This window comes from Spongiactinospora rosea (assembly GCF_003315795.1).
Classification (GTDB): Bacteria; Actinomycetota; Actinomycetes; order Streptosporangiales; family Streptosporangiaceae; genus Spongiactinospora; species Spongiactinospora rosea.
Map to the genome: position 1 here is coordinate 286,180 of NZ_QMEY01000003.1, position 56,215 is coordinate 342,394.

Below are 56,215 nucleotides of genomic sequence, written 5' to 3' on the forward strand. Positions count from 1 at the left end.
CGCAGGCCGAGCCGGGACAGCCGCCGGTTGGCGGCGATCTCGGCGAGCAGCGCGGGATCGGACGCCTGCACGATGCAGGTGACGCTGGTCACGGTCACCTCGCCGTGCCGCCGCGCCACGTCGTGGACCAGGTAGCTGAGCGGCTGCGGGACGGTGCCCACGGCCGCGAGCTCGTCGAGCAGGCCGTCCGGGGTGTCGCCCGCGTCGAGCGCCCTGCGCACGCTCTGCGGGGAGAAGCGCCAGACCGAGGCCGCCGCCGCGCCGCGCGACTCCCGGTCGGCGGCGCGGTCGAGCAGCGCGGCCAGCTCCGCCGACGGCGGGCCGGTGACCACCGCGGTGAGGTCGGCCCCGAACAGCGCGCTGCGGCGTACGCCCGCCAGGGCCCGGGTGGAGCACTCGACCAGCGCCGGATCGTGCTCCACGGCCGGAGCGTGGTCGTCGTGCTCGGCCCCGGCCACGCGGTCCAGCGCGGCGAGCGCCCGGCCGAGGTCGGTGAGCGCGTCGTGGGCGATCAGGCCGAGCAGCCTGGCCTCGTCCAGCACGGCGGGGGTGATCTCGGCAAGCAGCGCGGGGTCGAGGGTGGGGGCGTGCCAGCCCACATGGCGTACCAGGCCCGCGCGGTCGGCGTGCGCGGTGGCGTCGGGCAGCCCGGCGAGCACGCCGAGCACCGAGCGGCGGATACGGGCGATCACCGGCCCGGCCGGGTCGTCGCCGAGCACCGTCGCGTACTTGCCGTTGACCTTGCGAAGTGAGGAGCGCTCCATCCGCCACCAGGCGCTCAGCAGCGCGCGCAGCCGGGTCGCGCCGTCGTCCAGCCGCCAGTGGTCGAAGCGCTCGGTGGGCACCAGCCCGCCGGCCGCCTCGTCCCAGGCCAGCAGCCTGGCCACGGCGCAGATCTCCAGCAGCAGCCGGGTCTCGTCCTCGTCGCAGGAGGTCTCCTTGGCGACCCTGCGCACCTCGCGCACGCCCACCCCGCCGCTCTTGAGCAGCGGCAGCGGGGTCTTGGCGGTGTTGTCCAGCAGCGCCGCGCAGCGCTCGACCACGTGCGGGGCCGCCAGCGCCATCAGGTGATCGACCTCCTCGGGATCGACCGGCAGGGTGGCGAGGTCGGGCGGCGCGGCGGTCAGCGGCGGGTGCCAGCCGGGCCCGCGCACGGCCAGCGCGACCTCGCGCGACATCTCCGCGACGTTCCAGCTCGACCGGAACAGCAGGCCGTGGTCGGCCGCCCACTTCTCCGCCGAACCCGGCACGACGAACAGCCCGCCGTCCACCTCGCGCGCCGGGCCCTCCCAGGCGAACTCCTCGGCCAGTTTGCGCGCGCCCTGCGGCGCCTCGGCCAGCAGCGCCGCCACCTGCGCGGGGTCGGAGAGGATCTCGGTCACCCGCAGCGCGGCCCGCCGCTTGGGGCCGTGGGCGGGCACGCCGAGGTTCTTCGCCAGGGCGCGCAGGGCGTCCGCGCTGATCGTCCAGGAGTTGAGGTAGTGGGCCAGCGGCTCGCCGAGGCCGCACGGCGCGGGCCACCAGCGGGCCAGCGCGGGGGCCAGGCGTACCCGGCCCTCGTCGTCGGGCCAGGCCAGGGCGTGGTCGTACAGGCGCTCCAGCCAGGGGCGCACGTCGTCCTCGGGTACGTCGAGCAGCCCGGCCAGGCGCGCCGCCGTGGGAGCGCCGCCGGCCACCAGGCACGCCTGGGCGATCTCCAGGCACGGCAGCGGCAGGCCGCGGACCGCCTCAGCGGTCGCGATGCCGTTGGCCAGCCGCTCCGCCAGGGTGTCCAGGCGGCGCGGCCAGGGGGCGGCGATGGCGTCGGGCCGGTTGGCAAGGACGCGGGCGAGCCTGTCTTCGTCGAGGGTCTTCAGCCAGCCGAGCAGGTGATCGTCCATCTCTCAGCTCTCTTTGGGGGTCGCGCGCGGGACTTACCGAGGGCCGTAGGCAACCACGGTAATGCAGATCAGATGCCTGACGGGGGAGAGCGGCCCACAATGGAACGCGTTGTGTGGGCCGCGTGGCATCGACGCCCGCTCAGCGCGGCGAGATGAGCGCGCCCGGCGACCGGCCGCCGCCGTGTCGCCCGCTGGCACCTATCCGCCGAGGACGGCCCAGACGATCTTTCCGTACGGCGGCAGCGGCGACCAGCCCCACCGCGCGCTCAGCGACTCCACGATGTGCAGGCCGAGCCCGCCGGGCTCCAGCGGCCCGGGGTGGCGCAGCACGGGGCCGTTGGCCTCGGGGTCGGAGATGGCGCAGGTGACCATGGCGCCCCGGCGGACCAGCGACAGGCGGATCTCCTGCGCACGCCGGGAGTACTCGCCCGGCGCCAGCCGGAGGCCGTGCCGCAGGGCGTTGGTGGCCAGCTCCGAGACGATGAGCGCGGTGGTCTCGCACAGCTCGGGCAGGCCCCAGCCGGTGAGAGTGCCCGTGGCGAAGCTGCGGGAGCAGTGCACGGAGACCGCGCTGGGCGGCAGAACGAACGTGGCGCTGGCCGTCGCCGCCGGCGAGGGGCCGGTCACCAGGTCTCGCGCGGCATCGGGCCACCAGCCTGCGGGCGGCCACCAGCCTGGCGCGGTCGCGTGACCGGGCGCGCGCACAACTCCGGTATAGCCGGTATGAGCGGACTGCACAGGATCATGATGATGCAAACTAGCGTGCATGTGCAAGAGCGGATGCACGTGCATCCGGGACATGCAACCGCTACCGTTACCCCTGAACCAGTACTTCTAAAGCAAAGGAGGAACTTGATCGCGGGCAGATCCAACGGCCCGTAAAAGTGACACACTGTGAATGAGTAAAACGACCTAGGAGCAGCACGTGTCGATGGATCCGCCGGGAACCGGTTCCACTGTTCGTCGCATCATGCTCGGCGCGAGCCTGCGCCGGCTGCGCGAGAGCAGAGGGCTCACCCGTGAGGCGGCCGGATTTCACATCCGGGCCTCGGAATCCAAGATCAGCCGCATGGAACTCGGCCGGGTCGGATTCAAGACGCGTGACGTAGAAGACCTGCTCACGTTGTACGGCGTGCTCGACGACGCCGAGCGGCGGAGCCTGCTGGAGATGGTCCGCGAGGCCAACACGCCAGGCTGGTGGCACAAGTACGGTGACGTGCTGCCCGGCTGGTTCAACACCTACGTCGGGCTGGAGGAGGCGGCGAGCGTCATACGCACCTACGAGGTGCAGTTCGTTCCCGGCCTGCTGCAGACGATGTCGTACGCGCGAACCGTGGTCCAACTGGGCTATCCCGACGATTCGGCACAGGACATCGAGCGACGTGTGCATCTGCGCATGCAGCGGCAAGAACGCTTCACCACGACGGACGGACCCCGGTTGTGGGCCGTCATCGACGAAGCGGCGCTGAAGCGGCCCATCGGCGGGCCCGCGATCATGCGCGAGCAGCTCCATCACCTGCTGGAGGTCGCCACCCTGCCCAACATCACCATCCAGGTGATGCCGTTCAGGTTCGGCATGCACGCCGCTGAGGGTGGCGCGTTCAGCATTCTGCGGTTTCCCGAGTCCGATCTTTCGGACGTCGTTTACGTCGAGCAGCTCTGGGGTGCCCTCTACCTGGACAAACGTGAGGACGTTGACCCGTACCTCACCGCCATGGAGCAGTTGTGCGTGGAAAGCACCACTCCTGGGGGCACTGCCGAGATCCTCGGCGAACTTCTCAGAGAGATATAGATGAACCACACCTACAACGGCATGCCCGCACATGACCTGATCGACGTGAGCTGGCGCAAGTCGCGGTGGAGCAACTCCACCGGCAACTGCGTCGAGCTGGCCAAGCTTCCCGACGGAAGCGTCGCGGTCCGCAACTCCAGGTTCCCGCAGGGCCCCGCGCTGATCTACACGCGCGAGGAGATGCGGGCGCTGGTCCTGGGGGTCAAGGACGGCGAGTTCGACAGCCTTCTCGTGTAACGCCGTTTCTCATATCCGGCGCACCGGCCGATGAGGATCGGCGCGCGGGATGCGTTACGGGGTGGTCTTGCCCGGCGGGCGGACACCGGCTCACCACTGGTGCCGGCGCGACCGGGAACAGGGGCATGCTCGGCCGGATGACCGTGCGTCCGATGACGGACGCCCGGTGGACGGCGCGTGCGGCCATCCGCGTCACCGGAGGTGGGGACACCGCGAACTACGCCCGCCACCGGCCGTGGAGACGGCCGTCCGGGCGCGGTATCCCGCCATGCGCGGCGGCCGGATGAGCGCTGCCCGGCGCACACCTGGTGGCGTCGGCGCGTGGTCGCCATGCCGCGCGCCCGCGAAGACCCTCCCGTGCGGATATCTCGGGTGCCGTTGCCCACGCGGCGCCCTCCTTCCACACGACCGCCAGACGAGGTTAGACGCGCGAGTTCCACTGGAGGATTACCGGCTTTTCATGTTCGTGGCCAAGTTCGCTGTAGGTGCCGGTGTCGAGCTTGAACAACCGCCCGTCCTCGGGCGGCAGGCCGAGCCACCGGGCCGCCAGCACCCGCAGTACGTGGCCGTGCGCGACCACGGCCACCGCGCCCTCCGCCGCGCGGGCGCGGGCGATCACCTTGTCGGCGCGCTCGCCCACCTGGGCGGCGGTCTCGCCGGGGTGGTCGGCGTCGCCGGGGATCACGCCGTCCCGCCACAGGTACCAGCCGGGGCGTGAGCTTCGGATCTGCGGCGTCGTGATGCCCTCGTAGCCCCCGTAGTCCCACTCCCACAGGCCGGGCTCCACCTCATATCCGGTGAGGCCGGCCAGCTCCGCGGTCGATCGGGCCCGCTGGGCCGGGCTGACCAGGACGGCTCCGAACGCGCGCCCCGCGACCAGCGGCGCGAGCGCCCGCGCCTGCCCCTGGCCCCTGGCGGTGAGCGGCACGTCGGTACGCCCGGTGTGGCGGCCGTCCCGCGACCACTCCGTCTCCCCATGTCGTAGCAGCAGCATCTCGTTCATGGTCCTTCCATCTTCTCCCGCGACGCGGTGAGGTCCGCGGCCGGGGAACCCGACGGCGCCCCATAGGCTCATCGGAGCCGTCAAAGGAGGAAACAGAATGGATCCGGTGCCCGTGGGGCTGGTGGGGGCGGGGCCGTGGGCCGCGCGGATGCACGCGCCGGTGCTCGCGGCGGGGCCGCACACCAGGCTGGCGGGCGTGTGGGCGCGGCGTCCCGAGGCCGCCGCGGAGCTCGGCGCGCCCGTCTTCACCCGGCTTGAGGACCTGTTCGAGGTGTGCGAGGCGGTGGCGTTCGCGGTGCCGCCCGCCGTACAGGCCGAGCTGGCGGTGCGGGCGGCCCGCGCGGGCAAGGCCCTGCTGCTGGAAAAGCCGCTCGCCGCCGACCTCGATGGCGCCGAACGGGTCGCCGCGGCGGTGGCCGAGGCCGGTGTGCCCTCCCAGATGGTCTTCTCCTGGCGCTACGCGAAGGGCGTGCGGGAGTTCCTGGCCGAGGCCCGCGCGTGCGAGCCGTTCGGGGCCCAGGCCCGGTACGTCTCCGGCTCGCTGCGCCCGGAGTCGCCGTTCGCCACCCCCTGGCGGCTGGCCCGTGGCGCGGTGCTCGACATCGGCCCGCACATGATCGACCTGGTGGACGCGGCCCTCGGCCGCGTGGTGGACGTCCGCGCCCGCGGCAGCGTCCTCGGCTGGGCCGGGCTGCTGCTCGAACACGAGGGCGGCGCGCTCAGCGAGGTCTCACTGTGCATGAGCGCCCCCGGCGAGCGCGACGCGGCCGTCACCGTGTACGGCGAGCGGGGCCGCGCCCACGTCGATCACACCGCGCTCGGCGACGACGTCGTGTTCCCCGCCATGGCCGCCGAGTTCGCCGCGACGGTCAGAAGCGGCGCCCCGCACCCCCTCGACGCCGCCCGCGGCCTGCACGTGCAGCGGCTGATCGCCGCCGCTGAGGCGCAGTTCACCGCCTGAGCGCGACGGCCGTGAGCAACAGCCCCGCCACGTACACCGCTACCGCGAACGCCCACGACACCGGGTCATCGGCGGCCCGCAACGGCACCAGCCACCACGGCCGGAAGTCACGCGGGTGCCCGCCGGCCGCGTACAGCATGACCATGAACGCGACCAGCGGCGTGCTCAGCGCCGCCATGTGACCGAGCACCCGCCCGATCACCAGTGCCGCGCCGCTGAGAAACAGGAACGTCCTTCCGGCCTGGAGCAGCCACTCCTGCCCCAGGCCCGACACCGCCCCCGCTGCGAGGCAGCCCGCCGCCGCCACGGACAGCGCGGCGGCCCAGCCCGTGCTCCACAGGCTCAGCGGCCGGGGTGGGGCCGCCTCCAGGTCCCGATGCTCGGACCGGGTGACCAGGACGACGGCGGCGGCCAGGACGATCGGAACGGCGAAGGTCAGCGGGACGAACACGTCCCGCGCGGCCAGTGGCGGCCTTATCCATAGGGCCACCCGGCCCCACAGCGGGCAGGTGAGGAGCAGCCCGGCCATGATGGCGCCGGCCGTCGCCGCGTTGCGGGCCCGTCCGCACAGCAGCGCGCCGCGGGCGGGGGAGGTCATCGGGTCACCGGGTCGCCGGCCAGCCGGGCAGCGGGGCCTTCGGGGCCGCGCGGTCACAGGAGCCGAGTGAGTCGATGGCCGCCTCCAGCCAGCGGTCTTGGGCGGCGGTGTCCAGTCGCATGAACCTCTCGATGTCGCGGTCCAGGCTCCGCCACCCGGTGCCGCCGGGCAACCCGGCCCGCAGCGCGAGGATCGAGTGGATGTAGAACGTGATCGGGGCGGCGTCCGCCGAATCCGGGTAGAGCCGGTCACCGCAGGGGAGCCGGTCGCCCTCGCGGGACACCACCGTGTCCAGGATCGACCGCGTCAGGCCGGGCACGGTGGGCCTGGCATCGCCGATATGGATGGACGTACCGGGACCCGCGCCGGCCAGGCCGAACTGGGACAGCCGGGCGGGGAAGCCCTCCAGCGTGCCCGCGCCCTGCCGGGCCCTGACGTAGGCCGAGGTCACCAACGGTCGCAGGTACTCATCGCTCGGCCACAGGCACACCGTGCCGCCCTGCCCGGCGGGCGCGCAGGCGGCGGCGGGCGGCGTGCGCTTGATCGGGATGGGGCCGGAATAGGTGACCAGGAACACCGCGGACGCCACGGCGGCGGCGACCACCAGGCCGCGCAGCAACACCCCGCCCCAGTGCTGGGTGCCGTCCAGTGACAGCACGACGATCAGCGACAGGCCGCCGAGCAGCAGCCAGCACACGATGCCCACCGCCAGGTCGCCGGGCAGGGAGCCGATCGGGTCCCAGCGTTCGCCGAACACGGGGTAGAGCAGCCCGGTCCGGCTGCGTCCGTCGTAGGAGACCATGGCCCCGCCGAAGTACAGGACCGCGCCGAGGACGACGGGGACGAGTTTGCGCGGCCACAGCGAACCCACCGCGATCCCGATCGACGCGCCGAAGACGAGGAAGGCGGCATTGAGCGCGAGGAGGTCCCAGGGCGGCTCCCCGGCGGGGTTCACCTGGGCGGTCTGCCAGAAGGCCAGGGCGGTCATGGCCGCGTACCCGGGCAGCGCCCACAGGCACACCGTCGCCAGCAGCGACAGCAGGCGGGCCGACCGGCCCCGCGCCGCGGCGTCCTCCAGCACGGCTTGTCCGGTGCGTCGTGCGTCACCGGCCAGCCATGCCGCGATGACCGCCGTCAGCGGGCACAGCACGGCGCCCGCGGCGGAGTTCAGGGCGAGGCCGGTGTTGATCCACCGGCCCAGCCAGTTCTGCTGGTGCTGGAACGCCAGCCATACCGACGCCGCCCACAGCAACGGGATGCCCGCCAGGGCAGGGCTGCGCCGCGCGCGGATCCACATGATCCGCAGGCTGGTCAGGGCTCTCACCGCTCGTCCAGGGGCATCATTGAGCGGTCCGCTTTGGACATCAGCGCCAGATACGCTCTTTCGACGTCGGAGGTGGTGACGCCGCCGGGCTCGCCCGCCAGGGCGACCAGTTCCGGCACCTCCCCGGTGAAGATCACCCGTCCGTCCTTCAGTACGACGGCGCGCGCCGCCAGCGCGGCGACGTCTTCCACCAGGTGCGTGCTGACCAGCACCGTCATGGTGTCCGGCAGTGCCTTGATCACCTGCCGCAGCCGGACGCGCTGCTCAGGGTCCAATCCGTTGGCGGGCTCGTCGAGCAGGATCAGATCCGGCTCGTGCACGATGGCCTGGGCGATGCCGACCCGGCGCAGCATGCCACCGGACAACTCACGCAGCCGCCGCGCGCCCGTTCCCGCGAGATCCACGAGTTCGAGCACTTCGTGAATTCGGGCCCGTAGGTCGGGTCGCCGATATTTCCGCAGCCAGGCGGCGTATTCAAGGGTCTCCGCCACGGTGAAACGCGGATGGAAGGTGAAATTCTGCGGAAGCAGCCCGATCCGGCGTCGCAGCCGGGCCGTCTTCCGCGCCGCCTGCCACGACAGCAGCCGTGGCGTCGCGGTCATCCGGAATCCATGGACGACGACCTCGCCGTCCTGGATCGGATATGCCGTCGAAAGGAGGTTCAGCAATGTGGATTTGCCCGCGCCGTTCGGCCCTAATAACGCGGTTACCCCGCGCGGCACGGTGACACTGATGCCGTTCAGCGCCACCGTGCGGCCGTAGCGGTGGGAGAGTTCAGAGATCTGCACCGCGTCCATGTGTTTCAGTGTTCGGATTTTCCGTTCGCCTATCGCCTATCAGTATGCGTCAGCATACGAGTAGGTCGTCGAATCCTCATCCCCGTCCAGTGGATACGCGGTGAGGTCGGTGTAATACTGCCGGTTGATGCTGGTGGCGCCGCCGCTACCGCACTGCTTACCGTTGGGGCCCTGGTAGGTGGCCCCCGTGATGAAGGCGTCGGGCCAGTTGTCCCGGCCCTCGTATAAGGACGCGGCGGCCGCCGAGTCGGGATTGGTCGCCCCGACCATGTTGCCGCATTGGCGGGCACGGCCCGTTGATGGGCCGTAGAAGTAGCTCCCTTCCTGTGACCCCCAGCCGGAGATGGTGACCCGGCTGCGGGATATTTCGCTCGCGATCGCCGGGGTTACGGAAGCCGTGACGGCCGCCACCATGATGGAGACGGCGGCAGCGTAGCGGATGCTGGTCCATTTTGTGCCGGGTGTTCGGTGTGTCATTTCGTATCCCCTTTGCTCATATATCGAGGACACTGGCATAAGCGTGATCGTTTCGGCAATGATCCCATCGATGTGATCTTCATCACAGTGAATTAGACCCTGATCAGCGGTATCAGTGGGCCCGGAAAGGCTTCTTTTGGCTGGCCGCGAAGGCGTGGCTCAGTGCTTGATCGCTGGGGTTTCCGCGGTTTTCCAGGCGTGCTGGAGGAGGTCGGCGAAGAGCTCGGGGGGCTGGGCTCCGGCGATGACGTGGGTGTGTTGGAAGACGAAGGACGGGGCGCCGGTGATGCCGAGGGTGTGGGCCTGGGCCGTGTCGGCGCGTACGGCGTCGGCGTATTCGTCGCCCGCGAGCACTGCATGGACCCTGCTGGGGGGCAGGCCGGTGGAGAGGGCCAGGGCGGTCAGGGTGTCGTGGTCCGAGAGCAGGGCGCCCTCGGTGGCGAAGGCGCGCATCAGGCGGTCCCACAGCGCGTCCGCGCGGTCGTGGGCGGCGGCGAGGTGGATGAGGCGGTGGGCGTCGAAGCTGTTGACCGGGCGGGCCTCGGCCATGTTCAGGCGCAGCCCGGATTCGGCGGCGAGGTCGTCCAGTCTGGCGATCGCCTCGTCGGCCTGCGCGGGGGACAGGCCGAGATCGCGCTGGATGCGGTGGGGGACGCGCAGTGGCGGGCGCGCGGGGTCGTCGTGGCGGGGGCCGGTGGGGTCGAGTTCCAGGCTGCGGATCCGGACGTCCACGCGGTCGCGGTGGCCGAAGCCGGCGAGCGCGGCCTGGAAGCGGTGCCTGCCCAGGTAGCACCAGGGGCAGACGACATCGGTCCATATCTCGACGCTGATCCTCTTGCTGTCCATACCGGCTCACGCTAGGAGATGAGCTTTCTCATCGTAAGTACGTACTTCTGAGTAAGCTCCTGACATGTCCGATGCCCCAGACGCCCCCGTGACCCTCAACGACGTCTTCCAGCGCGACTGCCCCGGCCGGGTCGTGATCGACCACATCGCCGGCCGCTGGGGGATGCTCATCCTGGTGGCGCTCTGCGAGCGGCCCATGCGCTTCTTCATGCTGCGCGACCGGATCGGCGGGATCAGCGAGAAGATGCTGTCCCAGACCCTCAAGACGCTGGTCCGCGACGGGCTGGTGGCGCGCGAGGTCGAGCCGTCCACGCCGCCCAAGGTCACCTACCGGCTCACCCCGCTCGGCGGCGAGCTGGCGGGCGCGGTGCGCACGCTGGTCGGCTTCATCGGCGAACGGGTCCCCGCCATCATGGCCGCGCAGCGGCGCTACGACCGCGGGGACGGCCCTCCTGAGGGGGATTGATACCGTTTGCCGGACGCGCTGCGCACAGCGAAGTCCGGTGAGAGACCGGCGCTGTCCCGCAACTGTGACGGCCCCCGCGCGGGCCGAAGCCAGGTCGCCTGTGCGCCGCGCCGACGTCACAGCCCTCGCGGAAAAGGGTGATCCGTCGTTTCACGGGTCTCTCGGTTCCAGCGACTCTGGAAAGGATTCCTTGTGAGGCCCTTGAGATCGGCCTTCGCGGGTGTCTTGCTCGGGGTGCTGGCGCTGGCCGGATGCGGTCAGACAGGCACGACGGGCGGGCAGACCGCCGCCTCGGCGACGCCCGCCGCCTCCCCCGGCGCCGGATTCCCGGTCACCGTACAGGCCGGCAACGGCACGGTCACCATCGCCGAGCGCCCGCGCCGCATCGTCTCACTCAACCCCACCGCCACTGAGAACCTGTTCGCGATCGGCGCCGGGCCGCAGGTCATCGCCGTCGATGACCTGTCCAACCACCCGAAGGAGGCGCCGAAGACCGCGCTCTCCGGGTTCAAGCCCAACGCCGAGGCGATCATCGCGCAGAAGCCCGACCTGGTGGTGCTCAGCAATGACCTCGGCGGCGTGGTCGCCGCCCTGCAGAAGGTCAAGGTGCCGGTGCTGCTCGAACCGGCCGCCACCAAGCTGGCCGAGAGCTACGACCAGATCACCGACCTCGGCGCGGCCACCGGCAACGCGTCCGGCGCGGCCAAGGTCGTGGCGGGCATGAAGGAGAAGATCGAGGGCCTGGCCGCCGCCGCGCCCAAGGACCACAAGCTCACGTACTACCACGAGCTGGACGTCACCCCGTACTCCGCGACCTCCGGCACCTTCATCGGCGAGATCTACGGCCTCTTCGGGCTGCGCAACATCGCCGACGAGGCCCCCGACGCGGCGGGCGGCTACCCCAAGCTGTCGGCCGAGTTCGTCGCCAAGGCCGACCCCGACCTGATCTTCCTGGCCGACGTCAAGTGCTGCGGCCAGTCCAAGAAGACGCTGGCCGAGCGGCCGGGCTGGAGCGGCCTTTCGGCGATCAAGAACGACCGGGTGGTGCAGCTCGACGATGACATCGTCTCCCGCTGGGGGCCGCGCGCGGCCGAGTTCGCCCAGGTCGTCGCCGACGCCGTAGCGAAGGCCGCGGCCGGCGGGTGACGCACTCCCCGTCCGCCCCTCCGGGCCGACCGCCGCGCGCGTCCGCCCCGGACGGGCAGGCGCGGGCGTCCGCGCGGCTGCGGCCCTGGTGGGTCGCCGCCGCGCTGCTGTTCCTGGCGGGCAGCCTGCTGGCCGGGCTGCTCACCGGGGCCGCGGAGATCCCGGTGCGGGGGGTCGTGCTCCAGGCGATGGACTGGCTGCCGTTCGTCTCGGCCGACCACGGCCTCACCCCCGTCGAGCAGGGCGTGCTGGTGGAGCTGCGGCTGCCCCGGGTCCTGATCGCCGCCGTGGTGGGCGGCCTGCTCGCCATCGCGGGAGCCGGATACCAGGGCGTGTTCCGCAACCCGCTGGCCGATCCCTACCTGCTCGGGGCCGCCGCGGGCGCGGGGCTCGCGGTGACGCTGGCGATCGTGCTGATCGGCGGGGACGCCGGGGCCGCGCTGGTCCCGCCGATGGCGTTCGGCGGCGCGGTCGGCGGGGTCTTCCTGGCGTACGCGCTCGGCCACACCGCCCGCCGCGGCGGCACCGCGACGCTGGTCCTGGCCGGGGTAGCGGTCACCTCCTTCCTCACCTCGATCCAGACCTTCGTCCAGCAGCTCAAGGTCGAAGAGCTCCAGCGCATCTACGCCTGGATCCTCGGCGACGTCGGCGGCGGCTGGGAGGACCTGCGGCTGGTCGCCCCCTACGCCGCGTTCGCGGCGGTGGTGATGCTGCTGCACGGCCGCATGCTGGACGTGCTGTCGGTCGGCGACGACGAGGCGGTCAGCCTGGGCGTGCGCGCCACCCGGGTACGCCTGGCCGTGCTGCTGGCCGCGTCCCTGGCCACGGCGGCGGCGGTCGCGGTGAGCGGGCTGATCGCGTTCGTCGGCATCGTGGTCCCGCACCTGGTGCGCCGCCTGGCGGGCGGGTCCTACCGGGTGGTGCTGCCGCTCTCGCTGGTCGGCGGGGCGGCGTTCCTGGTGCTCGCCGACCTGGTGGCGCGGACCATGCTGGCCCCCGCGGAGCTGCCCATCGGCGTCGTCACGGCGTTCGTCGGCGCGCCGTTCTTCGTCTTCGTGCTCCGGCTCACCCGCAGGGTGGACACATGAGCATGATCTCCGTCAGCGGGCTGACCGTCACCCTGGGCGGCCGCGACGTGCTCCGCGGCGTCGATCTCGACGTGCGGCGCGGCGGCTGGCTGGCGGTGATCGGCCCCAACGGGGCCGGGAAGTCCACACTGCTGCGGGCCCTCGCCGGGGTCCTGGACGGCCAGGGGGAGATCCTGATCGACGGGACGCCCGCGGCCGGGCTGTCGCCGCGGCGGCGGGCGCGGCTGGTCGCCTTCGCCCCGCAGACCCCCGCGCTGCCCCCCGACATGACCGTCTACGACTACGCGCTGCTCGGCCGCACCCCCTACATCCGCTATCTGGGGCGGGAGAGCAGGGCCGACCGCGAGGTCACCGCCGGGGTGCTCGACCGCCTGGACCTGGGCGGGTTCGCCGCGCGGCGGCTGGGCCACCTGTCCGGCGGCGAGCGGCAGCGCGTGGTGATCGCCCGCGCCCTCGTCCAGCAGGCTCCGGTACTGCTGCTCGACGAGCCGACGACCGCGCTCGACCTCGGGCACCAGCAGCAGGTGCTCGAACTGGTGGACCGGCTGCGGCTGGCCGACCGGCTCACCGTGCTGTCCTCGCTGCACGACCTGAGCCTGGCCGGGCAGTACGCCGACACCATGACGCTGATCGCGGGCGGCGCGGCCGTGGCCTCCGGGCCCCCGGCGGCGGTGCTGACCGAGGAGTTGATCGCCGACCACTTCGGGGCCACCGTGAAGGTGGCGGCGGGGCCGGACGGAAGGCCCCACGTCCACCTGATGAGAGGGGATCGATGAACCACGGCCCGGTGCTCGATTGGCGGACCGAGGACGGCGAACGGCTCGGGGCGCTGTTGTGGGAGTTCGGGCCGGGGTGGCGGATGATCTCCTCGGCGGTGCTCGGCGGCGGCATCGGGCCGCGCGAGTGGGTGCTGAACGCGCAGGTCGTCGCCGGATACTCGCGGATGGACCCGGCCGAGCACCTGGCCGGGCTGGGCCCGGCGGCGGGCGCGGGCGTGGGGATGATGACCGCCGCGAAGGTGGAACGGTACACCCTGGCCGCCGACGGCGGCGTCCGCGCGCTGGCCACGGTCGGGCTGCGGGTGCCGACCTGGGCCGCCGCGCCCGAGGGCGCGAAGGACCCGGAGCTCGCGCCGATCCGGAGCGACGGCGCGATCGTGCCGGGGACGATCAACATCGTCGTGGCCGTGCCCGTGCCGATGACCGACGCGGCGCTGGTCAACGCGGTGATGACGGTGACCGAGGCCAAGACCCAGGCGCTGGCCGAGGTGGGGTTCCCCGGCACCGGCACCGCCTCGGACGCGGTGTGCGTCGCGGTGCCGATCGGCTCGGACGCGGGCGAGCCGGGCGAGCCCTTCGGCGGGCCGCGCTCGACCTGGGGGGCGCGCGTCGCGCGGGCCGTGCACGCGGCGGTACGCCGGGGCGCGGAGGAGTGGACCGGTGGGCGCTGAAAGGGGTTCCGCGGCCTGGCGGCGGGGCCGGACACATATGTGACCCGATTTGATAACGCCTTTTGGCGATATTTGGCTTACTGCCGGTCCTTGTATTGACTTATCCGGGCCGGTTGGGAACCTTGTCGTATCCCGTCGACTGCTCCTGTGGGGGAGGCGTGATGCGGCGCCCTGGTCCGCTGATCCGGCTCGCGCTCGGCGCGTTCGCCGGTGTGGCCGGTGTGACGTCCGTGGCCGTGCCCGCGCTCGCGCACGAGCACCCGAGCGGCATCACCGACCTCGTCACCCCCGCCGTGGTACGCGTCGAGGCGGTCGCGCACGTGGAGGTCACCCTGCTCGATCACGTGGGCGAGCTGCAGCACGTGGAGCGGTCCTACGAGGTGCCGATCGGCAGCGGGACCGGCGTGGTGGTCAACCCCGAGGGCGCGGTCGTGACGCTGACCAGGGTGGTCAAGTCCGAGGACGACGCCGCGGTTTATGCGGCGAACAAGGTCTTCGCTGATCACCACAAAGTGGACATCAAGCAAGATTTTCAGCGGCATCGGCTGGACGATTCGATCTTGAATCGGCACCTTCAGCAGTGCTACCCGCCGAAGACGGAGTCCGCGACCTGCCTCACCAAGGTAACCCCGCAAATCAAGATATTTCCGAACATTGCGCCCGCCGACAAGGAAGGGATCAACGCCGAGATCGGGCACACCGGTGACGATCCCGACAGCCCCGCCGTGCTCCTCCCCGTGGGCCGCGCCGACGGCGGCGCCGGACTCCCGACCGCCCCGCTCGCCGCCCGCGTGCCGGACAAGCCCGGCTCGCCGGTCTCGCTGGCCGGGTTCACCGGCAGGCCCGCCGCCGACCGCCCGCACCTGATCGACATCGCGCACCTCGACGCCGGTGGCGCGGGGAAGGGCGGCAGGCCGTTCAAGGATCCGGAGGGCAAGGTCGACGAACCGCGCAAGATCGGCGAACTCGCCGGTAAGGGACTGGCCGGGGCGCCGGTGATCGGCGACAAGGACGGGGCCGTCGTGGGGCTGCTCGCGGGCGGCGCCGGGGACGGCCGGATGATCGGCGTCAGGGAGGTCACCAAGGCGCTGGCCGAGGCCAAGGTCGAACCCAGGCGCGGGCCGCTGGACGCGGCCTTCGAGGTGGCGCTGACCCGGTTCCACACCAAGTACTTCGGTGACGCCGTACCGGCCCTGCGCCGCGTCCTCGACCTGTACCCGGGGCACGTGGTGGCCGCCAAGCACCTGAAGACCGCGCAGGACAAGCGCGGCGGGCCCGACGACGCCGGAGCCCTCGCCGCGCCCGCGCAGGCCGGTGGCGACGTCCCGCTGTGGCCGTTCATCGCCGGGGCGGGCGTGCTGGTGGCCGCCGTCATCGGCGGCACGCTGCTGATCCTGCGCAGGCGGGCGCGGCGCGACACCGCCGCCACGGCACCGATGACACCGAACGACCGGCGGGTCGCCCCCGCCGTACCGTCCGCGCCGCCGTCCCCATCACCGTCCTCATCACTGGCCCCGCCACCGGCCCCATCGCCCGCGGGGGAGCAGGACCCCGCGCGGGGCGAGCCGTCGCCGGCCGACGTGACGCGCATCGTCACGCGCTCGCCCATGCCGCCCGGCCTGCCCGCCGCGCCGGAGGGCGCGCAGGGACCGCCGCTGCTCACCGCCCGGCAGCCCGCCACCGCGCCTGCCGGGGTGCCCGCCGGCGTGCCGGGCAGAGCGGGGCAGCGGTTCTGCACCGCCTGCGGGATGGGCCTCGGGCCCGCCCACCGATTCTGTGGCTACTGCGGCCACCCGGCCGAGACGTGATGCCGGTGAACGAGCGCTCACTGATCGGCCAGGAGGTGGCCGGCTACCAGGTGGAGGAGATCGTCGGCCGGGGCGGCATGGCCGTGGTCTACCTCGCCATCGACACCCGGCTCGACCGCCGGGTGGCGCTGAAGATCCTGCATCCGGCGCTCAGCGCCGACGACCGCTTCCGCCAGCGCTTCGTGCTGGAGTCGCGCATGGTCGCCGGGATCGACCACCCCAACATCATCCCGATCTACGAGGCCAGCGCCGACGGCGAACTGCTCTACATCGCCATGCGCTACGTGGCCGGGATGGACATGCGCCGCCTCTTCCTGGACCGGGGGCCGCTGGAGATCAGCCAGGTCAACCAGATCTTCGCCCAGGTCGCCGCCGCCCTGGACACCGCGCACGCGCACGACCTGATCCACCGCGACGTCAAGCCCGCCAACATCCTCATCGCCGGGGGCGCGACCGGCGAGCACGTCTACCTCACCGACTTCGGCATCACCAAGCACCAGACCTCGATCTCCGGGCTGACCAAGACCGACCAGTTCATCGGCACCCCGCGCTACATGGCCCCCGAGCAGATCAACAAGGACCGCGTGGACGGGCGGTGCGACCAGTACGCCCTGGCGTGCGTGGTCTACGAGGCGCTGGCCGGGCGGCTGCCGTTCCAGCGGGACAACGACATCGCGCTGCTGTGGGCGCACCTGGCCGAGACGCCCGCGCCGCTGAGCGGCCTGCGCCCGGAACTCCCGCTCGGCGTGGACGGGGTGATGGCGCGGGCGCTGGCCAAGTCACCCGACCAGCGGTATCCGAGCTGCGCCGACTTCGTCGCCGAACTGCGGGACGCGATCGACGGCAGGGCCGTGCCCGTGGTGGCCGGGCCCACGGCGCCCGCGCCCGCCCCGGCGGACCCGGCGCCCGCCACGCAGCCGTCGCCGGTCCCAGCGGGCGGGCGGCGCGGCAACAGGGGCATCATCGTCGCCGCGGCGGCGGCCGTGGCGCTGATCGTGGCGGTCGCGGCGGTGCTGGCCGTACTGCTGCGCGGCGGCGAATCCGAGTGGACCCGGTACGCGGGCTCGGCCGCCGCGCCGCTGCGGTTCGACCATCCCGGCGACTGGGTCGCGCGGACCCACACGGACGTGTTCACGGTCGCCTCGCCGCACGGGGCCGCCTTCGAACGGCTCTTCGTCACCCCGGTCAGCGCCGACTGGAGCGAGGCCAACCGGCTGCTGCGCGATGACCCGGAGACGGCCACCGGCCTGTTCGTGCAGGTCCTGGACACCCTCGACCCCAACGCGGGCGTACAGGACCTCCAGGAGACCCTGCGCTCCTCGCTGCCCGGCACGGTCAGCATAACCTCGGGCATCGTTCAGGTGCCGGTGGGCGGCAGGCCCGCCGTGCGGATCGAGGGGACGCTCGCCGACCCGCAGGGCGGCGGGAACCTGGACCTCATCGGCTACGCGGTGGACCGGCCGGGCGCGGCGGCGCTGCTGGTGTACTTCTGCGCGCCCGGCACCTGCCGGGACGATGTCGCGCAGCGGATCGCCGGGAGCGTGGAACTGCGCCCCTCGTGAGCGGCGGCCACTTGGGACTCACTTGGAATCGAGTTGCTTGGGCGTTTTGTCCGGTATGCAGGAACGGTTCCGCACTCTAGGCTCCGGGCTGACGCTACTCGGAGGTACTGCCATGGAGTCCAGGGACGCGATCCGCGTCGTGATCGCCGACGATCAGGCGATGGTCCGCGCGGGCCTGCGCATGGTCCTCGAATCCGAGGCGGACATGCGCGTGGTGGGCGAGGCCGGCGACGGGGTGGACGCGGTCGCCGTGGCCCGGCGTACCACCCCGGACATCGTCCTGATGGACATCCAGATGCCCCGCATGGACGGCCTGGCCGCCACCACCGAGCTGCTGTCCCGGCCGAGCCCGCCCAAGGTGATCGTGCTGACCACCTTCGACAGCGACGACAACCTGTACGCCGCGCTGCGCGCGGGCGTCAGCGGCTTCCTGCTCAAGGTCTCACCCCCCGAACAGCTCGTGGACGGCGTACGCGTGGTCGCGGCCGGGGAGGCGCTGCTCGACCCGGCCGTCACCACGCGGGTGATCGCGTCCTTCGCGGGGCGGCACGACCCCGTACCGCCGCCCCGCCTCGGCCTGCTCACCCCCCGCGAGCTGGAGGTGCTCGGCCTGCTCGCCCGGGGGCACAGCAACGCCGAGATCGCCCGCGCGCTGTTCGTCGGTGAGGCCACCGTCAAGACCCATGTGGCGCGGGTGCTGATGAAGCTCCACCTGCGCGACCGCGCCCAGGCCGTGGTGTTCGCCTACGAGGCGGGCGTGGTACGTCCGGGCGCCTCCGGATAGAACGCCGCCCAGTCCGCCGGGCCCATCCGCAGGATGCGCACGCCGACCGAGCCGAGCGCCACCGCGGGCATCGCCCAGAACGGGATGGTCGCCGGTCCGTACGGCACCAGCATCGACCCCAGCACGCCCGCGGCGACCAGCGCGGGCACCCACCAGTGCGCCTGCCCGGCCCGCCAGACCGCCACCGTCAGCAGGGGCAGCCCCACGATCCCCAGGTACAGCCACGGGATGGTGAACCCGAACACCACCCCCGGCAGGTCCAGCACCTCCCCGGCCAGCCGCTCGGCCTCCTCCGCCGGGTAGCGTTCGCCGAACCACCAGGACACCGGGTCGGTGAGCAGCAGCGCCGACATGCTGCCGTAGCCGACGACGGTCATCGCCCCCGCGATGTGGCCGAGCGCCACCGCCCGCCGCCGTACCAGGTGGAGCAGCCCGAAGGCGGCGAACGCGGTGAGCAGCCAGCTCCAGTGGTAGAGCACCGACTGCACCTGCGCCAGGACCGGATCGTCGCCGAAGCTGACGGCCTCGCGGTCGTCCCCCCACGTCCCCGGGTCCACGACGACGGCGGCGGTCTGCAGCAGCGGGGCCACGATCAGCAGTGATCCGGCGGCCACCCGCCTGAAGGTCGAGTCGAGCACGAGAGCCCCCTGGGCGGTCATGGGACGGCGGGGGCCGTGCCCGTCCGCCGTACTGTCGGCCGGAACGCTATCCGCGCGCCCCGGCGCGGGTCGTCCGCCCGGCGGGGGACGGCGGGTCCGCCACGCGGCGGAAAACGGGTGACCTCGTCCGTGCCGGGCCGCGCCTCGCCGTAAGCTCGGTTGCGTCATCGATCGCGCGAGGGGAGCGGCTGTTGAGCGCGAAAGTGATCGTGGTCACCGGGGCGGGCGGCCCGGCCGGGCAGGCCGTCGTCCGGCGGCTGGCCGCCGAGGGGGACACGGTGCTGGCGGTGGACGCCCACCACCACCCCGACGTCGAGGGCGTGGAGCGCCACACCGTCGATCTGCTCCAGCCGCACGCCGTGGGCGACCTGGCCCGCGACGTCGCCGCCCGGTACGGCAGGGCGGACGGCGTCGTCCACCTGGTGGGCGGGTGGCGCGGGGCCAAGTCCTTCGCCGAGACCTCGCTGGCCGACTGGGAGCTGCTGCACGGTCTGCTGATCCGCACGCTCCAGCACGTCTCGCTGGCGTTCGACCCGCTGCTGCGCGAGAGCGGCGACGGCAGGTTCGTGATCGTCTCGGCCGAGGCCGCCCGCTCGCCCACCCAGGGGAGCGCCGCCTACGCGGCGGCCAAGGCCGCCGCCGAGGCATGGACCCTCGCGATGGCCGACGGCTTCGCGGGCACCCGCGCCGCCGCCACGATCCTGGTGGTCAACGCGCTGGTCCACGACGCCATGCGGGCGGAGAACCCCGGCGCGACCTTCCCCGGCCACACCGACGTGAACGACCTGGCGGAGATCGTCGCCGGGCTCTGGGAGGCCCCCGCGGTCGAGATCAACGGCCGCCGCCTGGACCTTTCCAAATGACCGCCGCATGACCGTCGTACGACGCAGGCACGATCCCGCGGCGCGCGGGTTCGCCAGTGACAACCAGGCGGGGGTCCACCCGGAGGTGCTGCGGGCCCTCGCGCTGGCCAACGAGGGCCACCAGAGCGCCTACGGCGACGACGTCTACACCGACGCCATGGAAGAGGTCTTCCGGGCCGTGTTCGGGCCGCAGGCGCGCGTCTGGCCGGTGTTCAACGGCACCGGGGCCAACGTGGTCGCGCTGCGCGCGATGTGCGCCCCCTGGGAGGCCGTCGTCTGCGCGGAGAGCGCCCACGTCCACACCGACGAGGGCGGGGCCCCCGAGGTGACCGGCGGCCTCAAGCTGCTCACCGTGGCGGCCCCGGACGGCAAGCTCACCCCTGACCTCATCGACCGCCGCGCCCACGGGTTCGGCGACCCGCACCGGGCGCAGCCGAAGGTCGTCACCATCTCCAACGCCACCGAGCTGGGCACCGTCTACACCCCTCGGGAGACCGCGGCCGTCTGCGCGCACGCCCACCGGCTCGGCCTGCGGGTCCACCTGGACGGCGCGCGGCTGGCCAACGCCGCCGCCGCGCTGGACGTCCCGCTGCGCGCGCTGACCACCGACGCGGGCGTGGACGCGCTGTCCTTCGGCGGCACCAAGTCCGGCCTGATGTACGGCGAGGCCGTGGTCGTGCTGAACCCCGGCGCGGCCGGCGGGCTTGAGTACGTCCGCAAGACCGCGATGCAGCTCGGGTCCAAGCTGCGGTTCCTGTCCGTCCAGTTCGAGGCGCTGCTCGGCGGCGACCTGTGGCTGCGCAACGCCCGGCGGGCCAACGCGATGGCGGCGCGGCTGGCGCGGGCGGTACGCGAGATCCCGGGGGTGCGGGTCCGCTCGCCGGTGCAGGCCAACGCCGTGTTCGCGGTGCTGCCCGCCGCCGTCGCCGACCGGCTGCGCGACCGCTTCGCCTTCTACACCTGGGACGAGAGCACCGGCGAGGTCCGCTGGATGTGCTCCTTCGACACCACGGAGGCCGACGTGGACGCCTTCGCCGCGGCCGTCGCCGAGGAAATGGCCGCCGGACGGCGGCCTTAGATCAGGTCTCGCGCAGCGCCAGGCGGGCCGCCTCCCGGCCGCCCATGCCGTGCGCCCCCGCGCCCGGCGGGGTGCTCGACGAGCACAGGTAGACGCCGCGCAGCGGGGTGCGCCACGGGTGCGGCGACAGCACCGGCCGCGCGGCGAACTGCCACAGGCCGGCCAGCCCGCCGCCGATGTCGCCGCCCACCAGGTTGGGGTTGTGCCGCTCCAGCTCGGCGGGGCCGCGCGCGCTGCGCGCGAGGATCAGGTCGCGAAAGCCCGGCGCGTACCGCTCGATCTGCGCCTCGATCGCCTCGGTCATGTTCACGCCGGAGCCGTTCGGCACATGGCAGTAGCCCCACAGGGTGTGCCCGCCGGCCGGGGCGCGCGTGGGATCGGCCGCGCCCGGCTGCACCACCAGCACGTACGGCCGGCGCGGGTGCCGCCCCGCGGCCACCTCCGCCTCGCTGTGCGCGATCTCCGCGAGCGTCCCGCCGAGGTGGACCGTGCCCGCCCCCGCCACCGCCGGATCGCGCCACGGCACCGGGCCGGACAGCGCCCAGTCCAGCTTGAACGCCCCCGGCCCGTAGCGGAACCTGGACAGCCTTTCCCGATAGCGGGCGGGCAGCCGCGGCCCGGCCATCCGCAGGAACTGGCGCGGGGTCACGTCCAGCAGGATCGTCCGGGCGGGCGGCAGCTCGGCCAGGTCGCCGACCCACTGCCCGCTCACCACCTCACCGCCCAGCTCGCGCAGCCTGGCCACCAACGCGTCGGCGAACGTCTGGGAGCCGCCCCGCGCCACCGGCCAGCCGACCAGGTGCGCCAGCGAGGCCAGCATCATGCCGTACCCGGAGGAGACCGGCGCACGCAGGTCGAGCATCGAGTGCGCGGCCATCCCGGCCAGCAGGGCCCGCGCCCGGGGCGCGCGGAACACCGTGCCGGCGAGCACCGTGGCGGGCAGCAGGGCCAGCGGGCCGAACCGGGCCAGCGCGACCGGCGCGCGCGGCACGCCGAACGGCGCCAGCAGCGTGTCCACCAGCGGCAACCCGGCCCGCGCCGCCGCGCCCACCGTCTCCAGCCAGGCGACGCCGTCGCGGCCCAGCCCGGCGGCGGTCCGCGCGGGATCGCGGTGGAGCAGCACCGCGGGCCCGTCGTCCAGCGGGTGAGCGGCCGGGACGGGCGGATGCGCGAACTCGACGTTCAGACCGAGGTCACGGAACGCCGGGGAGGCCACCGCGATGGCCAGCACGGACGCGCACACGTCGTGGGCGTGGCCGGGCAGCGTCAGCTCCTCGGTGCGCAGCCCGCCGCCGAACCGCCGGGCGCCCTCCACCAGCAGCACCCGCCTCCCGGCGGCGGCCAGCGTCAGCGCCCCGGACAGCCCGTTGGGCCCGGACCCCACCACGACCGCGTCGAAACCGTCGGCCGCCACGCGCACGCCCCCCTTTGTCGGCGGCCACCCGATCTTTCAGACCTTGTGACCGGTCTCCTTCTCATAGGCGGTGAGCTGCTGCTCAAGCGCCTTCATCAGCTCGAAGACCTGGCTCGGGGGAAGGCGGATACGGCTGACGATGCGGGTCGGGACGCTCAGGATGCGCTGCCCGGACTGCGGATCGCCGGTGAGCTGCGGCGGCCTGGTGATCACCGCGAAGTCGAGGACGAACCCATCGCGGGTGTGCCAGACCGATGCGAAGTTCGCGTACATCCCCGCTTCGACCTCGGCCGAGATGCTCACCTCAAGATGGCTCTCCGGCTCGTCGTTCACTGTCTCTCCGTCCTTCGCGGCGGTGGGGGTGGGAGGGGGAGGACGCCTCCGGCCTGGGGCCGGACGCGTCAGTCGAGGATCGTCGGGTACGGCTTCGCGCCGCGGGCGCGGAGCAGGTCGGTCATCAGCTTGATCTCGCCGCTCTGACCGGCGCTGATGTGCCTGGCCATGGTGGCGACCTCCTCGCGGTCGGACAGGCGCAGCAGGCCGTCGGCCATCTGCACGCCCCCCTCATGGTGACGGATCATGAGCTGCAGGAACAGCACCTCGGCCGCCTTGCCCTGGGCCTGTCGCAGCCGGTCCATCTCCGCGGCGCTCGCCATGCCGGGCATCAGCCCGCCGGCGGGCGTCGCGGGCTTCGCCCGGCCCGCGCCGTGTCCGTGACCGGACATCCAGGCCATCCGCGGCAGCTCACCCGCCTGGTTCAGCCCCCACTGCTGAAGCCAGCCCATGAAGATCCCGCGCTGGGCGGTCTGGGTGAGAATGATGTCGCTGGTGAGCGCCCGCAGCGTCTCGTCCTGGGTGGCGTCGTGGGCGGCGAACGCCATCTCCACGGCCTGGGCGTGATGGACGGCCATGTCCCGCGCGAACCCCGCCTCCGGGGAGGCGTCCGAGGGCGTGCCGTACCGGCCGGCGAACACGACGGCGGCGACGACGGCGACCAGGACGGCGCAGACCGCCACGACGAGCAGCGGGCGGCGCCGTGGGCGTGCGGGAGTTTCAACGGGGACGTCCATCGTTTGCTCAGCGTACCCGTGATCTCCGGTAAGCGGCGTGAGGAGAACTTAAAGCCCTTATTCTCCACATACGTTGGTACGGAATAAGGTGACCCCTGATTGGGCCCGCCGATGGAGGAATGATGTCCAAGGAGAAGGCGCAGGCGAGGCGTGAGCATCTGGCGCAGATGCGAGCCGCGCAGAAGCGCAAGGAGCGCCGTACCGCCATGCTCATGTGGGGCGCGGGCGGGCTCGTCATCATCCTGCTCGTCGGCGTGGTCGCGTTCTATCTGATCAGGGAACGGTCGGCGACCTCGCTCGGCGATGTGGTCTCCGCGAAGTACCCGGCCAGCCAGCACAAGGAGACCAAGATCTCCTACAAGGAGAACCCGCCGCTCGGCGGTGAGCACAACAGCGTCTGGCAGCGCTGCGGCATCTACGACGAGCCGGTCAACAGCGAGCACGCGGTCCACTCCCTGGAGCACGGGGCGATCTGGATCACCTACCAGCCCAGCCTCCCCAAGGCCCAGGTGGACACCCTGAAGAAGCTGGCCTCCGAGGAGTACATGCTGCTCAGCCCGTACCCCGGGCTGCCCTCGCCGGTCGTGGCCAGCGCGTGGAACAACCAGCTCAAGCTGGCCACCGCCGACGACCCCAAGCTTCCGCGGTTCATCAGCAAGTACCGCAACAACCCGACCAACACGCCGGAGTTCGGCGCCTCCTGCGAAGGCCCGTACAGCACCGACAAGACCGCGGCCCAGAAGGAGATCCCGGCGGTCGCGCCGAGCGGATCGGCGGACACCATGGGCACGCCGCCCGCCGAGCCCAGCGCCCCCGCGACCGGCGCCCCCGAGCCCAGCGCCTCCTGAGCCGCGGGGACGGCCCTACGTCAAGAACTCATCGACGCCCGCGAACTCCAGCCCGTGCGCCTCGGCCACGGGCCGGTTCGTCACATGGCCCTCGTGCGTGTTCAGGCCGCGGGCGAGGGCCGGGTCGGCCCGTAGCGCCGCCCGCCAGCCGAGGTCGGCGACGGCCAGCGCGTAGGGGACGGTGACGTTCGTCAGCGCGTAGGTGGAGGTGTGCGGGACCGCGCCCGGCATGTTCGCGACGCAGTAGAAGACCGAGTCGTGGACCCGGTACGTCGGGTCGGCGTGGGTCGTCGGGCGGGAGTCCTCGAACGAGCCGCCCTGGTCGATGGAGATGTCCACGAGCACCGAGCCCGGGCGCATCCGCGCGACCAGCTCGTTGGTGACCAGCTTGGGGGCCCTGGCCCCCGGTACCAGAACCGCCCCGATCACCAGGTCCGCCTCACGGACGGCACGCTCGATCTCGTAGGCGTTGGAGGCGATGGTCTGGCAGTGGCCCTGGTAGATGATGTCGGCCTGGCGCAGCCGGTCGATGTTCTTGTCCAGCAGCACCACCTCCGACTGCATGCCCAGCGCGATCGCCGCGGCGTTCATCCCGGCGACCCCGGCCCCGATCACCACCACGCGGGCCGCGTGCACCCCCGACACGCCGCCCATCAGCACCCCGCGCCCGCCGCCCTGGCTCATCAGGTGATAGGCGCCCACCTGCGGCGCGAGCCGCCCGGCCACCTCCGACATGGGCGCGAGCAGCGGCAGGAAGCCGCTCGCCGTCTGCACGGTCTCGTAGGCGATGCCGGTGATCCCCGACTCCAGCATGGCCGTGGTGCAGGGCGCCGACGCGGCCAGGTGCAGATAGGTGAACAGCACCTGGCCCTTGCGCATCCGGTGGTACTCCACCGCGACCGGCTCCTTGACCTTCAGCACCAGGTCGGCCTGCCCCCACACCTCGTCGGCCGACGCCACGATCACCGCCCCGGCGGCGGCGAAGTCGTCGTCGGGGATCGCCGAGCCGGTACCGGCGTCCCGTTCGATGAGGACCTGATGCCCGTGCCGGACGAACTCGTGCGCCCCGGCCGGCGTGAGCGCGACGCGGTATTCGTTGTCCTTTACCTCGCGCGGAACTCCGATCTGCACGGCTCCTCCTCGCGTAGCCCCGTCTTTCACTGTGCGTTCCCCCGGGGAGGACCACCACGCGCAGGGTGGAGGGAATCGGCGGAGCTTGATGACAATTTGTCGGGGAAGCAATGCCTTTACGCGTGGATTACGCGGGGTTGGGGACGATCGGTAGGCTCGTTCCCGCCAGCGAGCAACGTCATGAACATATGGGGTCCACACCGATGGAGAAGCAGCCGGTGGAGAAGCGGCCGGATTCCGGCGAGGAGCCAGGGGCGCCCTCGTCCGCGGAGGCCGCCCCGGCAGATGACGAGCCGAAGGCCAGCAGGGCGACCACGGCGCTGCTCGCGGTCGCGCTCGTCCTGGTCGTGGTCATCACCGGGGTGCTCGCCACCGTCGCCGTGCTGATGACGGTGAACCCCGACGCGCTGCCCGGCGGCACCCGGCCCAGCAAGCTGGCCGCGCCGATCTTCTTCGCGCCGCTGACCGGCACCCAGCCCGCGCCCTGCCCGGGCCGCGAGGCGCTGCTCGACGACGCGGGCACCACCTGCTACTTCATGGCCGACGGCGTGGCGGTCACCGCCGTACGCACCATCGAGGCCGTACGCGAGCCGACCGGCACCTACGCGGTGCGCATCGCGCTGCCCGCGCCGTTCCGCGACCAGGTGGGCGCGCTGACGCAGGAGGCGGTACGGGAGCGGATCGTGGTGGTCGCGGGCGACCGCGTGGTGGCGGCCCCGCGCGTGGCACAGGCCATCACCGAGGACACCCTCAGCCTGTCCGGCTCCTTCAGCAAGGACGTCGCCGACGGCATCGTGGCCAAACTCCGCGGCCCGGCCACCACCGCCACCTGCCCCCCGGGCACCGTCCCGAGCTCCGCCGCCCCGAACGGCACCACTCCAGGAGGCACGGGCACCCCGCCGGGCACCAACGGCACCGGCGGCACTGGAGGGCCCGCGGGTAACGGAGGGCCGATCGGTACCGATGGCACTGGCGGCACTGGCGGCACTGGCGGCACTGGCGGCACTGGCGGCACTGGCGGCACTGGCGGCACTGGCGGCACTGGAGGGCCCGCGGGCAACGGAGGGCCGATCGGTACCGGCGGGGCTGGCGGGACTGGCGGAGCGGCGGCCGACGGTGCGGGGTCGCCTGTGGGCGACGGCTCCACGGGAGGCGCGCCTACGGCGGGGACGGGTACGGGGACGGGGACCGGCACCGGGACCGAGACCGGGGTCACGCCGCCGGGGGCCGGGACTGCGACTCCGGAGAGCACCTGCGTGCCGGAGGCACCCGCCGGTACGGGAACGGGCACCGGAACCGACCCGGCGACGGGCACGGGCACAGGCACGGGCACGGGCACGGGCACGGGCACGGGCACGGGCACGGGCACAGGTACGGGGCCGGTGACCGGGCCGACGGGAGGTGCGACCGGGCTGGGCACCGCGACCCTGTCCGGGAACGGGACGACGGCGGCCCCGGTCGGGATCGCGCCGCAGGGCGGTCGCGAACTGGACGAACCCGATCCGCGCTTCGCGAGCTGCCGTGAGGTCGGTGAGGCGGGATACGGTCCGTACTTCAAGGAGACCCACCCGGAGTACCAGTACTATCAGGACAAGGACCACGACAACGTGGCGTGCGACCACGACGAGCCGGGCTGACCGGCGCTTGACCCCGATTCCGCCTCGAGCGGACATCGATCACTCTGGGTAAAGCTAAATTGACTGTGCGTTAGAGTGCGGTTAAGTTCACGCGTAGGCAAGTCCACGCAGCACACCTCAGCTCGGAGTCGATGATGGCTTTGAAGTTCCTCGGCAAGGATCCTGGAAGTGACGTTGACGACTGCCCGTCGGTCTGGGTCGATGAGACCGACGGCAGCATCGTGATCCAGGGCAGGGAAGTGCAAGATGCCGAGACACGGGTCCTGATGACATCGCTCAACCCCCTCGCGGAGGGCGAGCGGGTGGTCCGCATCCCCTTTCGCATGGCGCCGCTGCTCCTGGCGGCCTGCCGGGACGCCGACCTCGGGGGTTCGCATTCGTGACGCGGGCCGCCCGGCCCTCGTCGCCGTGGCCACGCCACACCTACATCACCGTCGGTGGCCGGCTCCCCGACGCGCCCGAGCAGGTCGGCACGCCAACCGACGCGTGTGAGGCGGTATGGGATCCGGACAAGCGACATCGACGCGTGTGACGTCGGCGGTCCGCCGGCCCAACGCGACCCAGTCATCGAGCAGCGTGCTCGCCGCCCGCAGGCTGATCGCGCAGCGCCTGCGCGAGCTGCGGCTGGACGCGGGGCTGAGCGCCCGCGCGCTGGCCGCGGCGGCCGGCTGGCACGAGTCCAAGTCCAGCCGCATCGAGAACGCCAAGACCCCGCCCTCCGACGACGATCTACGCGCGTGGTGCGGGGCCTGTGGCGCTGACGGGGAGGTGGAGGAGTTGATCGCCGCCTCCCGGCAGGCCGATGAGATGTACGTCGAGTGGCGCCGGGTGCACCGGGCGGGTCTGCGCCGCACCCAGGAGTCCGGCATCGCGCGCTACGAGGCCACCCGGCACTTCCGGGTGTACTGCTCGCACGTGGTGCCGGGGCTGCTCCAGACGGCCGCCTACGCCCGCGCGCTGCTGGCCTCGGTGGCCGCGTTCCGCGGGCTGCCCGACGACTCGGAGGCGGCGGCTCAGGCCCGCCTGACCCGCTCCCGGGTGCTGCACGAGGGCGACCACCGCTTCGCCATCCTCATGGAGGAGTCGGTGCTGCGCTACCGCATCGGCGACGCCGACGTCATGTCCGGCCAGCTCGACCACCTGCTGACCGTCATGGCCCTGCCCCGCGTCTCACTGGGGGTGATCCCGCAGACCGAGTCACGCCGCCTGTGGCCGGTGGAGGCCTTCCACATCTTCGACGACAGAGCGGTCAAGGTCGAACTGCTCACCGCCTCGGTCAACGTCACCCAGCCCCGCGAGATCGCCCAATACGCCAAGGGCTTCGACGAACTGGCCGCGATGGCCCGCTACGGCCGACACGCCCACGACCTGATCGCCCAGGCCCACGCCGGCCTCACCTGACCACCCCGCCGCCCGCGGCCCGAGGTCCCGGGCGGAGGGGGCGCGGCCTGTACTCGCGTGGGTGGCCGAGGTCCATGGTCCTGTTCGACGAGCCGGCGGCGATGGCCCGGTACGGCCGGCACGCCCACGACCTGATCGCCCAGGCTCACGCCGGCCTCACCTGACCACCCCGCTGCCCGCGGCCCGAGGTCACCGTGGGGAGGGGGGGAAAGTCGTGTGCAAGTTCGTGCAAGCTCGTTGAGGGGGGCGGAGGCTCGTTCCTATCGTCGGAGGCGTGCCTCCCAGCGCATCGGGCCGCGTCGCGGGCCGGTGTGGCGAACTCGGCCGACAGCGTGGTCTGCTGATCGAACAGGAGGCGAACGGTAGTGGTCGGCGGACGCGAAGGGCGTGCCATGGCTCGTGGCGACTGGACCATCGTCGGCAGGGTGGCGATCCGGTACGCGAACGGCCGTCAGGTCGTGGTCGCGGCCGGCGGGCGGTTCAAGTCGCTCGATGAGGCCATCGGTCACTGGGAGAGCCGGGAGGCCGAGCGGCGCAACCGGGAGCTGGCCGAGCTGGGCCATGTCGTCAACACGGCGTTCAAGCGCATGGAACGGGCCTGCCGGCGGCTGAACGAGATCAAGTTCGAGACGGGGGATCTGGTGTGATGAGCACTCTCGGAGGCCGGACGACCCCGTCACGCCGTCGCCCCTGACCCTCGTGGCCCGTGACCATGCCCGGAGCAACACCCGGCCTCCGAGAGACCAGCGCGCAGGGTCGCGGTCTCCCCGCACCGCCCGCGGCGGTGCCCTCGGGCGCCTGCCGCGGGAAGCCGGTCCCGCGGCAGGTCCCGCGGCCGTGCCCACGACGATGGGCCCGCCCTCAGCCGTCGAACAGGCCCACGCTGAAGAAGGCCACGAACATCGCGGCCACCACGTACAGCAGCGGGTGCGCGTCGCCCGGCCGCCCCCGCCCCAGCTTGATCGCGACGTAGGCGATCAGCCCCGCGCCCAGCCCCGTGGTGATGCTGTAGGTGAAGGGCATCAGGGCGATCGTCAGAAACGCGGGGATCGCGAGGTCCAGGTCCGTCCAGGGCACGTTGCGCGCCTGGGTCATCATCAGCGCGCCGACCAGTACCAGGGCGGGGGCCGCCGCCGCGGCCGGGACGACCGTCGTGACGGGCGTGAACAGCAGCGTCAGCCCCAGCAAGGCCCCGGTGACCAGGCTGGCCAGGCCGGTGCGGGCGCCCTCGCCGACCCCGGCCGCCGACTCGACGAAGACGGTGTTGGCCGAGGCGCTGGCCGTGCCTCCGATCGCGGCGGACACGCCGTCCACGGTGAGGATCGCCCCGAGGCGCGGCACCCGGCCCTGTTCGTCCACCAGGCCCGCCTCGTCGCTGACGCCGATGATGGTGCCCATCGCGTCGAAGAACCCGGACAGCACCAGCGTGAACAGTACGACGGTGGCGGTCAGCGCGCCCGCCGTGCCGAAACCGCCGAACAGGTCGAATTGCCCGAGCAGCCCGAAGTCGGGCGCCGCGACGACCGAGGCGGGCACCCTCGGCGCGACCACCCCCCACTGCGCCGGATCGACGGCGAACGCCGTGTTGACCACGATGGCCAGCACCGTCGTGGCCACGATGCTGATCAGGATCGCCCCGGGAACGCGCCGGGCGTACAGCACGATCATCAGCAGCAGCCCGAAGCAGAACACCGTGACCGGCCAGCCGGAGAGGTGGCCGGTCGAGCCGAGCTGTACCGGCGTGCCGGTGCCCCTGGCCACGAAACCGGCGTCCACCAGGCCGATCAGCGCGATGAACAGGCCGATCCCGACGCTGATGGCGTGCTTGAGGGCGAGCGGGATGGCGTTCATGATCATCCGCCGTACGCCGGACAGCGCCAGCACCACGATGGCCAGCCCTTCGAGCACGACCAGGCCCATCGCCTGCGGCCAGGTCATGTGCGGCGCGGCCTGGTAGGCCACCACGGCGTTCAGCCCGAGGCCCGCGGCCAGCCCGAAGGGGGCGTTGCCGACCACCGCCATCAGCAGCGTGCTGATCGCCGCCGCCAGCGCCGTGGCGGTGGTGAGCTGCGGGATCGACAGCCTGGCGCCGGTGACGTCCACGGCCCCGGCCAGGATGATCGGGTTGAGCAGGACGATGTAGGCCATCGCCACGAACGTGGTCACCCCGCCGCGCACCTCGGCGGCGACCGTGCTCCCGCGGGCCCGCAGGCCGAAGAAGCGGTCGAGTCGGTCCACGATCCTCCCTTGCCCCGGCGGGGGGAGACGTGACCGGTCCTACCCAGCTCCGGGCGGCACGATGTACGCCCACCCGCCAGGACCCCGCCGCGGCGATTCCGTAACGGTTGCAGCGTGACCGGCGATGAGTTTTACACACACGGCCTCTAACCGGTCACGGTTCCCGGCGAGGCGCGGCGGTCGTTCGCCGCGCGGCTGCCGGACCCGCTTTTCGACTACGCCGAAAAAGCGCCAGTCAGAGCCCGTGCGGACGCTCGGCGTGTTCCTGGAGTACTCGGGGTCGTGGAACACCCGCGCCGAGCGCCCGCATGCACATGTCAACACGGTGAGGTATCGGATGCGGAGGGTGGAGGAACCGACCGGGGGGCGTGCCCGACCGGCCGGGCCGATCTCTTCCTTGCTTTACCAGTGAGTCAGCAGCAAAGCGGCTCACCCACGTCCGAGAATGGCGACATGGAGGATTGCGCGGCCGTAGCATTGGCCGCGACGGTGGCCATGACTGTGCACAGGACAGCCATGGCGAAAAGCAAGAGACGTCGACGCATGGTGGTGCTCCCGTCACTGTTTTCGTTCGACGACATTGTTCCAAGGGGTGCCGGTGAGTCAAGATCTGGTGGGGCAGCGCATTAAGACAATTCGTCGGCAGAGGGGTATGTCGCAAGCCCAGCTCGCGCATCCGGAGTTGTCCGACAGCTATGTTTCTCTTATCGAAAGCGGTAAGCGGACGCCGACCACGGCGGTGCTGGAGTTGCTGGCCGGCAAGCTCGACTGCTCGCTGAGTTACCTGGTCAACGGTGTTACCGGCGAGCAGTTGCACGAATTCGAGCTGGAACTCGGCTACGCGCGCCTCGCGCTGGAGAACGGCGCGGTGGCCGAGGCGCGCATGCGGTTCACGAACCTGGTCGCCGACAAGAATCTCACCGGGCTGACCCGGCTGCGGTTCGAGGCCGAATTCGGCCTGGCACGGGCGATGGAGGCGGGTGGCGACCTCGACGCGGCCATCGCGACCCTGAACGGCCTGCGGGCCGCGGCGGGCGGGGCCATGACCCCGGAGCAGCACATCACGGTGACCATCGCGTTGTCCCGCTGCTACCGGGAGCGGGGCGACCTGTCGGCGGCCGTGCAGGTCTGTGAGCAGATCCTGCTCGGCCCGGTGCGTCCGGCCTGGTCCGACGAACTGGTCGAGCTCGGCTCCACGCTGCTCGGCGCGTACATGCTGCGCGGCGACCTCCTGCGGGCGCAGCACTGGTCGGCGGAACTGCTGGCCGCCGCCGACCTGCTGGGCACCCCCAGGGCCACGGTCGCCGCCTGCTGGAACGGGTCGGCCCTGGCCGAGGCGATCGGACGTACCAAGGACGCCCTGGCCCTGGCCCAGCGGGCGCTCGCCGTGCACTCGGAGAACGGCGATCCCCGCAACCTGGCGCGCGTCCGGCTGAGCTGCACCTATCAGCGGTTCCTGCTGCTACCGGAGGAGGCGGAGATCTGCCGGGAGGCCCTGCACCGCTCCCGGCGCGAGCTGGCCGAGTCGTCGGCGGGGGTGGCCGACCGGGCCAGGTGCGAGCTGGACCTGGCCCACGTCGAACTCGCCCTCGGAAACCTCGGGCAGGCCATAGCCCATGCCCGCAGGGCCCACGAGCTGGTCTCCAGCACGACCAACGGGCTCGGCGCGGATGCCCAGCTGCTGCTGGCCGGGGCGTACGCGATGGCCGACGAGCCCATGGAGGCGCGTACGGCGCTGGAGGCGGCCAGGCGATGGCTGGAGCAGGTGACGCCCGCGCGGCGCGCGGCGCAGGGCTGGCGGACCGTCGCCGAGGTGCTGCGCAAGCTCCAGGACGGCCCCGGCAGCGTCGCCGCCTACCAGCGGGCGCTGGTCAGCGTGGGGCTGTAGCCGGGGGTGGCGACCCATCCGAATCCCGGATAACAGCCGCGCGTTACGGAACGATGTGATATAAGCACGATATGCTCGTAATTCACGAGCTGGTGAGGTGCGCTGATCCGCGCAGTGGGGGGCCATGAAAACGGAACGCGTGCGAGCGCCCGGCGCGTTCACCGGCCGTGCGGGGCCGGTGAGCGGTGGGCCGAGCGCTCACACGCGCATGGTCTTGGCGGGAGGTCCGGCGCGGGATGGACGGGGCCTGATCAGGTCCTGCCCGTCCGCGACGGCCGATCCCGCCGGTCTCGGCTCTGCCGGGACGCGGCTAGCAGCAGGCTATGTCCTTCCCTTCCGTGACCACCTGGGTCCCGGACGGATAGGCCTCCGCGGCGGTAGCATTGGCCGCGACGGCGATGAGGGCTGTGCATAGCACCGTCAGGGCGGAGACAGTGAGGCGTCGACGCATGGTGGTGCTCCCGTCACTGGTTTTCGTTCGACGACATTGTTCCAAGGGGTGCCGGTGAGTCAAGATCTGGCGGGCCAGCGCATTAAGACAATCCGCCGCCAGCGCGGTATGTCTCAAGCCCAGCTCGCGCATCCGGAGTTGTCCGACAGCTATGTATCTCTTATCGAAAGCGGGAAGCGAACGCCAACTCCAGCGGTGCTGGAGTTGCTGGCCGGCAAGCTCGATTGTTCGCTGAGTTACCTGGTCAACGGCGTCACCGCCGAGCAGATGGAGGAGCTGGAGCTAGAACTCGGCTATGCCCGCATGGCGCTGGAGAACGGCGAGGTCGCCGAGGCGCGCAGGCGGTATGCCGCTCTGGTGGCCGACAACGATCTGGCTGGTTTGGCACAACTCCGGCTCGACGCCGAATTCGGACTGGCGCGGGCGATGGAGGCGGGCGGCGACCTCGACGCGGCGATCGCGACCCTCAACGGGCTGCGCGCGTCGGCCGGCGAGGCCATGACGCCCGAGCGGCACGTCGAGGTGGCCATCGCGCTGTCGCGCTGCTACCGGGAGCGGGGCGACCTGTCGGCGGCCGTACAGGTCTGCGAGCAGATCCTGATGGGCAGCGCCCGCCCGGCCTGGACCGACGAGCTGATCGAGCTGGGCGCCACGCTTCTCTACGCCTACCACTTCCGCGGCGACCTGCTGCGGGCCACGCAGTTCTGCGCCGAGCTGTTCGCCGCCGCCGAGCTGCTGGGCACGCCCCGGGCGATCGTCGCCACCTGCTGGAACGGCGCGCTGCTCGCGGAGGCCACCAACCAGAAGGAGGAGGCGCTGGCGCTGGCCGAGCGGGCGCTCGCCATCCACTCCGAGAACGGCGATCCGCGCAACCTCGCCAGGGTCCGGCTGGCCTACACCTACCTGCGGTTCCGCATCCGGCCCGAGGAGGCCGAGAGCTGCCGGGAGGCCCTGCTGCGCTCCCAGCAGGAGCTGGCCGGGACCTCGGCGGGCAGCGCCGACCAGGCCAGGTGCGAGCGCGAGCTGGGGCGGGTGGAGTTCGCCCTGGGCAACTACGACCAGGCCATCGTGCACGCCCAGAAGGCGCACGACCTGGTCTCCGACACCATCAACGGGCTCGGCGCGGAGCCGCAGCTTCTGCTGTCCGGCGCCTACGCGGTGCTCGGCAAGCGGGCCGAGGCGCACGAGGCGATCGACTCGGCCAAGCGGTGGCTGGAGAAGGTGACGCCCGCCCGCCGGGCCGCTCAGGGCTGGCGCACGGTGGCCGAGGTGCTCGGCAAGCTCGACGACCGCCCTGGCAGCGTCGCCGCCTACCAGCGCGCCCTCACCAGCGTCGGGCTGTGATCGACGGCTGATCGCGACCGCCCCGGTCGCCCGGGGCGGTCCGGGACCGTTCCAGCGCGGTCAGGAGGTGGCAAGGGGGGCCCAAGGTTGCGATCCGCGGTTCGGGGCGGCCCTTCCCGTCGGTAGCCTGGGATCGCCATGAAGACTTTCCCGTCGCGCGCCGCGCTGGCCGTACCGCTCGGCGCGCTGCTGCTCGCGCTCCTCGCCTCTCCCGCGTCGGCCCACGGCGCGCTCGCCGCCCCCGAGGGCGGGGGCGGGCTGCCGGTGTGGGTGTGGATCCTGGCCGGCGGCCTCGCCGGCGTCGGCATCGGGCTCTTCCTCAGCCTGCGCGGCAAGAGCGGCAAGAAGCGGTGAACAGAAGCGTACGCCTGACGATCGCCGCGGTCGCCGCGGCGGTGGCCGCCCTGGTCGCGGCCATGTTCGTGGGCGGCGCCGCGACGCCGCGCATCATCCCCGGCCTGCCCGACGAGGGCACCTTGACCCGGTGGGCGCTGCCGCTGTCCAAGTTGCTGATGAACGCCGCGGGCGTGCTCACCGTCGGCACCCTGCTGGCCGCCACCACGCTGCTGCCCAGCGACAAGGGCCTGCTGGGCAAGCCCGCCCTGGAGTACGTCAAGGCAGCCTCCTGGCTGGCGCTGGGCTGGGCCGCCGCGACGGCCGCGACGATGCTGTTCACCGTTTCGGAGACCTGGGGCGCGCCGGTCGCGCAGATCCTCAACGGCAACGAGCTGCTCAGCTTCGCCAGCCAGAGTTCGCAGGGCGTGGCGCTCACCCTGGTGATCCTCTTCGCGGTGGCGATCGCGCTGTTCTCCCGGGGCGCGATCACCGCCGGCGCCGCGGGCGGCCTGCTGGTGCTGGCCATCGCCACCCTGCTGCCCCCCGCGCTGACCGGTCACTCCTCCTCCTCGCCCAACCACGGGCTGGCGACCACGTCGATCGCCCTGCACCTGGTCGGCCTCTCACTGTGGGTGGGCGGCCTGGTCGTGGTGGCGACCCACGCGATTCGCAAGCAGCAGCACCTGGCGGTGGCGAGCGACCGCTTCTCACGGATGGCGCTGTGGTGCTTCGTCATGGTGGGCCTGTCGGGCGTGTTCATCACCCTGGCCCAGCTCACCGCCATCGGCGACCTGGTGACCTCCCCGTACGGCCGGCTCATCGTGATCAAGGCGGTCGCCTTCGCGGTGCTCGGCCTCTTCGGCTACCTGCACCGCAGGCGCACCCTGCCGCAGGTGGCGCAGAGCAGGCCGGGCGCGTTCACCCGGCTGGCCGGGGGCGAGACGGTGCTCATGCTCGCCACCGTCGGCCTGGCCGTCGGGCTCGGCCGTACCGAGCCCCCGCCCTCCCCGATCGCCCTGGACCGCGCCTTTGAGCTGCTGGGCTTCCCGCTGCCGCCGGAGATCTCGCTCGGCAACGTGCTGACGCTGTGGTGGTTCGACGTCTTCTTCGCCACGCTGGCCGCCGTGCTCGCCGGGCTCTACGGGGCCGGTGTGCTGCGGCTGCGCCGCCGCGGCGACTCCTGGCCGTGGGGACGCACGATCTCGTGGTTCATCGGTGTGCTGATCCTCGTCCTGGTCACGCAGAGCGGCGCGGGCCGCTACGCCAAGGTGCTGTTCAGCGCGCACATGACCGAGCACATGGTGATCTCCATGCTGGCGCCGATCTTCCTGGTGCTCGGCGCGCCGGTCACGCTGGCGCTGCGCGCGCTCAAGCCCGTGCCGCGCAGGGGCGACCGGGGCCCGCGCGAGTGGCTGACGGTGATCCTGCACAGCCGGGCGATGCGCTTCCTGGCCCACCCTGCCATCGCCACGACGCTGTTCATCGTCTCCACCTACGCGCTGTACTTCACGCCGCTGTTCGCCTCGGCGATGGACAGCCACCTCGGCCACATCGCGATGTCGGTGCACTTCCTGGCCAGCGGCTCGCTGTTCTTCTGGGTGATCATCGGCATCGACCCGGCCCCGCACCGGCTGCCGCACGTGGCCAAGCTGCTGACGCTGTTCGTGACGATGCCCTTCCACGCCTTCTTCGGCATCGCGCTGATGATGATGACCAGCCAGATCGCGGCGACCTACTACGACCAGCTCGGCCGCACCTGGGGCACGTCCGCGGTGGCCGACCAGCAGACCGGCGGCGCGATCGCCTGGGGCTTCGGTGAGATCCCGACCCTGATCGTGCTCATCGCGCTGGCCGTCCAGTGGTGGCGGGACGACGACCGCAAGGCGCGCGTGGCCGACCGCAGGGCCGACGCCATCGCCGCCCGCACCGGCGGCAGCGGCGACGCGGAGCTGGACGCCTACAACGACTACCTCGCCGAGCTGGACAAGAAGGGCCGCGCGGACTGACCACGCGGCCCGGCGGCAACGCCCCGGCCCAGGGCTCTCCGGTAGCCTGTGGCTGGGGGAGTGGGACATCGCAGGCGCGTCGCCGGCCAGGCGTCGCCCGGCACCTCCGGCGGGCCGTCGTGGGGGCGGCGGGCGCGCCGGGAGCGTGATGTCCCCGCGTGAGAGGACGCATGGCCGTGACCGAGGAAACACGCATGCGCGGGGGACAGGGGCTCGCCGAGGCCCTGGAGGATCACCTCGACCGGTGGTCCCGCCGCACCGGCATCGCGGTCGAGACCTGGGCGCTGCCGCAGGGCGACGTCGAGCCGGACGTCAGCCGCGGCGTCATGGCCGCCTTCGGTGAGGCGCTGGCCAACGTCGAGCGGCACAGCCGGGCCCGTACGGTCTCGGTGGCGGTCACGCTGGGCGCCTCGGGGCTGCGCATGACGGTCAGCGACGACGGCGTGGGCTTCTACGGCACGGCCACCGGCCGGGGGGCCGCGCTGATGCGCGCGGCCTTCGCCGAACTCGGCGGTGTGCTCACCGTCCACGGCGTGCCCGGCGAGGGCACCACGGTCACCGGCGTGATCCCGCGCCGCTGAACGCCGTGCCGCCGCCGCTCACGGCAGGGTCAGGATCTCCCGGCCGTCGTCGGTGACGAGGATCGTGTGCTCGAACTGCGCGGTGCGGCGGCGGTCCCGGGTGACGGCGGTCCAGCCGTCGGGCCAGATGTCGTAGTCGATCGCGCCCAGCGTGAGCATCGGCTCGATGGTGAACGTCATGCCCGGCACCAGCGTGGCGGACAGCGACGGGTCGTCGTAGTGCGGCACGATCAGGCCGGAGTGGAACGTCGTGCCGATGCCGTGCCCGGTGAAGTCGCGCACCACGCCGTAGCCGAACCGCTTGGCGTACGCCTCGATGACCCGCCCCACCACGTTGAGCCGCCGCCCGGGGGCAACGGCCTTGATCGCCCGGTCGGTCGCCTCCCTGGTGCGCTCCACCAGCAGCCGCGACTCCTCGTCGACCTCGCCGACCAGGAACGTGGCGTCGGTGTCGCCGTGCACCCCGCCGATGAACGCGGTGATGTCGACGTTGACGATGTCACCGTCGCGCAGCACCGTGTCGTCGGGGATGCCGTGGCAGATGACCTCGTTGATCGACGTGCACAGCGACTTGGGGTAGCCGCGGTAGCCGAGCGTGCTGGGGTAGGCCCCGTGGTCGCACAGGAACTCGTGGCCGATGCGGTCCAGCTCGTCGGTGGTCACCCCGGGCGCGACGTGCCTGCCGACCTCCTCCAGCGCCTGCGCGGCCAGCCTGCCCGCGACCCGCATCCGCTCGATGATCTCCGGCGTCTTGACGTCGGGCTCGCCGGTCTTCGGGGCCTTCTTGCCGACGTACTCCGGCCGCTGGATGTGGGCGGGGACCTTACGCATGGGCGAGATCCGCCCGGGCTGGAGCAGTGTCGTCATGGCGGCAAGTCTAGTTGGGCCCCGAAGCGGGCAGTATTCGTCAGGTGAGCGGCAAATGGTGGTTCTGTCTGACGCATCTGCGAGTAGAGCCCGACGAGGGGTGTCCCAACAAGGACCGCATGGGCCCCTATGAGACCCGGGAGGCGGCGGCGCGCGCGTTGCAGACCGCCGCCGAGCGCAACGAGGCGTGGCGCGAGGGCGACCGCAAGTGGGACGACGACTGATCCCGTCTCCGGGCGGGCAGGGTCAGGAGGCGGTCACCGGCGTGCGTGCGCGCGCCACCACGAGGGTGCGCCGGGAGGGCGCGAGGGTGACGTTCTTGAGCAGCGCCCTTTCCGGGGCGAGGCCGCCGCCCGCGGTCAGTTCGACGCGGCCGAGCACCTCGCGGATGATCGCGCGCATCTCCAGCAGCGCGAGCTGCGCCCCCGCGCAGTACCGGCGTCCGCCGCCGAACGGCATCCAGGACCGCTGCGCGCGCTCGGTGACGCCGTCCCCGCCGTGCTCCACGGCCAGGAACCGCTCCGGCCGGAACGCGTCCGGGTCGGGGTAGGCGTCCGGGTCGCGGTGGATGAGCGAGATGAGCGGGGCGACGTACCACCCGGCCGGGATCTCGTACCCGCCGAGCGAGAGCGGCCGGTCCAGCAACCGGGGGGCCTCGAAGACCACCGGGCGCGAGCGCAGCCCCTCCTTGATCACCGCGTCGAGGTAGTGGTCCTCGCCCGCCGCGAGGTCCGCGGTGAGCCGGTCGAGCACCCGCGGGGCGCGGACCAGCCGCTCGAACGTCCAGGCCAGCCCGGTGGCGGTGGTCTCGTGCCCGGCCATCAGCATGGTGACCAGTTCGTCGCGGATCTCCTGGTCCGACATCGGGTCGCCGTTCTCGTCGGTGGCGGCCAGCAGGCGGGACAGCATGTCCGTGGCGTCCGGCCGGGTCGTGGCCCGGCGCCTGGCGATCTCGTCGAACAGCAGGGAGTCGAGCGCCTCGCGCAGCACCGCGAAGCGGGTGGTGGGCAGGTACGGCACGCGGCGCAGCAGCGGCGAGGCCATCATCCGGTCGGTGATGGAGGCCGGCAGCATCAGCATCGAGCCGCTGCCCGTCGTCTCCAGCAGCTTCGGCAGCAGGGCGCGCAGCCGCCGCAGCCGCCCGGCCTCGGTGATGCCGAACACCAGCCGGATGATCACCTCCAGCGTGATGTCCTGCATCCGGTCGCGCAGCGCGAACGGCTCGCCGAGCGGCCAGCCGTCCACCGAGCGGGCGGCGATCCGCTCGATCTCGCCGCGCCACCCGGCGACGGCCCTGCCGTGCAGCGGCGGGCTGAGCAGCTTGCGGTGCCGCCGCCACGGCTCGCCGTCCAGGCTGAGCAGCGAGTGCCTGCCGACCATCGGCTCCATGAACGCCCTGCGGACCTCCCCGGCCCGCCCGCCGCCGTCGCCGTCCAGCGCGTAGACGCGCTCGGCGAGTTCGGCGCCGGCGACGTAGACCTCCGGCGGGAAGCCGAAGTAGCGGATGGTGAACACCGGCCCATGCTCGCGTCCGGCGGCACGGAAGAAGGCGTCCGGGTCGCGCACGAGGCGGTAGGTCTGCAGAGCTGATGTGAGCCGGGGTCCGGGCGGTGGCGTGGGCATCGGAGGCCCCCCTTCCGACGGTTATGCGAACGATCGTCTTATGCGTTTGAATAGATTTGTATCATGGCTTCCGTGTCACGTGAACAGCCGGTGGCCGGCCACCGGGAACGACTTCTCGCCGGAGCGGTGAGCTGCCTGCAGGAAAAGGGCTACGCCGCGACCACGGTCCGCGACCTCGTGGCCGCCTCGGGCACCAACATGGCCTCCATCGGCTACCACTTCGGCGGCAAGGAGGCACTGCTGCACGAGGCGCTGGAGGAGTGCTTCCGGCTCTGGACGGCACGGGTCGAGCAGGCCGTCTTCGCCTCGGAGGACGATGACGCCGACATGGCGGGCGCGCTGGCCCGCGGGCTCACGGCGCTGCTGGAGGTGTTCAAGGAGTCCCGGCCGCTGCTCATCGCGTTCGTCGAGGCGTTCCCCCCGGCCGCGCGCTCCGAGGCGCTGCGCGCCCGGCTGGCCGCGGCCTACGCCGAGTCCCGCGCCTCGGGCGTGGCGATGGTGCGCCGGGTGTCCGAGCGAACGGGCAGGCTTCCGCCGTTCGACCCGGAGGTGTTCGTCACCGTCATGATGGCCGTCCAGGACGGGCTGATCCTGCAGTGGCTGATCGACCCGGACAACACCCCGGAGGCGAGCCAGGTGCTCGCGGTCTTCGCCGCGCTGCCAGAGATGACCGGCGGGGCGCGGTGAGCGCCCGCCGGCGGGCGCGGTCAGTCCACGACGTGCGGGCCGCTCACCCGGTCGAGCAGGCGGGCCAGCCGCCCGCGCAGGCCGCGGCCGTTCCCGCGCTCGCTCGCGGCCATGCTGACCAGGTGCTGGGCCCCGTCGAAGGACACCGGGGCGTCGGCGGGGACGAACAGGGCGTCATGGGCCAGGCCGCTCAGCTCGGGGTCGCCGCCGTCGCCGTCCAGGGCCAGGATGGTCGCACCGGTGCGCCTGGCGTCGTCCAGCCGTTCCAGCAGCGGGACCGGAGCGGAGCTCTCCGCGACCACGAACAGCGTTTCGCCGCGCCGCGCCTCGCGCAGCCGGTCCATGCCTACCCGCAGGTGCGGCGGCGCGCCCGGCGGCACCGTCCAGCGCACCAGCGTCGGGGCGAGCTGCGGGAGATCCGCCAGCCGGGCCTCGTCGGCGAGGTGCGCGGTCACATGCCAGGGCTCCTCGGCGGGGGTGCCCACCACCAGCAGCCCGCCGGGCGAGCGGGTGGCCCGCAGGCCCCTGGCGAAGTCGCGGGTGCGCTCCACCCATCCGGTCGGCGCGAGGGCCTCGCGCAGGAAGTCCACAGACGACGCGTCCATGACATTCATGCTGCCGCAGCGACCCCGGGGGCGTCTCGCGATCGGCAGCCTGGCATGATGCCTGCTTACGGCGGCGATGAGGAGTGAGAATCGTGGCGGATGGCGCGCTTACCGAGGTCGAGGCCCTTTCCCTGGGCATCTTGGGCGGGACCGGCGACCAGGGCAAGGGCCTGGCGCGGCGGTTCGCGCTGGCCGGGCAGCGGGTGCTGATCGGGTCCAGGAACGCCGAGCGGGCCCGGCAGGCCGCCGAGTCGATCGGGCACGGCGTCACGGCGGGCGAGAACGCCGAGGTCGCCGCCAAGGCCGACGTCGTGATCGTCGCCGTGCCGTGGGACGGGCACAAGGCCACCTTGGAGGCGCTGCGCGAGCCGCTGACCGGCAAGATCGTGATTGACTGCGTGAACCCGCTCGGCTTCGACAAGCAGGGGGCCTACGCCCTGCCGGTCGAGGAGGGCAGCGCCGCCCAGCAGGCCGCCGCGGTGCTGACCGGCAGCCGGGTGGTCGCCGCCTTCCACCATGTCTCGGCCGTCACGCTGCTCGACCCCGAGGTGGCGGAGGTCGATCTCGACGTGCTGGTGCTGGGCGACGACCGCGAGGCCACCGACACCGTGCAGGCCCTCGCCTCGCGCATCCCCGGCGTACGCGGGATCTACGGCGGACGCCTGCGCAACGCCCACCAGGTCGAGGCGCTGACCGCCAACATCATCTCCATCAACCGCCGCCACAAGGCGCACGCGGGCATCCGCATCACCGACGTCTGAGCGCCACGGCCGCGGAACATCCGCCGCGGGATGGGCGACCGTCTCGGCCGCACGCCGGGCAGCGGCCTGGTGGCGCCCTTCGGCTACGAAAAGGGGCGGGCCGGTCACTACGGTAGGGGCCACATCTACCGGAGGTGACGGCGGGCCATGCGGCGGTTCGAGGACAGAATCGTGATGATCACGGGGGCGGCGCACGGGATCGGGCTGGGGATCGCGGAGCGGCTGGCCGGGGAGGGCGCCGCCGTCGCGGTGGCCGACGTGGACGCGGCGGCGGGGGAGCGCGCCGCCGTACGGCTGGCCGCCGGTGGGACACAGGCGGTGGCGGTCACCTGCGACGTGACGTCCGGCGAGTCCGTGGCGGCGGCGGTCGCCGCCGTCGTGGCCCGGTTCGGGCGGCTGGACGTGCTGGTGAACAACGCGGGCGGCGGGCTGAACCTCCCCGACCTGGACGAGCTGACCGACGACGACTGGCACCGCCAGATCGACGTCACGCTGATGGGCGTGGTGCGCTGCGTACGGGCCGCGACACCGCACCTGACCCGCTCACCGCACGGCGGCAACGTGGTGACGGTGGGCTCGATCAACGGGCTGGCGCCGTTCGGCTCGGTGGCCTACTCGGCCGCCAAGGCCGGGCTGCGCAACCTCACCGAGAACCTGGCGTCCCGATGCGCCGCCGACGGCGTGCGGTTCAACCTGGTCGCGCCGGGCACCATCCGCACCAGGGCCTGGGACGACCAGCCGGACTCCCTCGACCGGATCGCCTCCACCATCCCGCTCGGCCGGATCGGACGCCCGGACGACATCGCCGCCGCCGTCGCGTTCCTGGCCTCCGGCGACGCGGCCTGGATCACCGGCGTCACGCTCCCGGTGGACGGCGGCGCGCTGCTCAACGCCGGACGTGTCTTCCGCGACTCCGCCGCCCGCACGCGCTGATCCCGCCGAGGCGGGGGCCGGTGCCGCGCGCGAAACCGGCCGGGCGATCCTGGTTGTCATGAGCGAACTGAGCCCCGAGACCCGTGCCGTCCACCTGCCGAGGCCGCCGCTGAACGGCAGCGCCCCGATCAGCACGCCGATCTACCAGACCTCCGGGTTCGTCTTCGACGACCCGGCCGTCTTCGCCGACGGCATGGGACGCCCCGACGGCGCGTTCGTCTACGGCCGGCTGACCAACCCGACCGTGCGGGCGCTGGAGGAGGCCGTGTCGGGGCTGGAGGGCGGCTCGGGCGCGATCGCCACCGCCTCGGGCATGGCCGCGATCAACACCGTGCTGCTCGCGCTGGTGGGGCAGGGCGACCACGTGATCGCCCAGCGCGCGCTGTACGGCGGGACGGCCACCATGCTCAACGAACTGCGCGAGCGGTTCGGCGTCTCGGTCACCTACGTCGCCGAGGACGACCCCGAGGCGGTGCGCGCCGCCGTACGGCCCGAGACCAGGCTGCTGTACCTGGAGACGATCGCCAACCCGATGACGCAGGTGGCCGACCTGCCGGCGATGTGCGCGGCGGCCAGGGAGGCGGGGGTGACCACGGTGGTGGACAACACGTTCGCCTCGCCCATCCTGTGCCGGCCGATCGAGCACGGGGCCGACATCGTGGTGCACTCCACCACCAAGTACCTCGGCGGGCACACCGACGTGCTGGGCGGCGTCGCGGTGTTCGCCTCCGACGCGACCTACCGCAAGGTGTGGCGGTTCTCGGTGGACCTCGGCCCGACCGCCGACCCCTTCGCCGCCTGGCTCACCCTGCGCGGCATCCAGACCCTGCACCTGCGGATGGAACGCCACTGCGCCAACGCGCGCTTCCTGGCGACCAGGCTGGCCGCCCACCCGGCGGTCGCCGCCGTGCACTGGCCGGGCCTCGCCTCCCACCCCTCGCACGAGACGGCGACCCGGCTGCTGCCCGCCTTCGGCGGCGTGTTCTCCTTCGACCTGACGGGCGGGCGCGCGGCCGGCGAGCGGTTCATGAGCGCGGTGAAGCTGGCTCTGCTGGCCCCCTCCCTCGGCGGCGTCGAGACGCTGATCCTGCACCCGGCCACCACCTCCCACCGCGCCCTGTCCGCCGGGGAACTGGCCAGGCACGGCATCGGCGAGGGCACGGTCCGCGTCGCGGCGGGGATCGAGCACCCCGAGGACCTGTGGGCCGACTTCGAGCAGGCGCTCAGCTCGTCCTGAACAGTCCCGTCGCGTCGAGCGCCAGTACCGCCGCCACCGCGCCCACCGCGATCGCCCAGCCCACCGGGCCGACCGGGGCCGAGCCGAAGAAGTGGCTGAGCACCGGCGTCTGCACCACGACGGCCAGCACCGCCGCCGAGCCGAGCGCGCTGAGCAGCACGGCGCGGTCGCGGCCGCCCGCCTGGAGGGTCTGGGCGAGCTGTGCGCCCACCAGGGCCAGCAGGCCCACGGTCCGGGCGCGGGCGCGGGTGCCGGTGAACCGGGCCGCCGTCCAGGCGACCCCCGCGGCGGCGGTCGTGATCACTGCCCGCCGTACGATGTCGCGGTTCAGCGCGTGCCCCAGCGAGGACTCCGGACCCTCCTGGAGCAGCCCGGCCGCCGTGCCGGTGGACGGCGCGCGCAGCGCGATGGCCAGCGACGGGGCCAGGTCGGTGAGCAGGTTCACCAGCAGCAGCTGACGGGCCGACAGCGGCGAGGAGCCGGTGAACAGCGACCCGAGCAGGGTGAAGGCGATCTCACCGAGGTTCCCGCCGACCAGGATGGCCAGCGCCGCGCGCACCGACGCCCACAGCGCCCGGCCCTCCACCAGCGCGTGGACGATGGTCTCCAGCCGGTCGTCGGCGACCACCAGGTCGGCCGCCGCGCGGGCGGCGGGGGTGCCGGTGCCGCCGAGGGCGATGCCGACGTCGGCCAGCCGGATGCCCGCCGCGTCGTTCGCGCCGTCGCCGGTCATCGCGATCGTCCGGCCCAGCTTCTGGAAGCAGCGCACCACCTTGACCTTCTGCGCGGGCGTGCAGCGGGCCACCACGTCGGCGGCGGGCAGCCGCCGGCGTAGTTCCTCGTCGTCCATCTCCTCAAGGTCCGCGCCGGTCAGGACGTGCGGCTCGCGGTCGCCGGGGAGCAGACCGGCGGCGACCGCGCCCGCGGTGCCCGGGTGGTCGCCGGTGAGCATGACGATCTGCACGCCCGCCGCGCGCAGCCGGGCCAGGGCCGGGCTGGCCGCCCGCCGTACGACGTCGGCGAGGCCGAGCAGGCCGACGAAGACCAGTTCGGCGACGTCCTCGTCGGCCGGTTCCGCGGTGGGCCGCCACGAGGCGGGCAGGCGGCGCTCGGCCACGGCCAGGACCCGGTGCCCGGACTCGGCCAGGGACCTGACCCGCTTGTCCAGGCGGCGGCGTTCGGCCGCGGTGAGCGGCCGGTCCTCGCCGTTCAGGCGGATCAGCGTGCAGCGGGGCAGCACCGTCTCCGGCGCGCCCTTCACGCTGAGCAGATGGGCGTGCCCGGCCCGGCCGATGGTGGCGTGGAAGCCGCGGGAGGGCTCGAACGGCAGCGCCGCCACCTCGCGCCAGCCCCGCTCGCCGGTCCTGCGGGTCACCTTGACCCGCTCCGCGCCCTCGGCGACCGCCGCGTCCGTCAGATGGCTGTGCTCGCCGTCGTGCCCGCGCCGGGGGGTGGCACGTACGCCCGCGGCCAGTACGCGCGCCAGGGCGTCGTCCAGCTCGTCCGGGGGGCGTTCACGGCGGGCGTCGGCGACCCTGGTGAGCCGGATCTCGCCCGCGGTGAGGGTCCCGGTCTTGTCGAAGCAGAGCACCTCGACCCGGCCCAGGGCCTCGATGATGCGCGGGTCGCGTACGTGCACCCCGTGCGCCGACAGCCGCCGGGTGGCGGCCAGCTGGGCCGCGCTGACCAGCAGCGGCAGTCCCTCGGGCACCGCGGCCACGGCCAGGTTGACGCCCTCGCCCAGCGAGTCGCGCAGCGGCCGGCCGCGCGTCAGGCCGGACAGCACGATCGCGGCGGCGGCGCTCAGCGCGATCGGCGTGGTCGCCCCGGTGATCTGCGCCAGCCGGTCGGCGACCCCGCTCACCTGCGGCTTCTCCTTGGCCGCCGCCATCGCCCGGCCCGCCTCGGTGTCCTCGTCCACGGCGACCACCACGGCCTTCGCCGTACCGGCGGCGATCGAGGTGCCCTCGTAGAGCATGCTGCGCCGCTCGGCCACCTCCCGGGCGCGCAGCGGCGCGGGGTCCTTGGCGACCGGCAGCGACTCGCCGGTCAGCGCGGACTCGTCGGCCTCCAGCCCGTCGGCCTCGACGATCCGGCAGTCGGCGGGCACCACCTGACCGGCCGACAGCAGCACGATGTCGCCGGGGACCAGGTCGCGGGCGTCGGCCTCGCGCACCCGGCCGCCGCGCAGCACCATCGCCGGGACCCGCATGTGCCGGGCCAGGCCCGCGAGGGTCCGCGCGGTGGCGGCCCGCTGCGCGCCGCCGATCAGCGCGGACATGCCCATCACGGCGAGGATCAGGCCCGCGTCCACGAACGAGCCGATCGCGGCCGAGCCCGCCGCGCCCGAGGCGAGCACCGGTGTGAACGGGTTGGCCAGTTCGGCGACCACCCCACCGGCCAGCGTCTGCCGCTCGGCGGCGGGCCGGGGGCGCTGTTCCCGAGGGACGTCCGGCAGGCCGTCGGGGTGGGAGCGGAGTTCGGCCAGGACGTCCTCGACCGGCATGGAGTGCCAGGGGACGCGCTTGGCGGGCTCGCGTATCGGGTCGCGTATCGCGCGCCAGGCCCGCCACGCGCCCTGGCCGATGGAAAGGCAGGTGACCGCGCCGACCGCGGACAGCCCCTGCTGCGCCGACCGGCTCTCGCGGCCGGTCAGGGTGAGCATGGCGGCCACGGCGGTCCCGGCGCGGGCCAGCCGTACGCCGTCCTGGCTGACCCGGCGGGCCGCCTCGACGGCCGCGATCAGATGCACGGCGGGGGCCGGGCCGCCGGGCAGGATCAGGGCCGCGCCCCACGGGGGCGGGCCGTCGCCGTCCGGTACGCCGAGCCCGCAGTCGGCGGCGGCCAGCGCGGGCCCGTCCGAGGACACCAGGAGCACGCCGCCGCCCTCGCGTTGCAGCCCGCGCACCTCCTCGGCGCCCGGCTCGGCGATCGTGACGAACCGCAGGCCCGCCCGCGCTGCGGCGGCCTCGACGACCTCCCCGTACGGCGAGCCGCGCAGCGTGCGCTCCGACACGGCGACCGTGTCGATCCGGTCCAGGCGGCGCAGCGCCCGCCGGTCGACGACCACGATCCCGCGGCGGGCCAGCACCGCGCCCAGTTCGGCGGCGAAGGTCTCGCGGCCCGCGAAGGCGGGCTTGGGCGTGAAGATCATCGCGGTCTGCAGTCCGCGCCGGGGCACCGAGGTGAGCAGCGCGCCGATCACCCCGCCCAGCGGCGCGCCCGTCATGAGCTGGTCGGCGTAGCGTTCGGCGGGGCCGTTCGGCAGCCGCGCGGGCCGTGAGGCGGGGCGCAGCCGGGAGGCGGCCCGCTCCGGGGTGCCGGTCAGCCGTTCCTCGGCGGCCCGCCAGGCCGCCGCCAGCGCCCGCGACTCGCGTACCTGCACGATCCGCTGCGCCGTGTCGGCCACCAGTCCGGTCACGCCGGGCGCGAGGCCCTGCGCGGCGGCCCCCACCACGGGCAGCCACGCCTTGAGGATGTCGGCGTGCGCCGCCCGGCCGGCCGCCTCGCGCAGCTTCGGCATGGTGTCGATCAGGCCGACCAGTCCGGCCGCCTCGGCGGGCAGCGGGGTCCGCCGCAGCGCCCATTCCAGGATGGTCGCGGCCATGCCGCCGAGGTCGGCGGCGAGCACCAGGCCGGGCGGGGGCTGATCGGGCGTGGCGGCGTGCGCCGGGTCCTTGGGGGCGTCCTCGGCCTTGCGCTCGGCCTCGTCCAGCGCGGCCAGCAGCGCCTTGGTGTCGGGGGCGGGGTCGCCGATCGCGACGATCACGCGTCCGGCCGGTTCGTTGACGCGCGCCCAGCGGACGCCGGGGACGACCTGGAGCGCGTTCTCGATCGCGGTCGTGGGGGCGGGCTCGCACAGCAGCTCAAGGTGGATTCGGCCGGGGTAGGTCCAGGTGGACCTGCCCAGCAGCGGTCCGGCGATCGTCGTGGCGACGTCCGCGACCCAGTGCAGGGGAGCGGGCAGGCGACCGAGTCCGAATGGCATGACCGGGCAATACCCGGCATCGGCCGGTGAGTCGTGGGATCAGGTGAAATCTTGGTGAATCACTGATGGGAGTGGTGTCGGCTATCTTGGAACGTCGGCCGTGATACGGGGGATCTATGGACGAGACACCGGACGTGACGCCGGAGGGGATCGAGCGGGCGGCCGGCCGCATCGGCGGATATATCCGGCGCACGCCGGTGATCGAGGCCGAGCCGGGGCTGTACTTCAAGCTGGAGTTCCTGCAGCACGCCGGGTCGTTCAAGCCGCGCGGGGCGTTCAACCGCATCCTGTCGGCCCGTGAGGCGGGCGCGCTGCCCGAGGCGGGGGTGATCGCGGCCAGCGGCGGCAACCACGGGCTCGCCGTCGCGCACGCCGCCCGCACGCTCGGCATCCGCGCCGAGATATTCGTGCCCGAGGTGACCGCCGCGGTCAAGGTCGCGGGGCTGCGCGCGCTCGGCGCCGAGGTCCACCAGACCGGCTCGCTGTACGCCGACGCGCGCACCGCCTCGCTCAAGCGGGCCGCCGAGACCGGCGCGCTCGACGTCCACGCCTACGACCAGCCCGAGACCGTGACCGGTCAGGCCACGCTCGGGCGCGAACTGCTCGGCCAGGTGCCCGATCTCGGCGCGGTGCTGGTCGCGGTGGGCGGCGGGGGTCTCGCCGCGGGGATCGCGGCGGCGCTCGGCGGTACCGGGCGGGTGGTGGCGGTCGAGCCGGAGCGCAGCCCCACCCTGCGGGAGGCCCTTTCGCACGGCTCGCCGGTGGACGTGGAAGTCGGCGGCGTGGCCGCCGACGCACTCGGCGCGAGCCGCCTCGGCTCGATCGCGTTCGGCCTGCTCTCCGGCGTGCGCAGCCTGCTGGTGCCGGACGAGGCGATCGTCACGGCCCGGCGGGAGCTGTGGCAGCGCTACCGGATCGCGGTCGAGCCCGCGGGCGCGACCGCCTACGCGGCCCTGCTCACCGGCGCCCACCGCCCGGCCCCCGGCGAGCCCACCGTGATCATCCTGTGCGGCGCCAACACCGACCCCGCCGACCTCCAGGCCCGTCCCTCCTGACCCGGCCCCACGGCTTCGGGGCCGGGTGGGGGACGGGTCAGCGGTAGCTGTGCTCGGGGGTGGGGAAGGCGCCGGTGGTGACCTCGGCGGCGAAGTCGCGGACCGCGCGGTCCATCTCGGTGGCCAGGTCGGCGTACTTCTTGACGAACTTGGCCGGGTGCGGAGTCAGGCCCATGAGGTCCTGCCAGACGAGGACCTGCGCGTCGGTGCCCGGCCCGGCCCCGATGCCGATGGTCGGGATCGACAGCGAGGCGGTCACCCGCTCGGCCAGCTCGGCGGGCACGCACTCAAGGACGACGGAGAACGCGCCCGCGTGCTCCAGCGCCTTGGCGTCGGCCATCAGCTCGTCGCCCGCCTCGCCGCGCCCCTGCACGCGGTAGCCGCCGAACACGTTGACCGACTGAGGGGTCAGCCCCAGGTGGGCCATCACCGGGATGCCCGCCGAAACCAGCGTCTCGACCTGCGGCAGGATCCGCCGCCCGCCCTCGACCTTGATCGCGTGGACGCCCGCCTCCTTCATGAAGCGGGCCGCGCTCTCAAGCGCTTGCTGCGGTGAGGACTGATAGGAGCCGAACGGCAGGTCGGCGACCACCAGCGCCCGCGAGGACCCCCGGACGACCGCCGCCGCGAGCGGCAGCAGATCGTCCACCGAGACGGGGATGGTCGAGTCGTAGCCGTAGACCACCATCGCGGCCGAGTCGCCGACCAGCAGCACGGGGATGCCCGCCTGGTCGAAGACGCGGGCGGTCATCGCGTCGTAGGCGGTGACCATCGGCCAGCGCTCGCCGCGCTCCCTGGCGGCGGCGATGTCGCGGACGGTGACCCTTCTGCCGGCCTGGCCGCCGTACAGCGCGGTCGGCGAGCCGGTGGCCGGGGTGGTGGCCGGGGTGGTGGCCGGGGTGGTCGTACCTGACGTCGATACGGACATGACAGAGGACATCGTGGATCCCTCCTGGCCTCGAAGCGCCCCTGTGGCGTCTCCGGACCTCTCGATGATGGCACGCCCCGCTGCGCGGTGACACCCCTGGTTTCAACCACGGGCCCGTCCCGGGTAATCCCTTTCCGAAATGTCACACCGAACCGGCAGAATATCTCGGGAGGTAAGTGACAAAATGGACTTAACGCCTTACAAGCGGGTGCTGGCGGTCCCCGGGGTGCGGACGCTGCTGCTGGTCGGGCTCCTCGCCCGGATCCCGGTGACGGCCACCGGCATGACGCTGACCATGCACGTGCTGCACGGCATGAAGCTGAACTTCACCCAGGCGGGCCTGGTGGGCGCGATCATCACCGTGGGCATGGCGATCAGCGCGCCGGTGGCCGGGCGCTTCATCGACAAGAAGGGGCTGCGCCCGGTGATCGCGATCACCACCGTGGCCCAGCTCGCGTTCTGGCTCACCGCGCCTACGCTCCCCTACCTCGCGCTGCTCGTCTCCGCCGCGCTGTCGGGCCTGCTCACCCTGCCGCTGTTCAGCGTGATCCGGCAGTGCGTGGCCGCGGTGCTGCCCGCCGAACGGCGGCGTACGGGCTTCGCGCTGGACTCCATGGCGGTGGAGCTGTCGTACATGATCGGCCCGGCCGCCGGGGTCGGGCTGGTGCTCGGCGTGGGCAGCGGTTGGGCCCTGGCGCTCGTGGGGTTCGGGCAGGTCGCGGCGGGCGCGGCGCTGCTGGTGCTCAACCCGCCGACCCGTTCGGCGCAGGAGGACGCGGAGTCCGAGGGCGCGCCCGTCGTACCCAGGAGGCGGTGGCTCGGGATGGGCGTGATCACCCTGCTCGGCACGGTCTCGGCGCTCACGTTCGTGCTCACCGCCACCGAGCTGTCGCTGGTGGCCGTGCTCAAGGAGGGCCACGCCACGGAGTGGACCGGCCTGGTGATCGGCCTGTGGTGCTTCTACTCGCTGGTGGGCGGATTCGTCTACGGCGGACTGCCCCGCGCGCTCTCCCCGCTGCTGCTGACCGCCGGGCTGTGCGCGTTCACCGCCCCGCTCGGCCTGGTCACCGGCGGCTGGGGCTGGCTCTGCCTGGCGCTCATCCCGGCGGGCCTGCTGTGCGCCCCCGCGCTGGCCTCCTCGGTGGACGCGCTGACCCAGCGGACGCCGCCGTCCGTGCGCGGTGAGGCGATGGGCCTGCACTCGACCGCGCTGACCATCGGCATGGCGGCGGCCGGTCCGGTCGCCGGAGCGGTGATCGACGGGTACGGCCCGGGGTGGGCGTTCCTGGCGACGGGCGTGCTGGCGGCGGTGCTCGTGCTGGTGGCGATGCCGTTCTGGCGGCGCGCGCCGCAGGCGGTCAAGGAGCCGGCGCCCGCGTGATGAGCGTCACGCCCCTATTTCGAAACGGGACGGTTGCGTATCGAAATATGATCCGCTACGGTTGCGTAGCGAAACTTACGCGTATCGAAATTCTGTAGTTGGTGGGGGCCCTTCTTGGAAGCTCAAACCGGCCATCCCCGTCGGTGGCCGATCCTCGGTGTGCTGGTGTTCAGCCTGCTCGCCGTGGTACTGGACAACACGATCCTCAACGTCGCGCTGAAGACGATCGCCGACCCCCGGCACGGGCTCGGCGCCACGCAGAGCGAGCTGGAGTGGGCGATCAACTCCTACACGCTCGTCTTCGCCGGGCTGTTGTTCACCTTCGGGGTGGTGGGCGACCGCACCGGGCGGCGGCGGATGCTGCTCGTCGGCATGGCGCTGTTCGGGTTGTCGTCACTGGCCAGCGCCTACGCCCAGGACCCGGCGCAGCTCATCGTCGCCCGGGCCTTCATGGGCATCGGCGGCGCGGCGATCATGCCGGCCACCCTGGCGATCATCTCCAACGTCTTCCCGCCGAAGGAGCGCGGCCGGGCGATCGGGGTCTGGGCGGCGGGCGTCGGCCTGGCCGTCGCGGTCGGGCCGATCACCGGCGGCCTGCTGATCGAGCACTTCTGGTGGGGCTCGGTCTTCCTGATCAACGTGCCCGTGGTGGCGATCAGCGTGGTGCTGATCGCGCTGGTGGTGCCCGAGTCGCGTGACCCCAAGCCGTCCAGGCTCGACCCGGTCGGCGTGGTGCTGTCCATCATCGGGCTGGTCGCCGTGACGTACGGCATCATCAGGGGCGGCGAGCTGGCCACCATCGCCAGCCCGCAGGTGCTCGTCCCGCTGCTGGGCGGCCTCGTCGTACTGGCGGTCTTCGCCTGGTACGAACGTCGCATCGACCACCCGGCCTTCGACGTCACCTACTTCCGCGACGTGCGGTTCTCCATCGCCATCGGCATGGTCGGCATCGTGTTCTTCGCCATGATGGGCACGATGTTCTTCCTGGCCTTCTACCTCCAGACGGTGCTGGGCTTCAGCGCCCTGGAGTCGGGCGTGCTGATGATCCCGTTCGCCGCGGCGCAGCTCATCTTCGCCCCGCTGAGCCAGCGGGTGGCGATCCGCTTCGGCGGCAAGGCGTCGGCCGGGGTGAGCATGGTGGTCGTCGCCCTGATGATCGGCGCGTACGCGCTGATGGACGAACACACGCCGATCCCGGTGATGGTCGTGCTGTTCTTCATCCAGGGCGCGGCGATGGCCAACATCATGCCGCCCGCGACCACCGCGATCATGAACGCGCTGCCCAGGGAGAAGGCGGGCGTCGGGTCCGCGATGAGCAACACCGTCCGCCAGGTCGCCGGAGCGCTCGGCGTGGCCATCCTCGGATCGCTGCTGTCGGCGGTCTACCGGGACGGCATCGCGCCCTCCCTGACCATCCTGCCCGAGGGCGTACGTCACGCGGCGGGAGAGTCGCTGCCCGCCACCATGGCGGTCGCGCAGAGCCTCGGCGAGGCCGGTCAGGCCCTCGTCGCACCCGCCAAGGCCGCCTTCGTGAGCGGCATGCACGTCACCGCCGCGGCGTCCGCGGTGATCGCGCTGCTGGGCGCGGCGATGGTCTTCCGCTGGCTGCCGGGCAAGGCCAAGGCCGCGGAGCCGGCGCTACCGCAGGAACATGAGAAGGAACCGGCTGTAGTGTGAGGGTCAAATGACGACCTATGGAACGGCCGAAGGGGCGGCCCGCGCGGCGGGCCGCCCCCGTTCCGCGAAGGCGGAGAAGGCCATCGTCGACGCGGTCATCGACCTGATGGGCGAGGGCATCACGGTGTCGGAGCTGACCATCGAGGCCGTCGCGGCGCGCGCGGGCGTGGGCAAGACCACGATCTACCGCCGCTGGTCCAACAAGGAGGACCTGGTGGTCGACGCGATGGCGACGCTCAAGGCGCCGCTGCCGCCGCTGCCGGGCACCTCGGTCCGCGATGACCTGCTGGTCTACCTCGGCGCGATCCATCGCGAGGTGCAGGACCCGCGGGCCCGGTGCGTGATGGGCATCGCGATGAGCGAGTCCGAGCGGCACCCCCGGCTGGTCCAGCGGGTGCACGAGGTCACCATCGCGCCGCGCCGCAAGGTCCTGCGGGCGCTGCTCACCCGGGGCGTGGCGACCGGCGAGCTGCGGCACGACCTCAACGTGGACATCGCGATGGCCTCCGTCGTCGGCACGATGATGTGGTACATGAAGTGGCCGCACGAGGACGGAGTGCCCGGCGACCTGCCCGCACTCATTACGGACGAGCTGCTGACCGGCATGCGCGCGGCCTGAGCCGCGCGGCGGCTACGCCGTCGTCTCGCGCCAGCGGTTGGTGATCGGCAGCCTGCGGTCCCGGCCGAAGTTCTTCGGGGTGATCTTCGGCCCCGGGGGATACTGCCTGCGCTTGTACTCGGCCACGTCGACCAGGCGGATCACCCGGGCGACCAGCTCGGCGTCGTGCCCGGCGGCGATCAGCTCCGCCGCGCCCATGTCGCGCTCGACGTAGTCGTCCAGCAGCCGGTCCAGCAGGTCGTAGGCGGGCAGCGAGTCGATGTCGCGCTGGCCGGGCCGCAGCTCGGCGCTGGGCTCCTTCTCGATCGAGTTGGGCGGGATCGGCGGGCCGCCGAAGTCGTGGAGGAAATCGCCCGCGCCGCGCTGCTCGTTGCGCCACCTGGACAGCCGCCAGACCGTCGTCTTGGGCACGTCCTTGATCGGCGCGTAGCCGCCCGCCGAGTCGCCGTACAGGGTGGAGTAGCCGGTGGCCAGCTCGCTCTTGTTGCCCGTGGTCAGCACCAGGTGGCCGTGCTCGTTGGACAGGCTCATCAGCAGCATGCCGCGCACCCGCGCCTGGAGGTTCTCCGCCGACAGGCCGCTGAGCTGGATCTCCTTCTCGAAGGCGTTGACGATGCCCTCGATCGGCACCAGCCGGTCCTGCAGGCCCTGCCGTTCCACCAGGTCGCGCGCGTCGGACACGGAGTGCTCTGAGGAGTGGCGGGAGGGCATCAGGACCACGTGCACGCGCTCCGGGCCGATCGCGTCGGCGGCGATGGTGGCGGTCAGCGCCGAGTCGATGCCGCCGGAAAGGCCCAGGATCACCGAGCGGAAGCCGTTCTTGGCCACGTAGTCGCGCACGCCCAGCACCAGCGCCGAGTAGACCTCGGCCGGCTCGTCGAGCCGGTCGGCCAGCCGCGGCGGGGCGGGCGGCGCCTCGCGGGGCCGTACCTCGCCCAGCGTGGCCCGCTCGACCGTGATCGTGGTGCCGTCGTGGGCGTCGAAGGCGGACGGCCCCTGCGGCGCGTCCTGGCCGGCGGCGGGCACCTCCACGTCGGCGACCAGCAGCTCCTCCACGAACCGCGCGGCCCTGGCGACCGGCGCGCCGTCCGGCCCGACGACGACCGAGTCGCCGTCGAAGATCAGCTCGTCCTGCCCGCCCACCTGGTTGACGTACGCGAGCGCGCATCCGGCCTCGCGCGCCCGGCGGGCGACCAGATCCAGGCGGACGTCGCCCTTGTCCTTCTCGTACGGCGAGGCGTTGGGCACCACCAGCAGTCCCGCGCCCGCCTGCGCGACCACCGAGACCGGCCCGCCCTCCTGCCAGAGGTCCTCGCAGACCGCGATGGCCACGTCGGCGCCGTTCAGCCGGAAGATCGGCAGCCGGTCGCCCCTGACGAAGTAGCGGTACTCGTCGAACACGCCGTAGTTGGGCAGGTGGTGCTTGGCCGTGCGGGCCACGACGGCCCCGCGGTGCAGCAGCGCGGCGGCGTCGAGCGGGGCGCCCTTGGGCTGTCCCACGCGCGGCGCGAGACCGGCCCGGCCGACGTACCCCGCCACCACGGCGATCTCGCCCAGCCCCTCTTCGGCCAGCCGTACCGCCAGCTCCTCCAGGGCGGCGATGGACGCCTCCACGAAGGACGTGCGCAGCACGAGGTCCTCCACCGGATAGCCGGTCAGGAACATCTCGGGGAACACCACCAGATGCGCGCCCCGGTCGGCGGCGCGGCGGGTCCACTCCACCAGCTTGGCGGCGTTGCCGGTCAGGTCGCCGACGGTGGGGTTGGTCTGGGCCAGGGCGATGCGCAGGTGTACCACGTCGCCCAGCCTATTACCGGCGATCTCCTCGCCGGTGCGGGCCCTCCATCGCGGTCTCCCCGCCGGGCAGGGGGAGCACCGCCGAGACGAGCGTCCCGCCCCCGGGCGGGGAGGTGATCGAGCATGTCCCGCCCAGTTCGGCGGCGCGTTCCCGCATCGAGGAGAAGCCGACCCCTGGCCGCAGGCCCGCGCGCAGGCCGCCGCCGTCGTCGCCGACGGTGACGACCAGCGCCCCGCGCCGTTCGCAGTGCCGCAGCGTGACCGCGGCGGTGCTCGTCCCGGCGTGCTTGCGCACGTTGGTCAGCGCCTCCTGCACGATCCGGTACGCCGCCACCTCGACCGCCGCCGGCAGGCCGGTGGGCAGGTCCTCGGCGGTGACGGTGGCGGCGAGGCCGGTCTCGGCGGCCAGCGCGCGCACCGCGCCGGTCAGCCCGAGGTCGTCCAGGGACGGCGGGCGCAGGCCGTACACCAGTTCGCGGATCTCCTGGCTGACCGTGTCCATGCCGGTGCGCAGCTCGCCGAGCAGCCGGTCTGCCGACTCCGGCGATCCGCGCAGCGACGCCCTGGCCAGCGTGATCGACATCGACATCCCGGCCAGTGCCTGGCCGAGGCCGTCGTGCAGGTCGCGGCGCAGCCTGCGGCGTTCCTCCTCGCGGGCGGTCAGGATGCGCTCTCTGGAGCGCTCCAGATCCGCGGCCATGATCACGGCGTGCGCCACGTCCGCGACGTACGGCGTGACCGCGGCGATCAGCCGTTCGTTGTAGGCGGCGGCGAACCGGCGCGGCCCTGGCGGGCCGAGCAGCATGCGTCCCACCGGCTCCCCGTGCCAGACCAGCGGCACCTGCCGGGGCGCCGGGCCGGTCTCGCCCGCCTCGGCCGTGCCGGCCCCGCCC

General features: G+C 72.8%; 54 protein-coding genes (2 of these 54 running past the window's edge). 33 read left to right on the forward strand and 21 right to left on the reverse strand.

What is annotated here, in order from left to right:
* Nucleotides 1-1,880, reverse strand: the 5' portion of a protein-coding gene (locus DP939_RS09955) for a helicase-associated domain-containing protein (RefSeq protein WP_113980339.1). Its footprint begins 535 nt before the window's first position; the window shows 1,880 of its 2,415 coding nt (coding positions 1-1,880); the start codon lies at nt 1,878-1,880; its stop codon lies beyond the left edge, outside the window.
* Nucleotides 1,881-2,078: 198 nt separating this feature from the next.
* Complete coding sequence (locus DP939_RS09960) at nt 2,079-2,585, reverse strand: ATP-binding protein (RefSeq protein ID WP_113980340.1); 507 nt, start codon at nt 2,583-2,585, stop codon at nt 2,079-2,081.
* Between the two features lie 265 nt (nt 2,586-2,850).
* Between DP939_RS09960 and DP939_RS09965 the strand changes: the two genes are divergently transcribed.
* Together DP939_RS09965 and DP939_RS09970 are read left to right on the forward strand one after the other, a co-directional pair.
* Nucleotides 2,851-3,672, forward strand: coding sequence for a helix-turn-helix domain-containing protein (locus DP939_RS09965; protein ID WP_113980341.1), 822 nt, complete (start codon nt 2,851-2,853; stop codon nt 3,670-3,672).
* Complete coding sequence (locus DP939_RS09970) at nt 3,673-3,909, forward strand: DUF397 domain-containing protein (protein ID WP_113980342.1); 237 nt, start codon at nt 3,673-3,675, stop codon at nt 3,907-3,909.
* Between the two features lie 421 nt (nt 3,910-4,330).
* Here DP939_RS09970 and DP939_RS09975 read toward each other — a convergent pair whose 3' ends face one another.
* Nucleotides 4,331-4,912, reverse strand: a complete 582-nt coding sequence (locus DP939_RS09975) for a histidine phosphatase family protein (RefSeq protein ID WP_113980343.1) — start codon at nt 4,910-4,912, stop codon at nt 4,331-4,333.
* 97 nt (nt 4,913-5,009) lie between these two features.
* Here DP939_RS09975 and DP939_RS09980 point away from each other — a divergent pair, with 97 nt between their 5' ends.
* Entirely contained in the window at nt 5,010-5,873 is an 864-nt protein-coding gene (locus DP939_RS09980) for a Gfo/Idh/MocA family protein (protein WP_113980344.1), read from the forward strand.
* Here the strand turns inward: DP939_RS09980 and DP939_RS09985 are convergent.
* From DP939_RS09985 to DP939_RS10005, 5 genes are all read right to left on the reverse strand, one after another.
* On the reverse strand, nt 5,863-6,471 hold the full coding sequence (locus DP939_RS09985) for a hypothetical protein (protein ID WP_113980345.1): 609 nt from the start codon (nt 6,469-6,471) through the stop codon (nt 5,863-5,865). The genes DP939_RS09980 and DP939_RS09985 overlap by 11 nt on opposite strands.
* A gap of 4 nt (nt 6,472-6,475) precedes the next feature.
* Nucleotides 6,476-7,795 (reverse strand): hypothetical protein, encoded by a 1,320-nt coding sequence (locus DP939_RS09990; protein ID WP_113980346.1) that lies wholly within the window; start codon nt 7,793-7,795, stop codon nt 6,476-6,478.
* Nucleotides 7,792-8,592 (reverse strand): ABC transporter ATP-binding protein, encoded by an 801-nt coding sequence (locus DP939_RS09995; RefSeq protein WP_113980347.1) that lies wholly within the window; start codon nt 8,590-8,592, stop codon nt 7,792-7,794. The genes DP939_RS09990 and DP939_RS09995 overlap by 4 nt, the downstream gene beginning before the upstream one ends.
* A 39-nt stretch (nt 8,593-8,631) precedes the next feature.
* The gene (locus DP939_RS45385; protein WP_147267945.1) at nt 8,632-9,069 is read right to left on the reverse strand and encodes a hypothetical protein; all 438 of its coding nucleotides are present in this window, start codon (nt 9,067-9,069) and stop codon (nt 8,632-8,634) included.
* 159 nt (nt 9,070-9,228) lie between these two features.
* On the reverse strand, nt 9,229-9,915 hold the full coding sequence (locus DP939_RS10005; RefSeq protein WP_113980349.1) for a DsbA family oxidoreductase: 687 nt from the start codon (nt 9,913-9,915) through the stop codon (nt 9,229-9,231).
* A 64-nt stretch (nt 9,916-9,979) separates the two neighbouring features.
* On the opposite strand from DP939_RS10005, the gene DP939_RS10010 reads away from it, so the two are divergent.
* The 8 genes from DP939_RS10010 to DP939_RS10045 all read left to right on the forward strand — a co-directional run bounded on the left by DP939_RS10010 (nt 9,980) and on the right by DP939_RS10045 (nt 18,219).
* Nucleotides 9,980-10,381, forward strand: coding sequence for a winged helix-turn-helix transcriptional regulator (locus DP939_RS10010; RefSeq protein ID WP_113980350.1), 402 nt, complete (start codon nt 9,980-9,982; stop codon nt 10,379-10,381).
* 192 nt (nt 10,382-10,573) lie between these two features.
* Nucleotides 10,574-11,527 (forward strand): ABC transporter substrate-binding protein, encoded by a 954-nt coding sequence (locus DP939_RS10015; protein ID WP_113980351.1) that lies wholly within the window; start codon nt 10,574-10,576, stop codon nt 11,525-11,527.
* A gap of 77 nt (nt 11,528-11,604) precedes the next feature.
* Nucleotides 11,605-12,615, forward strand: coding sequence for a FecCD family ABC transporter permease (locus DP939_RS10020; protein ID WP_113980710.1), 1,011 nt, complete (start codon nt 11,605-11,607; stop codon nt 12,613-12,615).
* Nucleotides 12,612-13,391, forward strand: coding sequence for an ABC transporter ATP-binding protein (locus DP939_RS10025; RefSeq protein WP_225878140.1), 780 nt, complete (start codon nt 12,612-12,614; stop codon nt 13,389-13,391). The genes DP939_RS10020 and DP939_RS10025 overlap by 4 nt, the downstream gene beginning before the upstream one ends.
* Complete coding sequence (locus DP939_RS10030) at nt 13,388-14,065, forward strand: adenosylcobinamide amidohydrolase (RefSeq protein ID WP_113980353.1); 678 nt, start codon at nt 13,388-13,390, stop codon at nt 14,063-14,065. The genes DP939_RS10025 and DP939_RS10030 overlap by 4 nt, the downstream gene beginning before the upstream one ends.
* A gap of 161 nt (nt 14,066-14,226) precedes the next feature.
* Nucleotides 14,227-15,873: a zinc ribbon domain-containing protein gene (locus tag DP939_RS10035; protein WP_113980354.1), complete on the forward strand. Its 1,647-nt coding sequence runs from the start codon at nt 14,227-14,229 to the stop codon at nt 15,871-15,873.
* Nucleotides 15,873-17,435, forward strand: a complete 1,563-nt coding sequence (locus DP939_RS10040) for a serine/threonine-protein kinase (RefSeq protein ID WP_113980355.1) — start codon at nt 15,873-15,875, stop codon at nt 17,433-17,435. The genes DP939_RS10035 and DP939_RS10040 overlap by 1 nt, the downstream gene beginning before the upstream one ends.
* A 112-nt stretch (nt 17,436-17,547) precedes the next feature.
* Nucleotides 17,548-18,219, forward strand: a complete 672-nt coding sequence (locus DP939_RS10045) for a response regulator (RefSeq protein ID WP_113980356.1) — start codon at nt 17,548-17,550, stop codon at nt 18,217-18,219.
* Here the strand turns inward: DP939_RS10045 and DP939_RS10050 are convergent.
* Nucleotides 18,180-18,857 (reverse strand): hypothetical protein, encoded by a 678-nt coding sequence (locus DP939_RS10050; RefSeq protein ID WP_225878141.1) that lies wholly within the window; start codon nt 18,855-18,857, stop codon nt 18,180-18,182. The two genes, DP939_RS10045 and DP939_RS10050, sit on opposite strands and share 40 nt — an antisense overlap.
* 212 nt (nt 18,858-19,069) lie before the next feature.
* On the opposite strand from DP939_RS10050, the gene DP939_RS10055 reads away from it, so the two are divergent.
* Together DP939_RS10055 and DP939_RS10060 are read left to right on the forward strand one after the other, a co-directional pair.
* Nucleotides 19,070-19,741 (forward strand): SDR family NAD(P)-dependent oxidoreductase, encoded by a 672-nt coding sequence (locus tag DP939_RS10055; protein WP_199565070.1) that lies wholly within the window; start codon nt 19,070-19,072, stop codon nt 19,739-19,741.
* A 7-nt stretch (nt 19,742-19,748) separates the two neighbouring features.
* A complete protein-coding gene (locus tag DP939_RS10060; RefSeq protein WP_113980359.1) occupies nt 19,749-20,819 on the forward strand; it encodes a threonine aldolase family protein in 1,071 nt (356 codons plus the stop codon).
* Nucleotide 20,820: 1 nt separating this feature from the next.
* On the opposite strand, the gene DP939_RS10065 is transcribed toward DP939_RS10060, so the two are convergent.
* The 3 genes from DP939_RS10065 to DP939_RS10075 all read right to left on the reverse strand — a co-directional run bounded on the left by DP939_RS10065 (nt 20,821) and on the right by DP939_RS10075 (nt 23,303).
* Nucleotides 20,821-22,233: a phytoene desaturase family protein gene (locus DP939_RS10065; RefSeq protein ID WP_113980711.1), complete on the reverse strand. Its 1,413-nt coding sequence runs from the start codon at nt 22,231-22,233 to the stop codon at nt 20,821-20,823.
* A gap of 36 nt (nt 22,234-22,269) precedes the next feature.
* The gene (locus DP939_RS10070) at nt 22,270-22,566 is read right to left on the reverse strand and encodes a DUF3467 domain-containing protein (RefSeq protein ID WP_113980360.1); all 297 of its coding nucleotides are present in this window, start codon (nt 22,564-22,566) and stop codon (nt 22,270-22,272) included.
* A gap of 68 nt (nt 22,567-22,634) precedes the next feature.
* The gene (locus DP939_RS10075; RefSeq protein WP_113980361.1) at nt 22,635-23,303 is read right to left on the reverse strand and encodes a DUF305 domain-containing protein; all 669 of its coding nucleotides are present in this window, start codon (nt 23,301-23,303) and stop codon (nt 22,635-22,637) included.
* A gap of 122 nt (nt 23,304-23,425) precedes the next feature.
* Here DP939_RS10075 and DP939_RS10080 point away from each other — a divergent pair, with 122 nt between their 5' ends.
* Entirely contained in the window at nt 23,426-24,151 is a 726-nt protein-coding gene (locus DP939_RS10080) for a DUF3105 domain-containing protein (RefSeq protein ID WP_113980712.1), read from the forward strand.
* 15 nt (nt 24,152-24,166) lie between these two features.
* Here DP939_RS10080 and ald read toward each other — a convergent pair whose 3' ends face one another.
* Nucleotides 24,167-25,282 (reverse strand): alanine dehydrogenase, encoded by a 1,116-nt coding sequence (ald, locus tag DP939_RS10085; RefSeq protein WP_113980362.1) that lies wholly within the window; start codon nt 25,280-25,282, stop codon nt 24,167-24,169.
* A gap of 203 nt (nt 25,283-25,485) precedes the next feature.
* On the opposite strand from ald, the gene DP939_RS10090 reads away from it, so the two are divergent.
* From DP939_RS10090 to DP939_RS10105, 4 genes are all read left to right on the forward strand, one after another.
* On the forward strand, nt 25,486-26,919 hold the full coding sequence (locus tag DP939_RS10090) for an excalibur calcium-binding domain-containing protein (protein WP_113980363.1): 1,434 nt from the start codon (nt 25,486-25,488) through the stop codon (nt 26,917-26,919).
* A gap of 131 nt (nt 26,920-27,050) precedes the next feature.
* Nucleotides 27,051-27,302: a hypothetical protein gene (locus tag DP939_RS10095; protein WP_199565071.1), complete on the forward strand. Its 252-nt coding sequence runs from the start codon at nt 27,051-27,053 to the stop codon at nt 27,300-27,302.
* A 145-nt stretch (nt 27,303-27,447) separates the two neighbouring features.
* Nucleotides 27,448-28,320 carry a DUF5753 domain-containing protein gene (locus DP939_RS10100; protein WP_225878142.1) on the forward strand — a complete coding sequence of 291 codons (873 nt, stop codon included), beginning with the start codon at nt 27,448-27,450 and terminating at the stop codon, nt 28,318-28,320.
* A 392-nt stretch (nt 28,321-28,712) separates the two neighbouring features.
* On the forward strand, nt 28,713-28,967 hold the full coding sequence (locus DP939_RS10105) for a hypothetical protein (RefSeq protein ID WP_113980366.1): 255 nt from the start codon (nt 28,713-28,715) through the stop codon (nt 28,965-28,967).
* Nucleotides 28,968-29,181: 214 nt separating this feature from the next.
* Here DP939_RS10105 and DP939_RS10110 read toward each other — a convergent pair whose 3' ends face one another.
* Nucleotides 29,182-30,558, reverse strand: a complete 1,377-nt coding sequence (locus tag DP939_RS10110) for an NCS2 family permease (RefSeq protein WP_113980367.1) — start codon at nt 30,556-30,558, stop codon at nt 29,182-29,184.
* 124 nt (nt 30,559-30,682) lie between these two features.
* Between DP939_RS10110 and DP939_RS10115 the strand changes: the two genes are divergently transcribed.
* The 6 genes from DP939_RS10115 to DP939_RS10140 all read left to right on the forward strand — a co-directional run bounded on the left by DP939_RS10115 (nt 30,683) and on the right by DP939_RS10140 (nt 37,164).
* On the forward strand, nt 30,683-30,970 hold the full coding sequence (locus DP939_RS10115; protein ID WP_113980368.1) for a helix-turn-helix domain-containing protein: 288 nt from the start codon (nt 30,683-30,685) through the stop codon (nt 30,968-30,970).
* A 201-nt stretch (nt 30,971-31,171) separates the two neighbouring features.
* Nucleotides 31,172-32,446, forward strand: coding sequence for a helix-turn-helix domain-containing protein (locus tag DP939_RS10120; RefSeq protein ID WP_225878183.1), 1,275 nt, complete (start codon nt 31,172-31,174; stop codon nt 32,444-32,446).
* A gap of 505 nt (nt 32,447-32,951) precedes the next feature.
* Nucleotides 32,952-34,241 carry a helix-turn-helix domain-containing protein gene (locus DP939_RS10125; protein WP_225878143.1) on the forward strand — a complete coding sequence of 430 codons (1,290 nt, stop codon included), beginning with the start codon at nt 32,952-32,954 and terminating at the stop codon, nt 34,239-34,241.
* A gap of 138 nt (nt 34,242-34,379) precedes the next feature.
* Nucleotides 34,380-34,595, forward strand: a complete 216-nt coding sequence (locus DP939_RS10130; RefSeq protein WP_113980371.1) for a hypothetical protein — start codon at nt 34,380-34,382, stop codon at nt 34,593-34,595.
* Nucleotides 34,592-36,583 carry a cytochrome c oxidase assembly protein gene (locus tag DP939_RS10135; RefSeq protein WP_113980372.1) on the forward strand — a complete coding sequence of 664 codons (1,992 nt, stop codon included), beginning with the start codon at nt 34,592-34,594 and terminating at the stop codon, nt 36,581-36,583. Before DP939_RS10130 ends, DP939_RS10135 begins: the two co-directional genes overlap by 4 nt.
* Before the next feature lie 176 nt (nt 36,584-36,759).
* Nucleotides 36,760-37,164: a sensor histidine kinase gene (locus DP939_RS10140; RefSeq protein ID WP_158578531.1), complete on the forward strand. Its 405-nt coding sequence runs from the start codon at nt 36,760-36,762 to the stop codon at nt 37,162-37,164.
* Nucleotides 37,165-37,182: 18 nt separating this feature from the next.
* Here the strand turns inward: DP939_RS10140 and map are convergent, their stop codons facing one another.
* A complete protein-coding gene (gene map, locus DP939_RS10145) occupies nt 37,183-38,031 on the reverse strand; it encodes a type I methionyl aminopeptidase (protein ID WP_113980374.1) in 849 nt (282 codons plus the stop codon).
* Between the two features lie 44 nt (nt 38,032-38,075).
* Between map and DP939_RS10150 the strand changes: the two genes are divergently transcribed.
* Nucleotides 38,076-38,255 (forward strand): hypothetical protein, encoded by a 180-nt coding sequence (locus DP939_RS10150; RefSeq protein WP_113980375.1) that lies wholly within the window; start codon nt 38,076-38,078, stop codon nt 38,253-38,255.
* Nucleotides 38,256-38,277: 22 nt separating this feature from the next.
* On the opposite strand, the gene DP939_RS10155 is transcribed toward DP939_RS10150, so the two are convergent.
* On the reverse strand, nt 38,278-39,654 hold the full coding sequence (locus DP939_RS10155) for a cytochrome P450 (protein WP_113980376.1): 1,377 nt from the start codon (nt 39,652-39,654) through the stop codon (nt 38,278-38,280).
* Between the two features lie 72 nt (nt 39,655-39,726).
* Here DP939_RS10155 and DP939_RS10160 point away from each other — a divergent pair, with 72 nt between their 5' ends.
* Entirely contained in the window at nt 39,727-40,341 is a 615-nt protein-coding gene (locus DP939_RS10160; RefSeq protein WP_158578532.1) for a TetR/AcrR family transcriptional regulator, read from the forward strand.
* 20 nt (nt 40,342-40,361) lie between these two features.
* Here the strand turns inward: DP939_RS10160 and DP939_RS10165 are convergent, their stop codons facing one another.
* Complete coding sequence (locus tag DP939_RS10165; RefSeq protein ID WP_199565072.1) at nt 40,362-40,946, reverse strand: hypothetical protein; 585 nt, start codon at nt 40,944-40,946, stop codon at nt 40,362-40,364.
* 92 nt (nt 40,947-41,038) lie between these two features.
* On the opposite strand from DP939_RS10165, the gene npdG reads away from it, so the two are divergent.
* From npdG to DP939_RS10180, 3 genes are all read left to right on the forward strand, one after another.
* Nucleotides 41,039-41,707 (forward strand): NADPH-dependent F420 reductase, encoded by a 669-nt coding sequence (gene npdG / locus DP939_RS10170; RefSeq protein ID WP_225878144.1) that lies wholly within the window; start codon nt 41,039-41,041, stop codon nt 41,705-41,707.
* A 147-nt stretch (nt 41,708-41,854) separates the two neighbouring features.
* On the forward strand, nt 41,855-42,640 hold the full coding sequence (locus DP939_RS10175; RefSeq protein WP_113980380.1) for an SDR family NAD(P)-dependent oxidoreductase: 786 nt from the start codon (nt 41,855-41,857) through the stop codon (nt 42,638-42,640).
* Between the two features lie 58 nt (nt 42,641-42,698).
* Nucleotides 42,699-43,877, forward strand: coding sequence for a trans-sulfuration enzyme family protein (locus DP939_RS10180; RefSeq protein ID WP_113980713.1), 1,179 nt, complete (start codon nt 42,699-42,701; stop codon nt 43,875-43,877).
* Here the strand turns inward: DP939_RS10180 and DP939_RS10185 are convergent.
* The gene (locus DP939_RS10185; protein ID WP_113980381.1) at nt 43,864-47,865 is read right to left on the reverse strand and encodes an HAD-IC family P-type ATPase; all 4,002 of its coding nucleotides are present in this window, start codon (nt 47,863-47,865) and stop codon (nt 43,864-43,866) included. The two genes, DP939_RS10180 and DP939_RS10185, sit on opposite strands and share 14 nt — an antisense overlap.
* A gap of 116 nt (nt 47,866-47,981) precedes the next feature.
* On the opposite strand from DP939_RS10185, the gene DP939_RS10190 reads away from it, so the two are divergent.
* On the forward strand, nt 47,982-48,920 hold the full coding sequence (locus DP939_RS10190) for a threonine/serine dehydratase (protein ID WP_113980382.1): 939 nt from the start codon (nt 47,982-47,984) through the stop codon (nt 48,918-48,920).
* A 37-nt stretch (nt 48,921-48,957) separates the two neighbouring features.
* Here the strand turns inward: DP939_RS10190 and panB are convergent, their stop codons facing one another.
* Complete coding sequence (gene panB / locus DP939_RS10195) at nt 48,958-49,848, reverse strand: 3-methyl-2-oxobutanoate hydroxymethyltransferase (RefSeq protein WP_199565073.1); 891 nt, start codon at nt 49,846-49,848, stop codon at nt 48,958-48,960.
* Nucleotides 49,849-50,032: 184 nt separating this feature from the next.
* Here panB and DP939_RS10200 point away from each other — a divergent pair, with 184 nt between their 5' ends.
* The 3 genes from DP939_RS10200 (at nt 50,033) to DP939_RS10210 (ending at nt 53,525) form a co-directional block, all read left to right on the forward strand.
* The gene (locus tag DP939_RS10200) at nt 50,033-51,229 is read left to right on the forward strand and encodes an MFS transporter (protein ID WP_113980383.1); all 1,197 of its coding nucleotides are present in this window, start codon (nt 50,033-50,035) and stop codon (nt 51,227-51,229) included.
* A gap of 159 nt (nt 51,230-51,388) precedes the next feature.
* Nucleotides 51,389-52,906 carry an MFS transporter gene (locus DP939_RS10205; protein ID WP_225878145.1) on the forward strand — a complete coding sequence of 506 codons (1,518 nt, stop codon included), beginning with the start codon at nt 51,389-51,391 and terminating at the stop codon, nt 52,904-52,906.
* Nucleotides 52,907-52,913: 7 nt separating this feature from the next.
* Complete coding sequence (locus tag DP939_RS10210) at nt 52,914-53,525, forward strand: TetR/AcrR family transcriptional regulator (RefSeq protein ID WP_113980385.1); 612 nt, start codon at nt 52,914-52,916, stop codon at nt 53,523-53,525.
* A 12-nt stretch (nt 53,526-53,537) separates the two neighbouring features.
* Here DP939_RS10210 and DP939_RS10215 read toward each other — a convergent pair whose 3' ends face one another.
* Nucleotides 53,538-55,322: an NAD+ synthase gene (locus DP939_RS10215; RefSeq protein WP_113980386.1), complete on the reverse strand. Its 1,785-nt coding sequence runs from the start codon at nt 55,320-55,322 to the stop codon at nt 53,538-53,540.
* Between the two features lie 13 nt (nt 55,323-55,335).
* Nucleotides 55,336-56,215, reverse strand: partial view of a sensor histidine kinase gene (locus DP939_RS10220; protein WP_113980387.1) — the 3' end only. 1,148 nt of this gene lie beyond the right edge of the window; the window shows 880 of its 2,028 coding nt (coding positions 1,149-2,028); its start codon lies off the right edge, out of view — the gene reads right to left on this strand; it ends in the stop codon at nt 55,336-55,338.

What these genes read in the sequence shown, in the direction of transcription:
- DP939_RS09965 (WP_113980341.1), top strand. Translation starts at nt 2,851, where the DNA reads ATGCTCGGCGCGAGCCTGCGCCGGCTGCGCGAGAGCAGAGGGCTCACC.
- DP939_RS09970 (WP_113980342.1), top strand. Translation starts at nt 3,673, where the DNA reads ATGAACCACACCTACAACGGCATGCCCGCACATGACCTGATCGACGTG.
- DP939_RS09975 (WP_113980343.1), bottom strand. Translation starts at nt 4,912, where the DNA reads ATGAACGAGATGCTGCTGCTACGACATGGGGAGACGGAGTGGTCGCGG.
- DP939_RS09980 (WP_113980344.1), top strand. Translation starts at nt 5,010, where the DNA reads ATGGATCCGGTGCCCGTGGGGCTGGTGGGGGCGGGGCCGTGGGCCGCG.
- DP939_RS09985 (WP_113980345.1), bottom strand. Translation starts at nt 6,471, where the DNA reads ATGACCTCCCCCGCCCGCGGCGCGCTGCTGTGCGGACGGGCCCGCAAC.
- DP939_RS09995 (WP_113980347.1), bottom strand. Translation starts at nt 8,592, where the DNA reads ATGGACGCGGTGCAGATCTCTGAACTCTCCCACCGCTACGGCCGCACG.
- DP939_RS45385 (WP_147267945.1), bottom strand. Translation starts at nt 9,069, where the DNA reads ATGACACACCGAACACCCGGCACAAAATGGACCAGCATCCGCTACGCT.
- DP939_RS10005 (WP_113980349.1), bottom strand. Translation starts at nt 9,915, where the DNA reads ATGGACAGCAAGAGGATCAGCGTCGAGATATGGACCGATGTCGTCTGC.
- DP939_RS10010 (WP_113980350.1), top strand. Translation starts at nt 9,980, where the DNA reads ATGTCCGATGCCCCAGACGCCCCCGTGACCCTCAACGACGTCTTCCAG.
- DP939_RS10025 (WP_225878140.1), top strand. Translation starts at nt 12,612, where the DNA reads ATGAGCATGATCTCCGTCAGCGGGCTGACCGTCACCCTGGGCGGCCGC.
- DP939_RS10030 (WP_113980353.1), top strand. Translation starts at nt 13,388, where the DNA reads ATGAACCACGGCCCGGTGCTCGATTGGCGGACCGAGGACGGCGAACGG.
- DP939_RS10035 (WP_113980354.1), top strand. Translation starts at nt 14,227, where the DNA reads ATGCGGCGCCCTGGTCCGCTGATCCGGCTCGCGCTCGGCGCGTTCGCC.
- DP939_RS10040 (WP_113980355.1), top strand. Translation starts at nt 15,873, where the DNA reads ATGCCGGTGAACGAGCGCTCACTGATCGGCCAGGAGGTGGCCGGCTAC.
- DP939_RS10045 (WP_113980356.1), top strand. Translation starts at nt 17,548, where the DNA reads ATGGAGTCCAGGGACGCGATCCGCGTCGTGATCGCCGACGATCAGGCG.
- DP939_RS10060 (WP_113980359.1), top strand. Translation starts at nt 19,749, where the DNA reads ATGACCGTCGTACGACGCAGGCACGATCCCGCGGCGCGCGGGTTCGCC.
- DP939_RS10075 (WP_113980361.1), bottom strand. Translation starts at nt 23,303, where the DNA reads ATGGACGTCCCCGTTGAAACTCCCGCACGCCCACGGCGCCGCCCGCTG.
- DP939_RS10080 (WP_113980712.1), top strand. Translation starts at nt 23,426, where the DNA reads ATGTCCAAGGAGAAGGCGCAGGCGAGGCGTGAGCATCTGGCGCAGATG.
- DP939_RS10090 (WP_113980363.1), top strand. Translation starts at nt 25,486, where the DNA reads ATGGAGAAGCAGCCGGTGGAGAAGCGGCCGGATTCCGGCGAGGAGCCA.
- DP939_RS10095 (WP_199565071.1), top strand. Translation starts at nt 27,051, where the DNA reads ATGATGGCTTTGAAGTTCCTCGGCAAGGATCCTGGAAGTGACGTTGAC.
- DP939_RS10105 (WP_113980366.1), top strand. Translation starts at nt 28,713, where the DNA reads ATGGCTCGTGGCGACTGGACCATCGTCGGCAGGGTGGCGATCCGGTAC.
- DP939_RS10115 (WP_113980368.1), top strand. Translation starts at nt 30,683, where the DNA reads ATGAGTTTTACACACACGGCCTCTAACCGGTCACGGTTCCCGGCGAGG.
- DP939_RS10130 (WP_113980371.1), top strand. Translation starts at nt 34,380, where the DNA reads ATGAAGACTTTCCCGTCGCGCGCCGCGCTGGCCGTACCGCTCGGCGCG.
- map (WP_113980374.1), bottom strand. Translation starts at nt 38,031, where the DNA reads ATGACGACACTGCTCCAGCCCGGGCGGATCTCGCCCATGCGTAAGGTC.
- DP939_RS10155 (WP_113980376.1), bottom strand. Translation starts at nt 39,654, where the DNA reads ATGCCCACGCCACCGCCCGGACCCCGGCTCACATCAGCTCTGCAGACC.
- DP939_RS10165 (WP_199565072.1), bottom strand. Translation starts at nt 40,946, where the DNA reads ATGGACGCGTCGTCTGTGGACTTCCTGCGCGAGGCCCTCGCGCCGACC.
- DP939_RS10175 (WP_113980380.1), top strand. Translation starts at nt 41,855, where the DNA reads ATGCGGCGGTTCGAGGACAGAATCGTGATGATCACGGGGGCGGCGCAC.
- DP939_RS10180 (WP_113980713.1), top strand. Translation starts at nt 42,699, where the DNA reads ATGAGCGAACTGAGCCCCGAGACCCGTGCCGTCCACCTGCCGAGGCCG.
- DP939_RS10185 (WP_113980381.1), bottom strand. Translation starts at nt 47,865, where the DNA reads ATGCCATTCGGACTCGGTCGCCTGCCCGCTCCCCTGCACTGGGTCGCG.
- DP939_RS10190 (WP_113980382.1), top strand. Translation starts at nt 47,982, where the DNA reads ATGGACGAGACACCGGACGTGACGCCGGAGGGGATCGAGCGGGCGGCC.
- panB (WP_199565073.1), bottom strand. Translation starts at nt 49,848, where the DNA reads ATGTCCGTATCGACGTCAGGTACGACCACCCCGGCCACCACCCCGGCC.
- DP939_RS10200 (WP_113980383.1), top strand. Translation starts at nt 50,033, where the DNA reads ATGGACTTAACGCCTTACAAGCGGGTGCTGGCGGTCCCCGGGGTGCGG.
- DP939_RS10210 (WP_113980385.1), top strand. Translation starts at nt 52,914, where the DNA reads ATGACGACCTATGGAACGGCCGAAGGGGCGGCCCGCGCGGCGGGCCGC.